Annotated in this window: 62 protein-coding genes and 1 pseudogene; 39 read left to right on the forward strand and 24 right to left on the reverse strand. The window is 71.4% G+C overall.

Features of this window, described 5'->3' with window-relative positions; translation table 11 throughout:
* Positions 1-133: 133 nt before the first annotated feature.
* A complete protein-coding gene (locus tag AB0472_RS12060) occupies positions 134-1,156 on the reverse strand; it encodes a LacI family DNA-binding transcriptional regulator (protein WP_366355721.1) in 1,023 nt (340 codons plus the stop codon).
* Positions 1,157-1,263: 107 nt separating this feature from the next.
* The gene (locus AB0472_RS12065) at positions 1,264-2,052 is read right to left on the reverse strand and encodes a response regulator transcription factor (protein ID WP_366355723.1); all 789 of its coding nucleotides are present in this window, start codon (positions 2,050-2,052) and stop codon (positions 1,264-1,266) included.
* Positions 2,053-2,231: 179 nt separating this feature from the next.
* Here AB0472_RS12065 and AB0472_RS12070 point away from each other — a divergent pair, with 179 nt between their 5' ends.
* The 8 genes from AB0472_RS12070 (at position 2,232) to AB0472_RS12105 (ending at position 7,477) form a co-directional block, all read left to right on the forward strand.
* A complete protein-coding gene (locus tag AB0472_RS12070) occupies positions 2,232-3,068 on the forward strand; it encodes an alpha/beta fold hydrolase (protein ID WP_366355725.1) in 837 nt (278 codons plus the stop codon).
* A 53-nt stretch (positions 3,069-3,121) separates the two neighbouring features.
* A complete protein-coding gene (locus tag AB0472_RS12075) occupies positions 3,122-3,376 on the forward strand; it encodes a MoaD/ThiS family protein (protein ID WP_366355727.1) in 255 nt (84 codons plus the stop codon).
* 9 nt (positions 3,377-3,385) lie between these two features.
* Positions 3,386-4,489, forward strand: coding sequence for a hypothetical protein (locus AB0472_RS12080; protein ID WP_366355729.1), 1,104 nt, complete (start codon positions 3,386-3,388; stop codon positions 4,487-4,489).
* 297 nt (positions 4,490-4,786) lie between these two features.
* A complete protein-coding gene (locus AB0472_RS12085; RefSeq protein ID WP_366355731.1) occupies positions 4,787-5,524 on the forward strand; it encodes a DUF2993 domain-containing protein in 738 nt (245 codons plus the stop codon).
* 200 nt (positions 5,525-5,724) lie between these two features.
* Positions 5,725-5,805, forward strand: a complete 81-nt coding sequence (locus tag AB0472_RS12090) for an Ms5788A family Cys-rich leader peptide (protein WP_350751515.1) — start codon at positions 5,725-5,727, stop codon at positions 5,803-5,805.
* 124 nt (positions 5,806-5,929) lie between these two features.
* Positions 5,930-6,769, forward strand: a complete 840-nt coding sequence (locus AB0472_RS12095) for a sulfurtransferase (protein ID WP_366355733.1) — start codon at positions 5,930-5,932, stop codon at positions 6,767-6,769.
* Positions 6,770-6,820: 51 nt separating this feature from the next.
* The gene (locus AB0472_RS12100) at positions 6,821-7,108 is read left to right on the forward strand and encodes a DUF1416 domain-containing protein (RefSeq protein ID WP_093501297.1); all 288 of its coding nucleotides are present in this window, start codon (positions 6,821-6,823) and stop codon (positions 7,106-7,108) included.
* A gap of 105 nt (positions 7,109-7,213) precedes the next feature.
* Positions 7,214-7,477: a DUF3099 domain-containing protein gene (locus AB0472_RS12105; RefSeq protein ID WP_355722602.1), complete on the forward strand. Its 264-nt coding sequence runs from the start codon at positions 7,214-7,216 to the stop codon at positions 7,475-7,477.
* 67 nt (positions 7,478-7,544) lie between these two features.
* Here the strand turns inward: AB0472_RS12105 and AB0472_RS12110 are convergent, their stop codons facing one another.
* Together AB0472_RS12110 and AB0472_RS12115 are read right to left on the reverse strand one after the other, a co-directional pair.
* Positions 7,545-7,907: a DsrE family protein gene (locus AB0472_RS12110; RefSeq protein WP_366355735.1), complete on the reverse strand. Its 363-nt coding sequence runs from the start codon at positions 7,905-7,907 to the stop codon at positions 7,545-7,547.
* 22 nt (positions 7,908-7,929) lie between these two features.
* Positions 7,930-8,985 (reverse strand): nuclear transport factor 2 family protein, encoded by a 1,056-nt coding sequence (locus AB0472_RS12115; protein WP_366355736.1) that lies wholly within the window; start codon positions 8,983-8,985, stop codon positions 7,930-7,932.
* 250 nt (positions 8,986-9,235) lie between these two features.
* Between AB0472_RS12115 and sigJ the strand changes: the two genes are divergently transcribed.
* Positions 9,236-10,141, forward strand: a complete 906-nt coding sequence (gene sigJ / locus AB0472_RS12120; RefSeq protein ID WP_366356120.1) for an RNA polymerase sigma factor SigJ — start codon at positions 9,236-9,238, stop codon at positions 10,139-10,141.
* Here the strand turns inward: sigJ and AB0472_RS12125 are convergent.
* A complete protein-coding gene (locus AB0472_RS12125) occupies positions 10,131-10,949 on the reverse strand; it encodes a TIM barrel protein (protein WP_366355738.1) in 819 nt (272 codons plus the stop codon). The two genes, sigJ and AB0472_RS12125, sit on opposite strands and share 11 nt — an antisense overlap.
* Positions 10,950-11,140: 191 nt before the next feature.
* On the opposite strand from AB0472_RS12125, the gene AB0472_RS12130 reads away from it, so the two are divergent.
* Positions 11,141-12,172, forward strand: coding sequence for a LacI family DNA-binding transcriptional regulator (locus AB0472_RS12130; protein ID WP_366355740.1), 1,032 nt, complete (start codon positions 11,141-11,143; stop codon positions 12,170-12,172).
* Positions 12,173-12,240: 68 nt separating this feature from the next.
* On the opposite strand, the gene AB0472_RS12135 is transcribed toward AB0472_RS12130, so the two are convergent.
* Positions 12,241-12,609 (reverse strand): hypothetical protein, encoded by a 369-nt coding sequence (locus tag AB0472_RS12135; RefSeq protein ID WP_366355742.1) that lies wholly within the window; start codon positions 12,607-12,609, stop codon positions 12,241-12,243.
* 176 nt (positions 12,610-12,785) lie between these two features.
* Here AB0472_RS12135 and AB0472_RS12140 point away from each other — a divergent pair.
* Positions 12,786-13,466: pseudogene (locus AB0472_RS12140) on the forward strand (Scr1 family TA system antitoxin-like transcriptional regulator).
* Positions 13,448-13,642 (forward strand): DUF397 domain-containing protein, encoded by a 195-nt coding sequence (locus AB0472_RS12145; RefSeq protein ID WP_366355743.1) that lies wholly within the window; start codon positions 13,448-13,450, stop codon positions 13,640-13,642. Before AB0472_RS12140 ends, AB0472_RS12145 begins: the two are co-directional and overlap by 19 nt.
* On the opposite strand, the gene AB0472_RS12150 is transcribed toward AB0472_RS12145, so the two are convergent.
* Complete coding sequence (locus AB0472_RS12150) at positions 13,632-14,180, reverse strand: helix-turn-helix domain-containing protein (RefSeq protein WP_366355745.1); 549 nt, start codon at positions 14,178-14,180, stop codon at positions 13,632-13,634. The genes AB0472_RS12145 and AB0472_RS12150 overlap by 11 nt on opposite strands.
* A 125-nt stretch (positions 14,181-14,305) precedes the next feature.
* Between AB0472_RS12150 and AB0472_RS12155 the strand changes: the two genes are divergently transcribed.
* Positions 14,306-15,046: an SDR family oxidoreductase gene (locus tag AB0472_RS12155; protein ID WP_366355747.1), complete on the forward strand. Its 741-nt coding sequence runs from the start codon at positions 14,306-14,308 to the stop codon at positions 15,044-15,046.
* Between the two features lie 109 nt (positions 15,047-15,155).
* Here the strand turns inward: AB0472_RS12155 and AB0472_RS12160 are convergent, their stop codons facing one another.
* Positions 15,156-16,013: a LysR substrate-binding domain-containing protein gene (locus tag AB0472_RS12160; protein WP_366356122.1), complete on the reverse strand. Its 858-nt coding sequence runs from the start codon at positions 16,011-16,013 to the stop codon at positions 15,156-15,158.
* A gap of 107 nt (positions 16,014-16,120) precedes the next feature.
* Between AB0472_RS12160 and AB0472_RS12165 the strand changes: the two genes are divergently transcribed.
* The 8 genes from AB0472_RS12165 (at position 16,121) to AB0472_RS12200 (ending at position 22,043) form a co-directional block, all read left to right on the forward strand.
* Positions 16,121-16,594, forward strand: a complete 474-nt coding sequence (locus AB0472_RS12165) for a cupin domain-containing protein (RefSeq protein ID WP_366355749.1) — start codon at positions 16,121-16,123, stop codon at positions 16,592-16,594.
* Positions 16,591-16,950, forward strand: a complete 360-nt coding sequence (locus tag AB0472_RS12170; protein WP_366355751.1) for a DoxX family protein — start codon at positions 16,591-16,593, stop codon at positions 16,948-16,950. The genes AB0472_RS12165 and AB0472_RS12170 overlap by 4 nt, the downstream gene beginning before the upstream one ends.
* A gap of 98 nt (positions 16,951-17,048) precedes the next feature.
* Complete coding sequence (locus AB0472_RS12175; protein ID WP_366355753.1) at positions 17,049-17,834, forward strand: hypothetical protein; 786 nt, start codon at positions 17,049-17,051, stop codon at positions 17,832-17,834.
* Positions 17,831-18,769 carry a hypothetical protein gene (locus tag AB0472_RS12180; RefSeq protein ID WP_366355754.1) on the forward strand — a complete coding sequence of 313 codons (939 nt, stop codon included), beginning with the start codon at positions 17,831-17,833 and terminating at the stop codon, positions 18,767-18,769. Before AB0472_RS12175 ends, AB0472_RS12180 begins: the two co-directional genes overlap by 4 nt.
* Complete coding sequence (locus AB0472_RS12185; protein ID WP_366355755.1) at positions 18,766-19,749, forward strand: hypothetical protein; 984 nt, start codon at positions 18,766-18,768, stop codon at positions 19,747-19,749. The genes AB0472_RS12180 and AB0472_RS12185 overlap by 4 nt, the downstream gene beginning before the upstream one ends.
* 231 nt (positions 19,750-19,980) lie before the next feature.
* Positions 19,981-20,556: an FABP family protein gene (locus AB0472_RS12190; protein WP_366355757.1), complete on the forward strand. Its 576-nt coding sequence runs from the start codon at positions 19,981-19,983 to the stop codon at positions 20,554-20,556.
* A 34-nt stretch (positions 20,557-20,590) separates the two neighbouring features.
* Positions 20,591-21,067, forward strand: a complete 477-nt coding sequence (locus tag AB0472_RS12195) for a transcriptional repressor (RefSeq protein WP_366355759.1) — start codon at positions 20,591-20,593, stop codon at positions 21,065-21,067.
* A gap of 10 nt (positions 21,068-21,077) precedes the next feature.
* Entirely contained in the window at positions 21,078-22,043 is a 966-nt protein-coding gene (locus tag AB0472_RS12200; RefSeq protein ID WP_366355761.1) for a folate-binding protein, read from the forward strand.
* Between the two features lie 28 nt (positions 22,044-22,071).
* On the opposite strand, the gene dtd is transcribed toward AB0472_RS12200, so the two are convergent.
* Positions 22,072-22,497 (reverse strand): D-aminoacyl-tRNA deacylase, encoded by a 426-nt coding sequence (gene dtd, locus AB0472_RS12205; RefSeq protein ID WP_366355762.1) that lies wholly within the window; start codon positions 22,495-22,497, stop codon positions 22,072-22,074.
* 157 nt (positions 22,498-22,654) lie between these two features.
* Between dtd and AB0472_RS12210 the strand changes: the two genes are divergently transcribed.
* From AB0472_RS12210 to AB0472_RS12220, 3 genes are all read left to right on the forward strand, one after another.
* Positions 22,655-23,248, forward strand: coding sequence for an aerial mycelium formation protein (locus AB0472_RS12210; RefSeq protein WP_366355764.1), 594 nt, complete (start codon positions 22,655-22,657; stop codon positions 23,246-23,248).
* Positions 23,249-23,377: 129 nt separating this feature from the next.
* A complete protein-coding gene (locus AB0472_RS12215) occupies positions 23,378-24,622 on the forward strand; it encodes a GNAT family N-acetyltransferase (protein WP_366355765.1) in 1,245 nt (414 codons plus the stop codon).
* A gap of 387 nt (positions 24,623-25,009) precedes the next feature.
* A complete protein-coding gene (locus tag AB0472_RS12220) occupies positions 25,010-25,930 on the forward strand; it encodes a winged helix-turn-helix domain-containing protein (RefSeq protein WP_366355767.1) in 921 nt (306 codons plus the stop codon).
* A gap of 15 nt (positions 25,931-25,945) precedes the next feature.
* Here the strand turns inward: AB0472_RS12220 and AB0472_RS12225 are convergent, their stop codons facing one another.
* A complete protein-coding gene (locus AB0472_RS12225; protein ID WP_366355769.1) occupies positions 25,946-26,137 on the reverse strand; it encodes a hypothetical protein in 192 nt (63 codons plus the stop codon).
* Positions 26,138-26,282: 145 nt separating this feature from the next.
* Here AB0472_RS12225 and AB0472_RS12230 point away from each other — a divergent pair, with 145 nt between their 5' ends.
* From AB0472_RS12230 to AB0472_RS12255, 6 genes are all read left to right on the forward strand, one after another.
* Positions 26,283-27,152, forward strand: coding sequence for a GntR family transcriptional regulator (locus AB0472_RS12230; protein WP_366355771.1), 870 nt, complete (start codon positions 26,283-26,285; stop codon positions 27,150-27,152).
* Positions 27,152-27,931 (forward strand): HAD family hydrolase, encoded by a 780-nt coding sequence (locus tag AB0472_RS12235; protein WP_366355773.1) that lies wholly within the window; start codon positions 27,152-27,154, stop codon positions 27,929-27,931. The genes AB0472_RS12230 and AB0472_RS12235 overlap by 1 nt, the downstream gene beginning before the upstream one ends.
* 279 nt (positions 27,932-28,210) lie before the next feature.
* Entirely contained in the window at positions 28,211-30,424 is a 2,214-nt protein-coding gene (locus tag AB0472_RS12240) for an aminoglycoside phosphotransferase family protein (protein ID WP_366355774.1), read from the forward strand.
* Positions 30,425-30,624: 200 nt separating this feature from the next.
* Complete coding sequence (locus AB0472_RS12245; RefSeq protein WP_366355775.1) at positions 30,625-31,251, forward strand: helix-turn-helix domain-containing protein; 627 nt, start codon at positions 30,625-30,627, stop codon at positions 31,249-31,251.
* 42 nt (positions 31,252-31,293) lie between these two features.
* Complete coding sequence (locus tag AB0472_RS12250) at positions 31,294-33,327, forward strand: AAA family ATPase (protein ID WP_366355776.1); 2,034 nt, start codon at positions 31,294-31,296, stop codon at positions 33,325-33,327.
* A gap of 129 nt (positions 33,328-33,456) precedes the next feature.
* On the forward strand, positions 33,457-33,933 hold the full coding sequence (locus tag AB0472_RS12255; RefSeq protein WP_366355778.1) for an HAD domain-containing protein: 477 nt from the start codon (positions 33,457-33,459) through the stop codon (positions 33,931-33,933).
* A gap of 58 nt (positions 33,934-33,991) precedes the next feature.
* Here the strand turns inward: AB0472_RS12255 and AB0472_RS12260 are convergent, their stop codons facing one another.
* Positions 33,992-34,660 carry a class I SAM-dependent methyltransferase gene (locus tag AB0472_RS12260; RefSeq protein WP_366355780.1) on the reverse strand — a complete coding sequence of 223 codons (669 nt, stop codon included), beginning with the start codon at positions 34,658-34,660 and terminating at the stop codon, positions 33,992-33,994.
* A 147-nt stretch (positions 34,661-34,807) separates the two neighbouring features.
* Here AB0472_RS12260 and AB0472_RS12265 point away from each other — a divergent pair, with 147 nt between their 5' ends.
* The 3 genes from AB0472_RS12265 (at position 34,808) to AB0472_RS12275 (ending at position 36,466) form a co-directional block, all read left to right on the forward strand.
* Positions 34,808-35,296, forward strand: coding sequence for a helix-turn-helix transcriptional regulator (locus tag AB0472_RS12265; protein ID WP_366355782.1), 489 nt, complete (start codon positions 34,808-34,810; stop codon positions 35,294-35,296).
* A 77-nt stretch (positions 35,297-35,373) separates the two neighbouring features.
* Positions 35,374-36,006, forward strand: coding sequence for a hypothetical protein (locus AB0472_RS12270; protein ID WP_366355784.1), 633 nt, complete (start codon positions 35,374-35,376; stop codon positions 36,004-36,006).
* A 109-nt stretch (positions 36,007-36,115) separates the two neighbouring features.
* Positions 36,116-36,466, forward strand: coding sequence for a DUF2516 family protein (locus AB0472_RS12275; RefSeq protein WP_366355785.1), 351 nt, complete (start codon positions 36,116-36,118; stop codon positions 36,464-36,466).
* Between the two features lie 121 nt (positions 36,467-36,587).
* Here AB0472_RS12275 and AB0472_RS12280 read toward each other — a convergent pair whose 3' ends face one another.
* The 3 genes from AB0472_RS12280 to AB0472_RS12290 all read right to left on the reverse strand — a co-directional run bounded on the left by AB0472_RS12280 (position 36,588) and on the right by AB0472_RS12290 (position 40,294).
* Complete coding sequence (locus AB0472_RS12280; protein ID WP_366355787.1) at positions 36,588-37,898, reverse strand: SpoIIE family protein phosphatase; 1,311 nt, start codon at positions 37,896-37,898, stop codon at positions 36,588-36,590.
* A gap of 289 nt (positions 37,899-38,187) precedes the next feature.
* The gene (locus AB0472_RS12285; RefSeq protein WP_366355789.1) at positions 38,188-39,312 is read right to left on the reverse strand and encodes an NlpC/P60 family protein; all 1,125 of its coding nucleotides are present in this window, start codon (positions 39,310-39,312) and stop codon (positions 38,188-38,190) included.
* A 187-nt stretch (positions 39,313-39,499) separates the two neighbouring features.
* The gene (locus tag AB0472_RS12290) at positions 39,500-40,294 is read right to left on the reverse strand and encodes a class I SAM-dependent methyltransferase (RefSeq protein ID WP_366355791.1); all 795 of its coding nucleotides are present in this window, start codon (positions 40,292-40,294) and stop codon (positions 39,500-39,502) included.
* A gap of 296 nt (positions 40,295-40,590) precedes the next feature.
* Between AB0472_RS12290 and mshA the strand changes: the two genes are divergently transcribed.
* The 3 genes from mshA (at position 40,591) to AB0472_RS12305 (ending at position 44,226) form a co-directional block, all read left to right on the forward strand.
* Positions 40,591-41,928 (forward strand): D-inositol-3-phosphate glycosyltransferase, encoded by a 1,338-nt coding sequence (mshA, locus tag AB0472_RS12295; protein ID WP_366355793.1) that lies wholly within the window; start codon positions 40,591-40,593, stop codon positions 41,926-41,928.
* Positions 41,921-42,430 (forward strand): YbjN domain-containing protein, encoded by a 510-nt coding sequence (locus tag AB0472_RS12300; RefSeq protein WP_366355795.1) that lies wholly within the window; start codon positions 41,921-41,923, stop codon positions 42,428-42,430. The genes mshA and AB0472_RS12300 overlap by 8 nt, the downstream gene beginning before the upstream one ends.
* A gap of 131 nt (positions 42,431-42,561) precedes the next feature.
* On the forward strand, positions 42,562-44,226 hold the full coding sequence (locus AB0472_RS12305) for a glycosyl hydrolase family 28-related protein (RefSeq protein ID WP_366355797.1): 1,665 nt from the start codon (positions 42,562-42,564) through the stop codon (positions 44,224-44,226).
* On the opposite strand, the gene AB0472_RS12310 is transcribed toward AB0472_RS12305, so the two are convergent.
* Positions 44,205-45,014, reverse strand: a complete 810-nt coding sequence (locus tag AB0472_RS12310; RefSeq protein ID WP_366355798.1) for an AraC family transcriptional regulator — start codon at positions 45,012-45,014, stop codon at positions 44,205-44,207. The genes AB0472_RS12305 and AB0472_RS12310 overlap by 22 nt on opposite strands.
* Here AB0472_RS12310 and AB0472_RS12315 point away from each other — a divergent pair.
* Together AB0472_RS12315 and AB0472_RS12320 are read left to right on the forward strand one after the other, a co-directional pair.
* A complete protein-coding gene (locus AB0472_RS12315; RefSeq protein WP_366355800.1) occupies positions 45,013-45,498 on the forward strand; it encodes a DUF2000 domain-containing protein in 486 nt (161 codons plus the stop codon). The two genes, AB0472_RS12310 and AB0472_RS12315, sit on opposite strands and share 2 nt — an antisense overlap.
* 122 nt (positions 45,499-45,620) lie before the next feature.
* Positions 45,621-46,715 carry a hypothetical protein gene (locus AB0472_RS12320; protein WP_366355801.1) on the forward strand — a complete coding sequence of 365 codons (1,095 nt, stop codon included), beginning with the start codon at positions 45,621-45,623 and terminating at the stop codon, positions 46,713-46,715.
* Between the two features lie 77 nt (positions 46,716-46,792).
* On the opposite strand, the gene AB0472_RS12325 is transcribed toward AB0472_RS12320, so the two are convergent.
* The gene (locus tag AB0472_RS12325) at positions 46,793-48,049 is read right to left on the reverse strand and encodes an MFS transporter (protein WP_366355803.1); all 1,257 of its coding nucleotides are present in this window, start codon (positions 48,047-48,049) and stop codon (positions 46,793-46,795) included.
* A 188-nt stretch (positions 48,050-48,237) separates the two neighbouring features.
* Between AB0472_RS12325 and AB0472_RS12330 the strand changes: the two genes are divergently transcribed.
* Positions 48,238-48,999 (forward strand): phosphoglyceromutase, encoded by a 762-nt coding sequence (locus AB0472_RS12330; protein ID WP_351956927.1) that lies wholly within the window; start codon positions 48,238-48,240, stop codon positions 48,997-48,999.
* A gap of 703 nt (positions 49,000-49,702) precedes the next feature.
* Here the strand turns inward: AB0472_RS12330 and AB0472_RS12335 are convergent.
* From AB0472_RS12335 to AB0472_RS12370, 8 genes are all read right to left on the reverse strand, one after another.
* The gene (locus AB0472_RS12335; RefSeq protein WP_366355805.1) at positions 49,703-50,932 is read right to left on the reverse strand and encodes a tyrosine-type recombinase/integrase; all 1,230 of its coding nucleotides are present in this window, start codon (positions 50,930-50,932) and stop codon (positions 49,703-49,705) included.
* Positions 50,932-51,171: a helix-turn-helix domain-containing protein gene (locus tag AB0472_RS12340; protein ID WP_352093631.1), complete on the reverse strand. Its 240-nt coding sequence runs from the start codon at positions 51,169-51,171 to the stop codon at positions 50,932-50,934. The genes AB0472_RS12335 and AB0472_RS12340 overlap by 1 nt, the downstream gene beginning before the upstream one ends.
* Positions 51,164-52,450 carry a replication initiator gene (locus tag AB0472_RS12345; RefSeq protein ID WP_366356125.1) on the reverse strand — a complete coding sequence of 429 codons (1,287 nt, stop codon included), beginning with the start codon at positions 52,448-52,450 and terminating at the stop codon, positions 51,164-51,166. The genes AB0472_RS12340 and AB0472_RS12345 overlap by 8 nt, the downstream gene beginning before the upstream one ends.
* 159 nt (positions 52,451-52,609) lie before the next feature.
* Positions 52,610-52,858, reverse strand: coding sequence for a SpdD protein (locus tag AB0472_RS12350; protein WP_366355807.1), 249 nt, complete (start codon positions 52,856-52,858; stop codon positions 52,610-52,612).
* Positions 52,859-52,883: 25 nt separating this feature from the next.
* Positions 52,884-53,078 (reverse strand): hypothetical protein, encoded by a 195-nt coding sequence (locus AB0472_RS12355; RefSeq protein WP_351746698.1) that lies wholly within the window; start codon positions 53,076-53,078, stop codon positions 52,884-52,886.
* Between the two features lie 16 nt (positions 53,079-53,094).
* Positions 53,095-53,286 (reverse strand): mobile element transfer protein, encoded by a 192-nt coding sequence (locus tag AB0472_RS12360; RefSeq protein ID WP_366355809.1) that lies wholly within the window; start codon positions 53,284-53,286, stop codon positions 53,095-53,097.
* Positions 53,283-53,471 (reverse strand): hypothetical protein, encoded by a 189-nt coding sequence (locus AB0472_RS12365; protein WP_366355811.1) that lies wholly within the window; start codon positions 53,469-53,471, stop codon positions 53,283-53,285. Before AB0472_RS12365 ends, AB0472_RS12360 begins: the two co-directional genes overlap by 4 nt.
* A gap of 12 nt (positions 53,472-53,483) precedes the next feature.
* Positions 53,484-54,116: a DUF2637 domain-containing protein gene (locus AB0472_RS12370; RefSeq protein WP_366355813.1), complete on the reverse strand. Its 633-nt coding sequence runs from the start codon at positions 54,114-54,116 to the stop codon at positions 53,484-53,486.
* Positions 54,117-54,187: the final 71 nt, after the last annotated feature.

Below are 54,187 nucleotides of genomic sequence, written 5' to 3' on the forward strand. Positions count from 1 at the left end.
TTTAATTTTTTTTGTTGGGGTGTTTTCCGGGGGGGGGGTGGGGGGGGGCGGGTCGCGCAGTTCCCCGCGCCCGCGCCCCTTCAGGGGCGCGGGGAACTGCGCGAGCGACCACGACGCACCCGCGGCCGACGTACTACACGCAGCCGCAGGACCCACGCACCACCAGCCGCGAGGGAAACGTCTTCAGGCGCTCCCGCCGCGACCCCGCCACCCGCAGGCCGTCGTCGAGGACCAGGTCGACCGCCGCGCGGGCCATCGCCGGGCGGTCCGAGGCGATCGTCGTCAGCGGGGGATCCGCCAGCGCCGCCTCCTTGATGTCGTCGAAGCCGGCCACCGCCAGCTCGGCGGGCACGTCGATGCGCAGCTCGCGGGCTGCCCGCAGCACGCCGAGCGCCTGGTCGTCGGTCGAGCAGAAGATCGCCGGGGGACGGTGCGGGCCGGCGAGGACGTCGAGGGCGACCCGGTACGCGTCGTACCTGTTGTACGGCGCCTCGAACAGCCGGCCCTCCGTCGGCAGGCCCGCCTCGTCCATCGCCCGCTTCCAGCCCTCGACGTGGTCGGAGACCGGGTCGCCGACGGCCGGGGTGTCGGCGGTGCCGCCCATACAGGCCACGTAGTCGTAGCCGTGCTCCAGCAGGTGGCGGACGGCGAGCTGGGCGCCGCCGAGGTCGTCGGTCACCACCGCCACGTCGTCGATCGCCTCGGGCCGCTCGTGCAGCAGCACCACCCGGGCGTCCCAGGCCTCGATCTCGGCCGCGGCCAGGTCGTTCAGCGCGTGGGAGACGAGGATGAGGCCCGAGACCCGCATCCCGAGGAACGCGCGCAGGTAGTGCACCTCGCGCTCGCCGACGTAGTCGGTGTTCCCGACCAGCACCATCTTTCCGCGCTCGGACGCGGCCTGCTCGACCGCGTGCGCCATCTCGCCGAAGAACGGCTGGCGGGCGTCGGGAATGATGAGGCCTATGAGGTCGGTGCGCCGGGACGCCATCGCCTGGGCGACCCGGTCCGGGCGGTACCCCAGTTCCTTGATCGCGGCGAGGACACGCTCGCGCGTGGCCGGGGCGACCGGCCGGGGTCCGTTGTTGATGACATAACTGACAACGGCGGTGGAAGTCCCCGCCAGCCGCGCCACATCATCCCGAGTCACCTTGGCCACGCGCGGAGTCTACGCGGATGGACCCGCTCTGGGCAGGGCGAATCGGAGCTTCGCTTGCGTAAGCAATGCCCTGTCCGGGCGACGGCCATGCCCCGCCCGGACGGCGACTACGCCTCCGCCGACACCTCGACCGCGTCCAGGGCCGCCGATGCGTCCGCATCCTCCGGCTTTGGCCGGTCGGCGTGCGCCTTGGCCGCGTCACCGGCCCGCTCGCCCCGCTCGCCCTTCTCCGGCGTAACGAATCGATAACCGACGTTGCGGACGGTTCCGATCAAGGACTCGTGCTCCACGCCGAGCTTGGCCCGCAGCCGTCGTACGTGCACGTCGACGGTCCGGGTGCCGCCGAAGTAGTCGTAGCCCCAGACCTCCTGGAGCAGCTGTGCACGAGTGAACACCCGGCCGGGGTGCTGGGCGAGGTACTTCAGCAGCTCGAACTCCTTGAAGGTGAGGTCGAGGACCCGTCCCTTCAGCTTCGCGCTGTACGTCGCCTCGTCGACCGACAGGTCGCCGTTGCGGATCTCCATGGGGGAGTCGTCGGCCACGATCTGCTGCCGGCCCATGGCCAGCCGCAGCCGGGCCTCGACCTCGGCGGGACCCGCGGTGTCGAGGAGGACGTCGTCGATGCCCCAGTCTGCGGTGACGGCGGCGAGCCCGCCCTCCGTGACGACGAGGATGAGGGGACAGCCGGGGCCGGTGGAACGGAGCAGCTGGCAGAGGCTGCGGACCTGCGGGAGGTCGCGGCGGCCGTCGATCAGGATGACGTCGGCACCCGGGGTGTCGACGAGGGCGGGGCCCTCGGCCGGGGCGACCCGCACATTGTGCAGGAGCAGGCCGAGAGCCGGCAGCACCTCCGTCGACGGCTGGAGGGCGTTGGTCAGGAGCAGCAGAGAACTCATATGTCTGGTTCCTCCTCGGTCCCTGCGAGGACTGTGTGCAACGACACTGCGCTGCGCTCCCGATGTTCCGTACACCGCGGGTCACCTGGAGTTTCCCGCTTCGTATACAGCCCTTCCGAAAGCACAAAAGGACCCGGTGGCGGCGCTGCCCGAGTCCTCTGCCCAGCAGAATAGCCCACATGAGCATCGGTCCGGCAGGTCATGAGGCACGTTCCGCCGTTCGTCCGACATGTGAGACGAGCAGAAACGCCTCTATGCGGACGTTTCTGCGCACGGACGACGGGGTTTCCATCGATTCCGTATACGATCCCGCCTCCGTCGTATACGACGGCTCCCCGCCACCCTCCCGTGACCTGGTGTTCGTCATGGCCCACGGTTTCACGGGAGACGTGGACCGGCCACACGTACGACGGGTGGTGGCCGCCCTGACCGATTACGCGCCGGTGGTCAGCTTCTCCTTCCGCGGCCACGGCCGGTCCGCGGGCCGCACCACCGTCGGCGACCGCGAGGTCCTCGACCTGGCGGCTGCGGTGGCCTGGGCCCGGGACCTCGGGCACGCGCGCGTCGTCACCGTCGGTTTCTCGATGGGCGGCTCGGTGGTCCTGCGGCACGCCGCGCTGCACGCCGGTGTGGCCGCCGTCGTCTCCGTGTCGTCCCCCGCCCGCTGGTACTACCGCGGCACCGCCCCCATGCGCCGCGTCCACTGGCTGGTCACCAGGCCGGAGGGCCGGCTGGTCGGCCGCTACGGCTTCCGTACCCGTATCCACCACCGCGACTGGGACCCGGTACCGCTCTCCCCGGTGCAGGCGGTCCCGAGGATCGCCCCGACCCCGCTGCTGATCGTGCACGGCGACAGCGACGGCTACTTCCCGGTCGACCACCCCCGGATGCTGGCCGACGCCGCAGCCGGTGCCGCCGAGCTCTGGCTGGAGCCCGGCATGGGCCACGCCGAGCACGCGGCGAGCGACCGGCTGCTGGCCCGGATCGGCGACTGGGCGGCGGCGCGGGCGGGCTAGCCTGACCCAGTACACAGCCGACCGATGAACTTCCGAGCCTCTTGAGGAACCGCATGCCCAAGGTCACGGTGCGCTACTGGGCCGCCGCGAAGGCGGCGGCCGGCCTCGCCGAGGAGCCGTACGACGCGGACACCCTCGCCGAGGCGCTGGCCGCGGTGCGTACGCGACACCCCGGCGAACTGGCGCACGTCCTGCGGCGATGCTCCTTCCTCGTCGACGGTGACCCCGTGGGCACGCGCGGACATGAGACGGTACGGCTGGCCGAGGGCGGCACGGTCGAGGTGCTCCCGCCGTTCGCAGGAGGGTGAGCGAGAGCGATGACCAACCAGCCGTACGAGCCGTACGAGGGCTACGACCCCTACCAGCAGCCACCGCAGCAGCCGCAGCCTCCTGCGCAGCCGCAGTGGGGGTACGACGAGCAGCAGTACGCCACGCAGCAGTGGCAGGGCCAGACCTGGGAGACGCAGACGCACGCCCCGGTGCAGGCCGCGGCCGCCCAGGCGCCGATGGCGGCGGCCGCGGAGACGGCGTACCTGCCGCCGCAGTCGTACGAACACCCGTACCCCGCCGAGCAGCCCCAGCCGCAACAGCCGCCGCAGGCCTACGCCACCCCTGCTCCCGCCCCCGCTGACCCCGAAGAGGGCTACGGCCCCGCCACCCTCGCCGGCAACGCGCGCGTCACGGACGCCCAGCGGGCCCGTCTGGAGGGGCGCTCGCCGATCATCGAGCCCGGCATGCAGCCCGCGCTGCTCACGGCACTGCTGGGTCTGCTGCTCGCGGTGGCGGCGCCGGTCTCGTCGTACGCCCTCGTCGTCCCCCTGGTGATCCTCCAGGCCGTGACGGCGGCGGGCTGGTTCCGCCTCAACGGCATGTGGCCGGCCCGGCAGGGCATCGCGCTCGCCTTCCTGGGCGGGTTCACGGCGGACGTGGCGGTCCTGGTGGCGGGCCGGGACCAGGCCCCGGCGGCGATCCTGGGCCCGCTGGGCGTCTGGGTCCTGCTCACCCTCGTCCTCCAGCTCCGGTCGCACGCGGACCCCGACACCCGGATGTACGGCCTGATGGCCACCGTCGCGTCCTCCGCACTGGCGATCATCGCGACGGGCTACCTGGGCGCGGACCCCGACTCGGTGTCGATCGGCGCGGCCGCGGTCGCGGTGGCCGTCCTCGCGAGGGCGCTGCCCCTGCCGACCCCTGCATCGGTGGCCGTGTCCCTGGTGGCCGCGGCCGGCGCGGGCATCGCGGTGGGCGGCATGACGGGAGTGGGCGCGAAGGGGGCTCTGATCGGAGCGGCGGCCGCGGCCTGCGCCCTCATCGGCCACCGCGCCGCCAGCTACGACTACCCCTCAAGATTCGTCCACTTCACAGCAGGCATCGCCCTCCCCCTGACGGCGGCGGCCCCGGTGATCTGGATCCTCCACTGACCCTGCCCACCCACCTGACTCGGTCGGGAGCAGGGCGCGGTCGATGGTGGGGCGAAGTCGATGGATAACGTCTGGGCAGCGCCCCGCAAGGGCGCGGGGAACTGCGCGATCAGCCCCCGCGGGCGTGCACCCGGAAACGGGTCGGTTCATCCCTGATGCGGGGGTCTGGGGGCGGCAGCCCCCGGCTCACCAGCACCGCAGTGTCACAGCTGCTCGACAATCTCGCGTCGGCCCGCCCCCGCAGGGTTAGCGTGGCGGCACCGACGTGAGCTGCCGACCCCGGGGGAAACCGACCACATGCGTGCACTACGAATTCTTCTGATCACCGTCGTGGTCCTCGGCGTCCTCTTCGTGATCGTCGACCGCGTCGCCGTGCACTTCGCCCAGGGCGAGGCCGCCGACAAGCTGAAGACGACGGAGAACCTCGCGACCACCCCCGACGTCTCCATCAAGGGCTTCCCGTTCCTCACCCAGGTCGCGAGCGGCACCCTCGACGACGTGCACGTCGGCATCAAGGACTACGACGCCACCACCGGCACCAGCGGCAAGACCATCCGCATCGAGGACCTGAACGCCGACATGAAGGACGTCACCTTCACCGGCGACTACAGCTCCGCCACCGCGCAGACCGCCACCGGCACCGCGCTCATCTCCTACGCCGAGCTGCTGAAGAACGCCCGGACGGCACCCGCCGACCTCGGCCTCGGCTTCACCGGCCAGGTCGTCGGCCTCTCCGACGGCGGCAACGGCAAGATCAACGTCACCGTCGACGTCACCGTCCCCGGCGCGAGCGTCCACCAGAAGGTGAACGTCCTCAGCACGGTCACCGTCAAGGACAACGCCGTGCAGGTGCACGCCGACAACCTCCCCAAGCTCGCCGGCGTCAGCCTCGCAGAGGACCGCTTCCGGCAGGCCTCCGACTTCCAGCAGGCCGTCGACCAGCTCCCCGGCGGCATCAAGCTGGACAAGGTGGAGGCCCAGCAGGACGGCGTGGAGATCGCGGTGAAGGGTTCGAACGTCAAGCTGGCCGGGTAGGAGGCGGCACGGCGGGGCCGGCGCCGGTCCACCACGCGAGACGGCTGCGTCCGTACAGTAGATGCGGTGACCGACTCAGGCGCCCGCCCGCCCCGGAACCACGCCTCGGGATCATGCACCGTCCCACAATTCGGACGATCGCGTCTCACCATACGACATGCCGGTGACATGCCCGGTTATCCGTCCCTACGATCGAGCCCATGAAGCGTCAGGCGGATCTCACGAAGCGGCGGGCAGTCGACCTGTGCCGCGTCGCCGCCATGCTCTGTCGCCCCTTCTGACGGTGGAGGCCGCTCGCTGCCTCCGCATCCCCGCGCCCTCCTTCGCCGAGGGCATCCGTGCGCGCCGACGCGCACCCACCCGCACTCGCACGCCCCGCCGCATCTGCCCCGGAGGAGAAAGAGCATGAGCCGCAGCGACGTCCTGGTCGACGCCGACTGGGTCCAGGACAACCTGGACAACCCCGAGATCGCGATCGTCGAGGTGGACGAGGACACGTCCGCCTACGAGAAGAACCACATCCGCGGCGCGATCCGCATCGACTGGACCAAGGACCTGCAGGACCCGGTCCGCCGCGACTTCATCGACCAGGAGGGCTTCGAGAAGCTCCTGTCGGCGAAGGGCATCGCCAACGACACGCTGGTGATCCTCTACGGCGGCAACAACAACTGGTTCGCGTCCTACGCCTACTGGTACTTCAAGCTCTACGGCCACGAGAACGTCAAGCTCCTCGACGGCGGCCGCAAGAAGTGGGAGCTGGACGCCCGCGAGCTGGTCGAGGAGGTCCCGGAGCGCACCGAGACCACCTACAGGGCCAAGCCGCAGAACACCGCCATCCGCGCCTTCCGCGACGACGTCGTGGCGGCCATCGGCTCGCAGAACCTCGTCGACGTGCGTTCCCCCGACGAGTTCAGCGGCAAGCTGCTCGCTCCGGCCCACCTGCCGCAGGAGCAGTCGCAGCGTCCGGGCCACGTCCCGTCCGCCCGCAACATCCCGTGGTCGAAGAACGCCAACGACGACGGCACCTTCAAGTCGGACGACGAGCTCAAGGAGCTGTACGCCGAGGAGCAGGTCGACCTCGCCAAGGACACCATCGCGTACTGCCGTATCGGCGAGCGCTCGGCCCTGACCTGGTTCGTCCTGCACGAGCTGCTCGGTGTCGAGAACGTCAAGAACTACGACGGCTCCTGGACCGAGTACGGCAGCCTCGTCGGCGTCCCGATCGAGCTCGGCGCCAACAAGTAGGACCCCCGGCAAGACCTCAGACCGACCGTTCAAGACCTCTGGAGTATCAGCATGTGTGGAGCGAAGGCCGGCGGCCCGGACCCCTCGACGATCAAGCCCGGTGAGACCACGATCCAGGGTCAGGTGACGAAGGACGGCGAGCCCGTGGTCGGCTACGTCCGCCTGCTCGACTCGACCGGCGAGTTCACCGCGGAGGTCCCCACCTCCGCCACCGGACAGTTCCGCTTCTACGCGGCGGAGGGCACCTGGACCGTTCGCGCCCTCGTTCCCGGCGCCACCGCCGACCGCACGGTCGTCGCCCAGCAGGGCGGCCTGGCCGAGGTCGCCATCGCGGTCTGAGCACACCCGCAGGGGCCGCGCCTCCCGGACCACCCTCCGGAAGGCGCGGCCCTTCGCCGTTGTCGGCCCCGCGCTCATCGCCCGCTGCCGACCTACCCTGGATGCATGCTGGCTCGTCGCCGTCGCGTCTACTTCGCCATGATGGGGACCTGTATCGGGCTCTTCGTCCTGGCCTGGGGTGTCGTACGCATCTGGTCCGTCCCCGCCGCCGTGGGGATGTGCGTGGTGGCCATGGTCATCCCTCCGGTCGCCGCCATGGTCGCGAACCGCCGCGGCCCCGACGACCGCTGGTGGGACGACCCCTCCGGCGATCCCCAGTCGGACGAGTGGTGGGACGAGCTGGACGGCAAGAAACGCCCGCGGTCCTAGCGCCGCGACCAGCCACGGCGGCGCCGCAGCCGGCCGGCGACGCACCGCGGCACATCCGGCCCAGCGCCTAGTACACGAGCGCCTGCGTCCCGTCCGCCATCGCCTCCTGGACGAAGACCTGCGCGCCCGCGATCCGTACGCCCTCGACGACGTCCTTCTCCGTGATGTCCCGGCGGGCCGCGCACTGGGTGCAGAGGGTGAGCGTGCCCCCGGCCAGGATCGAGTCGATCAGGTCGGGGAGTGGGGCCGCGTGCGGGAGTTCGAACTCGGCGGCCCGGCCCGGCAGGGCGAACCACGCGGACTCGCCGGTCAGCCACATCGACACCTCGACGCCGCTCGCCACGGCCACCGCCGCCACCGTGAACGCCTGCGAGCACCGCTCAGGGGCGTCCGCCCCCGCCGTCACCTTGATCAACAACTTCTTCGCCATGCCGGAAGCGTAACCACCGCCGTCAGTATCCGACGGCCTCCCGGAGCAGCAGCACCGTGCCCCGTCCCGGGCGGGGCTCCGCGTTGAGGACGAGCAGCCGGTTGACGGCGCTGGGCGATCCGTACACCTCCCGGGCGCGGGCGTCCTCCAGCGGCAGGGCGTGTTCCTCGACGCGGCGCAGCGCCGTGCTCAGGTCGGGCACCACCTTCTGCGCGCCGACGATCCAGAGCGCGTGCCCGGCCCCGCCGGCGTTTGCGGGCAGCTGCGTGCCGCTGCCCGAGGCGAGGACGAGCGAGCCGGTCTCGGTGACCGCGGCGACGCTGTTGACGACGTAGTCGGGGGTGGCGAGCAGCCTGCGGATCTCGTCGGCGCCCGTGACCCGGTCGATGGCCAGGACGCGCGGCCTGACGGCGTCGTACCGGCTGCCGGTGTTGATGTCCTCGTCGATGCCGGACAGCCGTAGCGTCTCGCTGGCCCCGGTGAACACGCTGGCGCCCTCGGGGAGCAGCTCCCGGACGCGGGCCCGCGCGTCCGCGGCGCCGTCCAGGATCTCGGCGGCGAACCCGTTGCCGCGCAGCGCGGCGGCCGTCCGCTCCAGTCGTTCGGCCGGTGCCGGGTCGGCGAAGGAGGAGGCGGGCGCCGCCTGGGGCGCCGCGCCCGTCAGCGGGGAGGTGTCGAGGTACCTGACCTCGTACACCCGCTCGGCGAACCGCCAGCCCTCCGTGGTGCGCTGGTAACGGTCGTGGTAGATGGCGTAGTTGAGCCCCTGACGACCGTCGAGGGTGCGGGCGATCTCCTGGATGTAGGCGCGGCCGGTGGCGGTGTCGCCGTCGAGCACGATCGCGCCGGGATGTGTGTTCTGCACGAAGAAGTCCCACTGGCTCTGCAGCCGCTCGCCCCCGGCGATGATCTCCTCGCGGCCGACGTGCTCGGCGGGGATGTCGGGCATGCGCAGGGTGCCGTCCGGGGTGAACAGCGAGGCCAGGCGGGGCCGGTCGCGCATCATCGCCGCGTCGGTGAACTCGCCGCGCAACGCCTCGATCTCGACGCGGTCCGCGATGGCCTGGAAGTCGTTCATGAGAGTCCCCTCACCGTCGACGTGCTGTCGTCGTCCTCACCGGTACGACAACGCAGCTCCGCCGAATGTGAGGCGGCCCGTCGGCCTGACATTCCGGTGCGCTGTCCTGTCGTACGGGTAGAGGCACAGCCACGCGGGCGAGCGAGGGAGACGGGCGGCCATGACCACGGGAGCCGGGCAGGGCGAACAGGGTGAACAGGGTGAACAGAGTGAGCGGGGCGGGCAGGGCGATCCGGGTCTCGGCGCGGTCATGAGCGAACGGCGTCAGCTGATCAACCTCGCCTACCGGCTCCTCGGGTCCCTCGCCGACGCCGAGGACGTCGTGCAGGAGACCTACGCCCGCTGGTACGCCATGTCCGCCCCCGAGCGGGAGGCCGTCGAGTCGCCCGGTGCCTGGCTGACGACGGTCGCCAGCCGCATCTGCCTGAACCTCCTCGGCTCGGCGCGGGCCAGGCGGGAGACGTACGTGGGCGCCTGGATCCCGGAACCGCTGCCCGAGCCCACGGAGTGGATCACCACGCGCTCCAGCGGGGCCGACCCGGCCGACCGGATCACCCTCGACGAGTCGGTGACCATGGCCTTCCTGGTCGTCCTCGACGCGATGACCCCGGCCGAGCGGGTCGCGTTCGTCCTGCACGACGTCTTCCGCTACCCGTTCGGCGAGGTCGCCGAGATCGTCGGCCGCACCCCGGCGGCCTGCCGCCAGCTGGCCTCCTCCGCCCGCCGCCGCATCCGCACCGCGCAGGCCCCCGCGGGCCCGAGCGCCGGGCAGGCCGGCATCGTCAGGCGGTTCCGGACGGCGTGGGAGGCCAAGGACATCGACGCCCTGATCGGCCTGCTCGACCCCGACGCCACCGCGACCGCCGACGGCGGCGGGCTGGCCGTCACCCACCTGGACCCGATCGTGGGCGGTGCGCGGATCGCCCGTGCCTACGCCGAGATCGCCCGCGTGGCGGGCCACCGCACGACGTTTCTGGAGTGCACGGTCAACGGTCTGCCCGGCCTGGTCGCCGAGCAGGACGGCGCCGTCGCGACCGTCTTCGCCTTCGAGATCGGGGGCGACCGGATCAGGCGGATCTGGGCGGTACGGAACCCGGAGAAGCTCCGGCCCTGGCGGATCACGCTGCCGGAGCGGCGGGCCCGGGTCACGGAGTGAACGCGCCACGGAACCGGCGGAGCGCGCTCTCGCTGTCCTCGCTCGCCCAGGCCTCCATCGCGACCGTGCCGTCGTAGCCGAGGCCGGCCAGGGCACGGGCGACCGCCGGGTAGTTGATCTCGCCGGTGCCGGGTTCGCGGCGGCCGGGCACGTCGGCCACCTGGATCTCGCCGATCAGACCGGCGCCGTGCGCCCTGCGGACCAGCTCGATCAGGTTCCCCTCGCCGATCTGGGCGTGGTAGAGGTCCAGGTTCATCCGCAGGCCCGGCCGGTCCACGGCGGCGACCAGCGCCAGGGTGTCGGCGGCCTTCGCGAACGGCACGCCGGGGTGGTCGACGGCCGTGTTGAGGTTCTCCAGGGTGAAGACGACCCCGGCCCGCTCGCCCAGTTCGGCGACCCGCGTGAGCGTCTCCCGTGCGGCGGCCCACATCTCCTGCGTCGGCTCGCCCTCGACCGGGTCCACGGGCAGCCCGTCCCCGGCCAGGCCGGTGCCGTGCAGGTTGAGGCGCGGGCAGCCGAGCCGGTCGGCCGCGTCGATCGACTCCCGCGCGGTGCGCAGCAGTTCGGCCACGCCGTCCGGGTCCGTGAGGTTGCCCCGCACATACCCGGTCAGCGAGCCGAACTCGGCCGGGGTGCGGGCCAGCGCGTCGAGATCGTGCCGGGTCCAGTCCCAGATCTCGACCTGGAACCCCGCGTCGTGCAGCCGCCGCGCCCGTTCGTCGACGGGCAGGTCCCGGAAGACCATCTCGGCACAGACCGCCAGCGTGAACATGGTCATCCGCCCCTTCGGGGTTCTCGGGTCGCGCACCTAGAACGTTCTAGAAAGCCGCCGCCAGTACGCCAGCCCGTGGCGGCCATGTCAAGACATGGAGCCGATGCGGGCCTGGAACGTTGCAGTCGCGCCGACCTGGAACGTTGCAGTCGCCCCGACCGGGGACCGCCCTCCCTCCTCTACGATCGCGTGATCCGCTGTCCACGCGCACGACCAGGGAGGCTGCCGTGCCACCGACCCCCGCGGTCCCCGAGGGCCGCCGGCCGACCCTCGCCGACGTCGCCGCCCGGGCCGGTGTCTCCACCGCGCTGGTGTCGATCGTGATGCGCGGGGCGAAGGGCGCGAGCACCGCCACCCGCGAACGCGTCATGGCGGCCGCCCAGGAGATCGGCTACCGCCCCGACTCCCGCGCCCGCCTGCTCCGCAGCAACCGCACCCGGCTCCTCGGCGTGCAGTTCGAGATCCAGGACCCCTTCCATGCCGATCTGGTGGAGCGCCTCTACTTCGCGGCCGACGCCGCCGGCTACCAGCTCGCCCTCAGCGCCGTCACGGCCGGCCGCAGCGAGCGCCAGGCCGTCGAGTCGCTGCTGGGCGACCGCTGCGAGGCGCTGATCCTGCTGGGCCCGAAGGCTCCGCCCGCCCGCCTGGCCGAGCTCGCCGCCCTGCTGCCGGTGGCCTCCGTGGCCCGCCGCCTGCGCCCGGCCGTCCCCGGCGTCCACGTGGTCCGCACCGCCGACGACGAGGGCGCCCGTCAGGCCGTCGACCACCTCGTGGCCCTCGGTCACCGCGACATCCTCCACATCGACGGCGGCCGGGCGCCGGGCGCGGCCGAGCGCCGCCGCGGCTACCGCACCGCGATGACCGACCACGGCCTGGGCGACCGGGTGCGCATCCTGTCCGGCGGCCTCGCCGAACAGGACGGCGCGGCGGCCGCCCGCACCCTCGTGGACGCCACCCCGTGGCCCACCGCCGTCCTCGCCTTCAACGACGCCTGCGCCACCGGCCTGCTCGGCGCGCTCTTCCGTGCGGGCGTCCCGGTTCCCGGCGACATCTCCGTGGTCGGCTTCGACGACAGCCGCGCGGCCCGCCTGCCCCACATCGACCTCACGACGGTGGCCCAGGACGCCTCCCGGATCGGTGAACTGGCCGTCGCGGCGGTGACGGCCCGCCTGGAGGGCGCCGCGTCTGCGGGCCGTGAGGACGTGGTCGCGCCGCGGCTGGTGGTCCGGGGCACCACGGCACCCCGCCAGGACTCCTGAGGAATCGCCCCGGCCGGGTGTCCGGTGCTGCGCGATCACGTACGGCGCGTGGCGGAAGACCCTGCGGGTCACGAGTGCTCCGCCCGCTGGTGCTGGCGCAGCAGCACGTTCGCGTCCGTGGCCCCGCTGTGGTCGTGCGCGACGCGGGCGGTCTCCCGCCGGTCGTCGAGGTGCGTGCACTCGGCGCAGCCGGGCACGGGCCACGGCGGCCGGCTGAGGTCCTCGGGATCCGGCGGCAGGGTCCGGGTACGGTCGTTCGCCGCCCGTACGCCCGCGCTGAGCCGCTCCCTGTCGGTGGCGGGCCGCAGCGTCGACGGATGGGCCTGCCACTCTCTCCCTCCCCCTACGGGACGCAGCATCGCGTACGGCCCCGACTGGTCCCGGTACTCGCCGACCTGATCGGTGGCGGTGTCGTAGAGCAGGGTTCCGGGCTCCATGGCATTCGCTCCTTTTGTCCAACATCTATACGAAATGCGAGAGTTGGACTACTCTGCGTGTCGAGGCTGCTACGAGGATGGCCGGGAGGTGGGGTCGGCGCGCCGAAAAGGACCGGTTCTTCCCCGTCTGGCGGCGCTAATTCCACAAATTCCACGGGGAGTCCGGGAGGGGTGCGATGCCGCAGAGGCGGGTGGTGACAGGCGCGGTCAGGAGCCGAGGCGGCGGATCGCGGAGGAGTTGCGGTTGCTGCGGGCGGAGAAGGGGGTGAGCTTGCGGGAGCTGGCCGAGCGGTTGGGCCGGGAGCCGTCGCAGTTCGGGAAATTGGAGAACGGGCACACCCCGGGCGGGCCCGAGGTGGTCCAGGCGCTGGATCAGCTCCACGGAACCCCGGGACTGTTGCCGGCGTTGTGGGAGCCGGCGATGGCGGACCCGTGAGTATGTGGCACTACGCCACGTCCAACCTCCCTGGCGTTCTCCAAACCCCGGAGTGTGCAGGCGAGTTGCTTTCGGCCGGTGGTCTCGTGGGAGAGGAGCTGGAAGTCCAGGTCGAGGCGCGCAACTGGCGCACCTGGGGGTAATGGCAAGTCGCTCCAACGTCACCCTTCACGTGCTGCGTTGGTCGGCCGGCCTTCACGGGCTGACGAACGCGGACACCATGTTTCTGCGTGGTCCCAGTGGCCAGGCGGTCGCGTGGGTCGAGACCGGGTATTCCGGCGAACCGGTGCAAGAAACTGCCGCCGTCGAACGGCTCCAGCTTCGATGCGATCGGGTACGCGATTTGGCCCTATTCCCTGACGAATCGCGGCAGTTCATCGAACGGATGCTGGAGGAAGCGCCATGCGAGCCATTGACCTGAGCGGCATTACGTGGCGCAAGAGCAGCTACAGCAACCAGGACGGCGGCCAGTGCATCGAAGTCGCCACCGACGTCCTCTCCCTCGTCCCCGTCCGTGACAGCAAGGACCCTTCCCGCGGAACCCTCGTCTTCGTAGCCTCCGCCTGGGCCGCCTTCGTCGACGGAGTCAAGCGCTGACCTTCAGCCCGTCCAGGGTGAGGTCGAGCAGGCGCTCGGCGCGTTCACGTTGTTCGGGGCTCGCCGAGGTGAGGGCGATGCCTTCGAGGGCGGTGGCCAGGTCGGCGGCGCTGATGTCCGTGCGGATCGTCCCGGCGGCCACGCAGGGGTCCATCAGCGCGGTGATGGCGGCCAGGATCATGTCCCTGCTCCGGCCGTAGGGGTTGTTTCCCGTCGCGGCGATGGCACGCAGGGCGTCGGCCATGCCGTATTTCGTGGTGACGTAGTCCAGGAAGAGGCGGGTCCAGGCGTGCAGGGCCTCGTAGGGCGGCTTGGCTGCGAGCAGACCGGGCGCGGCGTCGCAGAGCTGGGCCACCTCGTTGCGGTAGACGGCCTCGATCAGGGCCTCCCGGGTGGGGAAGTTGCGGTAGAGGGTCGCGCTGCCCACGCCCGCCTCTTTGGCGATGCGCTCCAGGTGCACGTCCAGCCCCTCCGCGGCGAACATCCGCACCGCGGCCGCGAGGATCTTGTCTCTGTTGCGCTGGGCGTCAGCTCGCAAGGGTTCTCCTTCGACTTGCTAAGTGGGGGTGCCCCCACTTAGTGTCCGGGATAAGTGGTGGCGCCTCCACTTTCATCGTAGGCCATGGTTTGGCCTGCGCTATCCCGCTTGGAAGGGCGTTGATCATGTCATCAGGGATCGAGGGCAAGGTCGTGGCGATCACAGGTGCCAGCAGTGGCATCGGCGCGGAGACGGCGGCCTACCTCGCGGAGAGAGGGGCACGGCTCGTCCTCGGGGCCCGGCGGGAGCACCGGCTGAACGAGGTCGTGGCACAGATCAGGGCGAAGGGAGGCTCCGCCGTCGGGGTCGTGGTCGACGTGACGCGCCGTGCGGACCTCAAGCTCCTGACGGACACGGCGGTCGACCGGTTCGGGCGGCTCGACGTCCTGGTCTCCAACGCCGGCACGATGGCGGTGTCGCCGTTCGACGAACTGCGCCAGGACGACTGGGACGCGATGGTCGCAACACATGTCACCGGTCTGCTGAACGGTATCGGGGCGGCACTTCCGCTCTTCCGGCGGCAGCGCTCCGGCCACTTCGTCAACGTCGCCTCCACCGCGGCACATGTCGTGAAATCCCCGCAGGGCGTCTACGCGGCCACCAAGACGGCGGTGAAGGTGCTGACCGAGGGGCTGCGGCAGGAGTCGGGACCCGACCTGCGGGTCACTCTGGTCTCACCCGGGTTCACCGACACCGAGGGGGTCGGCAGGGGAGGCAGCCCCGAGGCGGCGGCAGCGCTGGCCCGGCAGCGCGACGAGATCGCCATGCCGCCCTCCGCCGTCGCGTCCGCGATCGGTTACGCGATCGAGCAGCCCGCCGGCATCGACATCGGCGAGATCGTGATCCGGCCGACCGTGCAGGCCTGACGCCGGACGGCGCCTGCGCTCCAGCCGGGCATGGTCACCCGTTCAGCACGTGCTCCATCCATGCCGCTGTACGCGGGAAACGGTCGAAAGGGCGTAGGGAACCCCGCTGTCAGTCGTGGTGGCGATAGGCGGCGACCGCCACCCGCACGAACGACCGCAGCAGCGGGTTCGCGTCCCCCTCGGCCCACGCCACCACGACGCGGCTCGGCGCCATGTCGGCGACCGGTACGACCGTGAGCCCGGCTCCCGGGTCGTGGCCGGCCAGTGTCATGCCCACCGTGCCGTTCCAGAGCACCGCCTGCCGGCATTCCTGGACGGCCCGCACGACCGGGCCCTCCCGCCTCTCCCCGCCGTTCCAGTACGCCTGCCACAGGCCGTCGGTGCCGTCCGGGAACCGGAACCACCGCCGCTCGGCGAGGTCGGCCAGCCGCAGGCTCGCCCGGCCGGCCAGCGGATCGTCGGCGCGGAGCAGCGCCCCGACCGGATCTGCACGCAACTCCCGGACCACCAGGCCTGTTTCGTCGAACGGCGCGCGGGTGAGGGCGACGTCGACGGCACCGGCGTGCAACCCGCACGTGGGGTCCGTCAGGTCGGTCTCGCGGATGCGGATCTCGACGCCCGGGTGGCGTTCGCGGTACGCGCGGGCCAGCCGGAGCACGCCCGGATCCGCGCTGTCGCCCAGGAGGCCGACGGTCAGAACGGCGGTCCCCGCCGCCGTGGCGACCCGCACGCGCAGCCGGTCGGCCCGGTCGAGGAGCGCGCGGGCCTCGTCCAGCAGGACCGTTCCCACCGGGGTCAGGGCGACCCCGGCCGGCGACCGCTCGAACAGCCGGGCGCCGATCTCGGTCTCCAGCGCCCTGATCGCTCGGCTCAGCGGGGGCTGGCTCATGTGGAGACGGGCGGCGGCCCGTCCGAAGTGCAGTTCCTCGGCGACCGCGACGAAATAGCGCAGCGTGCGCAGCTCGATCCGCTCCATCCGCTCCATCCGCTCCATCCAGCAACGATACCGATCGGGTATCGGGGTGGCGGAACAGGTCTTGGACAGCCGGACCGCCCCGGCCGTCGAATCGGGGCATGACGACTCACGACAACACTCCCGCGGTATCCGTCGTCGGTCCCGGCGACGGCGAGGTGCTGATGCTCGGCGCCACCCGGATGCGCGTCCTGGAGGACGGCCGTACCACCGGCCACCGCCTCGGCCTCGCCGAGTCCGTCCTCGCGCCGCACACCCCCGGCCCGCCGCAGCACCGGCACGCGCGGCACGACGAGGGGTTCTACGTCGTCTCCGGCTCGGTGCGCTTCACCGTCGGGGACGAGGAGTACGACGCCACGGCCGGGACGCTCGTCATGGTGCCGCCCGGCGCCCCGCACACCTTCGCCAACGTCACCGGCGAACCGGCCGTCATGCTCAGCACGTTCACGCCCGACCTGTACGTGCAGTACTTCCGGGACCTGCGGGACCAGTTCGCCACCGGCGAGCCGCCGAGCCCGCGGGCGAGCGCCGAGATCATGAGGCGTTACGCCACCGAGCCGGCCGGTGCCTCATGAGCGTCGCGTACTGGATCGTGGCCGGTCTGCTCGCCCTCTTCTACCTCTACGGGGGCGGCTTGAAGGCCGTGCGGAGCAGGGAGCGGCTGCTGCCGATGATGGCGTGGGTGGACAGCATGCCGATGCCGGCCGTGCGGGCGATCGGGAGCGTCGAGATCCTCGGCGCGGCCGGCCTCGTCCTCCCGCGCCTGACCGGCGTCGCGCCCTGGCTTGGTCCGGTCGCCGCCGTCGGGTTCGTCGTGCTCCAAATCGGCGCGATCCGGGTCCATCTGAGGATGGGGGACCGTCAAGTCGCCCTCAACCTGGCACTTTTGGCGGCGGCGGGGGCGACCGTCTGGCTCGCCGCGGTGTCCTGATCGTAATTAATCCTTGTACAACTCATTGAGCGGACCATGAGTCTCCTGTGGCGCGCGGATCGCGGAATCCGCGTTTCCGTTGCACACAGGGGGGCGAAATGGACGTACCCATACCAGAGAAACCGCCGGAAACACTGCCGGAAACGACCCCGGAAGCCGCGCCCGGCGGCAGGCGCAGGGCGGGCCGTACCGTCGCGCTGATCGCCGGTGCCGTCGTGCTCGGCGCCGTGGCCGGCACCTGCGTCGGCTACCTCGTCCAGGCCGACCGTGCGCCCACCGCCCTGCCGTCGCTCTCCCAGGCGTCGGTCGCGCAGGCGAAGGGCGACGGTCCGGAGCCGCTGTCGGCCGCCCAGGACCGCAAGGTCAAGGTCGACGGCGACCTGCGCAAGCTGCTGCTGAAGAAGCCGGGCGGGGCGCGCAAGGGGCTGTACACGGTGGGCACCGACGGGTGGCTGGGCGTGACCGAGTACGCGGAGACGTTCGACAAGCCGGCCGGGGCCTTCCGCGACCTGATCGCGACGGACGACTTCCGGCGGGCGGCCGCCACCACCTGGCGGGAGGGCAGCACCTACAACGTCGAGATCAGGCTCATCCAGTACCGCCAGGAGGAGACCAGCACGACGGCCGCGGACGCGGCGGCGGACGCGTACTACTGGGCCGACTCGGGGGCCCGGGACACCGAGAGCTGGCCGATCCCCGGTACCGGCGACGGCATGGCGTACGTCCACCACAAGCCCGACAGCGCGTACGGCGTGACCGTGTACTCGGCCGAGGCGCACGCGTGGCGCGGGGACATCGCCATGGAGATCTGGATCAGCGACACGAAGCCGATCTCCAGGACGAAGGTGCTGGATCTGGCGAAGCGGCAGATGGAGCGGCTGTGAGCGAGGAATCCGTGAACCCCGAACCGGCGGCGGCACCGGAGCCGACGGTGTCCGAGCCGACGGCCTCCGAGCCGACGGCGGCCGCTTCCGAAACGGCTCCCGAAACGGCTCCCGAAGCCGCTCCCGAGGCCGTTTCCGACGCGCCTCTCACGGCCGAGGCCCCGGCCGCCGACCCCGACCCCGACCCCGCAGCCCCGCCGTCGCGCCCCCGGCGCCGCATCGGCGTCTTCGTCACCGTCGGCGTCCTCGCCGTGGCCGTCGTCGCGGGTGTCGCCGGCACGGTCGTGACCGTGCGTGCCGCGGACCGTGACCCGGGTGCTCCCCACTGGAGCCTGCCCAAGGAGTCCAAGGGCACGCGGGCGGCGGCCCAGACCGGTCTCCAGGGGATGCTGCTGCCGTACGACGCGGAGCAGTACGGGCGTGGCCCGGACCTGGCCGGGTTCGGCTCGGACGTGCGGCTGACCGGCGCCCAGGCCACGGCGCTGCGCAAGGAGTCGATCCAGGACCTGCCGCGCTCGCAGCGCCAGGAGCTGGACCGGCAGATCGACAAGAACCCGGTCAAGGGCATGGTGATGCGCAGCTACGCGAACACCTCCGGCGGCGAGGGCGACGAGTACACGATGGACATCCAGCTGGCCCAGATGCAGAACCGGGCCACGGTCCGCACCATCGCCAACGCCGAGCGGGAGCTCTTCGCCGCGCTGGACGTCTTCCGGAAGGGCCCGGAGATCGCGGGGTACAAGGACTCGACCTCCTGCTTCCTGTCGCCGGCCGGGTCGGCCGAGAAGCTCGACACGATGCTCTGCTACGGCTACGTGGGGGACGTCCTGGTCTCCGCCACGGCCACCGCGGCCAAGCCGCTGGACACGAGGAGCGCGGCGGACATGCTGCACGCCCAGCTCGAACGGATCAAGGACCCGGGGGCGGCCGTATGACCACCGAGACCAACGCGAACCCGGACCCGGAGCCGAGCCCGAGCCCGGAGCCGAGCCCGAGCCCGAGTCCGGAGCCGAGCCTCGGCGTGGACCCGAGTCCGGTCCCCGTGCCGGTCGCGGACGTCGCGCAGCCCGGGGAGCCCGCGCAGCCCGGGGAGCCCGTGCAGTCCGGGGAGCCCGTGCAGTCCGGGGAGCCCGTGCCGTCCGTGAAGAAGGACCGGCGGCTGCTGCGGGCGACGCTCCGCTGGGTCGCCGCCGTCGCCGTCTTCGGCATCGTCGGGACCGGCACGGCGTACGGCATCACGCGGCTCGACCGCACCGACGTACCCGGTCTCGGCACGCACTCCGACGGCCGCTGGACGTACCCCGTCCTCGTGAAGCCACCGCTGCCCTCCGGCAGCCCCGGCCCGAACGACGACACCCGCAACCTGGCCGGCGCCCACTACGCCGACCTGCGCGGACTGGTCCTCCCGGCGCCGAAGGGGGCCACCGCCGACGCCTCGCTCAAGGGCACGGACGGCTGGCTGCCGACGAAGGGCTTCCTCGCCGAGTTCGCCTCCGCGGACGACCGGAAGGAGCTGGGCCAGACGCTCCTCGACAACGGCCTGCGGCACATCGCCGCCCGTGGCTGGACCACCCCCGACGGCACGCACACCCGGATCTACCTGCTCCAGTTCGACACGGCCGCCGTCGCGGAGGCGATCCTCAACGGCAAGCTCATGAGCCAGGCGGCGCCGACCTACGCGCTGCGCGACGGGGACCAGTTCGAACTCGACGGGAAGTTCCCGGACCCGGCCAGGATCGAGCACGTCCTGCTGGCGCCCTACACGGAGCTCAAGCCGTACGGCGCCCGGCAGGCCCGGCAGGCCTACCTGGCTTCCGGGGACACCGTCGGCGTGATCATCCAGTCCCGCAAGGGAGGCATGCCGGCCGTCCCCTTCGAGCAGACGGTGACCCTGCAGAGCGAGCTGCTGGACTGAACCCGCGGGGCGTACCTCACCAAGAGCGCCGGGCCCGGGCCGCGTAAGCTTGGGCCCGGCTCTTGTACGTACGCCCGACCTCGCTCAAGGAGCACCCGTGGAAGCCTTCTTCGAAACCCTGCTGGTCCTGGTCTGCGTCGGCGTCCTCGCCTTTGCCTGGCTGGCCGTGAAGAAGCTCTACCAGGGCCAGCGCTGAACCGAGTCCGAGCCCGAGTCTAGGAACCACCACTCATGATCGAGATTCCGTCCGACCTGCACAGGGACCTCGTCCCGCTCGCCTTCCTGCTCGGCAGCTGGGCCGGCGCGGGTGTCCACGACTTCCCGGGCTCGGAGAAGTGCAACTTCGGCCAGGAGGTCACCTTCAGCCACGACGGACGGGAATTCCTGGAGTACCGATCCCACACCTGGGTGCTGGACCACGACGGGAACAAGGTCCGCCCGCTGGAGTCGGAGTCCGGCTTCTGGCGCATCGACGCCCAGCGCAAGGTCGAGGTCACGATGGTCCGCGACGACGGCGTGATCGAGATCTGGTACGGCGAGATGGCCGACCAGAAGCCCCAGATCGACCTGGTCACCGACGCCGTCGCCCGGACCGCCGCCTCCGCCCCGTACAGCGGTGGCAAGCGTCTCTACGGCTACGTCAAGAGCGACCTGATGTGGGTCGGCGAGAAGCAGACCCCCGAGGTCGAGCTGCGCCCCTACATGTCGGCGCACCTGAAGAAGGTCGTCACCCCGGAGGACGTCGAGCGCTGGGCCAAGGCCCTCCCCGACGACATGCCGGACGACGGCATCGCGTTCTTCAAGTAGTTCTGGAATTCGGAAGTAGTTCTAGACTTTCGGTGTGGTGAGCACCGACTGGAAGAGCGACCTCAGGCAGCGCGGCTACCGGCTGACGCCGCAGCGGCAACTCGTGCTCGAAGCCGTGGACACCCTTGAGCACGCGACCCCCGACGACATCCTCGGTGAGGTGAGGAAGACCGCGTCGGGGGTCAACATCTCGACGGTCTACCGGACCCTGGAGCTCCTGGAGGAGCTGGGGCTGGTCAGCCATGCCCATCTCGGGCACGGTGCGCCGACGTACCACCTCGCCGACCGGCACCACCACATCCACCTGGTCTGCCGCGACTGCGAGAACGTGATCGAGGCGGACGTGGCGGTGGCCGCGGAGTTCACCGCCAAGCTGCGGCGCGACTTCGGCTTCGAGACGGACATGAAACACTTCGCGATCTTCGGGCGTTGCAAGGACTGCACGCTGAAGAGAGCCAAGGCGGCATCCGCCGCGTCCACGTCCGTCCAGAGTTCAATTACCGAGTCGTAGGCTTACGCATATGAAGAGCCCCCTGCTGTCCCTGCCCGGCGCCGTCCCCGGCGAAGGCGTGGACGAAGGCGTCGCCGCGCACTACGGCGACCTGTTCCGCGAGCAGCGCGCCCTCGCCGACGGCGCCGGTTTCGTCGACCTCTCCCACCGGGGGGTCGTGGCCGTCACCGGCGAGGACCGCCTCGCCTGGCTGCACCTGCTCCTCACCCAGCACGTCAGCGAGCTGCCGGCCGGCGAGGCCACCGAGGCGCTGATCCTCTCCGCGCACGGCCACATCGAGCACGCGCTGTACCTGGTCGACGACGGTACGACCGTCTGGGCCCACGTGGAGCCGGGCACCCAGGAGGCGCTGATCGCCTACCTGGAGTCGATGAAGTTCTTCTACCGGGTGGAGGTCGCCGACCGCACCGCCGACCTCGCGGTCGTCCACCTGCCCGCCGGCTCCATCGCCGAGGCCCCGGAGAACGCCGTCGTCCGCGAGACGGCGTACGGCCGTGATCTCTTCCTGCCCCGGGCCGACCTGGAGGCGTACGCCGGGACGGCGGGCCCGGCCGCCGGGCTGCTCGCCTACGAGGCGCTGCGCGTCGAGCACCACCGGCCCCGGCTCGGCTTCGAGACCGACCACCGGACCATCCCGCACGAGCTGGGCTGGATCGGCAGCGCGGTCCACCTCCAGAAGGGCTGCTACCGCGGCCAGGAGACCGTGGCCCGGGTGCAGAACCTCGGCAAGCCGCCGCGCCGCCTGGTCTTCCTCCACCTGGACGGCAGCGAGGTGCACCTGCCGCCGCACGGCACCGAGATCCGAGTGGCCGACGACGGCGAGGACGGCCGGAAGATCGGCGTCGTGACGACGTCGGTGCGCCACTTCGAACTGGGCCCGGTGGCCCTGGCGCTGGTCAAGCGCAACGTCCCGGCGGACGCCCGCCTGGTCGCGGGCGAGACGGCCGCCGCCCAGGAAGTGATCGTGGAGCCGTAGCCGCGCCGCGGCATCACATGCCGCGGCGTCACATCTCCAGCAGGACGGTGAACGGGCCGTCGTTCGTCAGCGACACCCGCATCCGGGCCCCGAACCGCCCGGTCGCCACGGTCGCCCCCAGCGACCGCAGCTGTGCGACCACCTCGTCCACCAGCGGCTCCGCCACCTCGCCGGGCGCCGCCGCGTTCCAGGTCGGCCGGCGCCCCTTGCGGGCGTCGCCGTACAGCGTGAACTGACTGATCACGAGCAGCGGCGCGTCGACGTCGCTGCACGACCGCTCGTCCGCCAGCATGCGGATCGACCAGAGCTTCCGGGCGAGTTGGGCCGCCTTCTCCTTGGTGTCCTCATGGGTCACCCCGACGAGCACGCACAGGCCCTCGCCCTCGATCGCGCCCACCGTCTCGCCGTCCACGACGACGCTCGCGCCGTCCACCCGCTGTACCACCGCTCGCATGCGCACCATCATGCCCGGTGCCCGCATGCTCCTCACAGGGGCCCATTTTTGAACCTTAACGTCCCAACTAGGGCCGTTCGGGGGCACTCGGTCACATTGCGGCCACTTGGGGTGGCACCATGCTTGCACACGCCGGTCGAGGGGACGGTTGAGACGTATGAGCACACCGAGTACCGAGCGACTGAAGACGCAGGGCACGCAGAGCGTGCAGAGCCTGCCCCGGCCGCCCGCACAGCGGGGCGAGGACATCCCGCTGCCCGCGGAGCCGCCGGAGCACGACCTGGCCCGCCTGAGCCTGCCCGAACTGCGCGTCCTGCGCCGGGACGCGCAGCGCGACGAGGCCGACCTCAGCTACGTGAGACGGCTGCTCCAGGGCCGTATCGACATCCTGCGCGCGGAGCTGGCCCGCCGCTCCCCGGCGGGCGCCGCCGCCGTCGTGGACCGGCTCCCGGAGATCCTCACGGACGCCCCGGCCCGCCACCGCTCCTCGGCCCGCCACGTGACGCTGGGCACCCCGCACAACGAGGAGTACAGCAGGCTGGCGGCGGACATGCTGGCCGAGGTCGAACTCTCCGACCTGGCGGCCCGCACGGACACCGAGCTGAACACGGCGATGGGCCGCCTGGTCCGCTACGAGCAGGAGGTGTCACGGCGCAGGCAGCGCCTGCAGCGGACGGCCGACGACTCCAGCGGCGAGATCACCCGCAGGTACCGGGAGGGCGAGGCCCAGGTCGACGATCTGCTGACGTAGGGCTGGAGTCCCCGGGGGCGCGGGGCTGTATCCGGCATGCGGCTCCGCCGTGTGGACGCTTCAGGCCCCCACCCACCCGCACCCGAAATTCAATCGGCACCGCCCCCGCCCAGCACCTACCGTGCTGTCATGACTGACGCCGTCGAAGTCCGCCCCATCACCGAACCCGAGTTCCAGGACTGGCAGCGGGCCCTGTCCACCGGCTTCCTCAACCCGCCCACCCTCCCGGCAGAGCAACTCGACGCCCGTCGCAGGCAGTTCGTGCCGAACAGGCTCCTGGGCGCCTTCGACGGCCGCCGCTGCGTCGCGACGTTCCGCTCCTTCGACCAGGAGCTGACCGCGGTGGGCGGCGCGGTCCTGCCCGCCGACGCCGTCTCCAGCGTCACGGTCACCCCCACGCACCGCCGCCGCGGTCTGCTCACCCGCATGATGAGCCAGGACCTGGCCGCGGCGAAGGAACGCGGCGACGTGGTCGCGACCCTGATCGCCGCCGAGTACCGGATCTACGGCCGCTACGGCTTCGGCCCGGCGACCACGCTGACGGAGTGGACGGTCGAGGTCCCGCGGGCCGGCCTCGACCCGCGCTGGGCGCGCCCCGAGGACGGCGGCCGGATCGACCTCGTCGACGGTGAGGACATCCGCAAGCTCGGTCCCGACGTGCACGAACGGGTCCGCCGCAGCACCCCCGGCGCGGTCAGCCGCAGCGAGCTGTGGTGGCAGTTGCGCACCGGCGCGGTCCGCTTCGAGGCCGACTGGAAGGAGCCCTACTTCGCGGTGTACCGCTCGGCCGCCGGCGAGGTGGAGGGCATCGCGGCGTACACGGCGGACGACAACTGGCAGGGCAAGCAGCCGTACGACACCGCAGACGTGCACTGGCTGCTCGGCACGACCCCGGCGGCGGAGCGGGCGCTGTGGCACTACCTGTGCTCGATCGACTGGATCACCCGGGTGAAGAGCGGCTGGCGGTCGCCGGACGACCTGCTGCCGCACTACCTGCCCGACCCGCGGGCCGCGCGGATCACCAACCAGGCGGACTGGCTGTGGGTGCGGATCCTGGACGTCGTACGGGCCCTGGAGGCGCGGACGTACGACAGGGCGGGGACGCTGGTCCTGGAGGTGGCGGACCGGCAGGGGCTGGCCGGCGGCCGGTTCCGGCTGGACGCCTCCCCCGACGGGGCGTCCTGCACCCCGACCACCGACACCCCGGACCTCGCCCTCGACGTCGCCGAACTGGCGAGCGTCTGGCTCGGCGACCAGTCCGTGGCGCGGTTGCACGCCCTCGGACGGGTCCAGGAAGAGCGAGTGGGCGCCGCCCGGGAGGCCGACGCCCTGTTGCGCGCGTCCGGGCGGCCTTGGTGCCCGGACATCTTCTGAGGCGCTCCTTCCTCCCGGGGGCGGTGCCTGAATCACCTGTGTTCGGCTGTGCCTGTGCTGTTGTGGCCCTGCTGTTGTGGCTGTGTTGTGCGGTGCTGCTCATCCGTAGCGAGCTGTGAAGTTGTGGCTGTGCGGGTCTGCCTGTGTTCGGTTGTCGGTGTTCAGTTGTGACTGTGCCGGTCGTGCTGGCCGCGCGCCCCGACGGCCGGCCCAGGTGGACCGGGCTCCCGGCTCCCCTCCGGAAGGGAACCCGGACGGCCAACCGCCGAGGAAGTAAGACCATGTTGCTCGAGTTGGTGACCAACTCAATAGGACTTATCTCCACTTGGATGCGACTCATAACCACCTTCCCGTGAACTGCCGGAAGATGGCGGGAAGTTGTACTGTTTGTCCGTGGAGCCGGAACACGCCTCCGTCAATGGGCGGAAGAGGCCACCGCGGCCTCAGGCGTCACATCACGAGGTGGCCGACGAGCTGCGCACCCGGATCAGGTCCGGGGTGCTGCGGCCGGGCCAGCGCATGCCCACGCAGGCCAAACTGGCCGACGAGTTCGGTGTCGAGCGCGGGGCGGTGCGGCAGGCGCTGCGCATCCTGCAGTCGGAGCACCTGCTCACCAATGTGTCGAAGGGCGCTCCGGCGACGGTGGCCCCGGGTCCGGGCCCGGTACGGTTCGCCGCGGGCCCGGGGGCGCCGCCGCAGCCGACCATGGTGGCCCTCACCCCGCGCATAGAGGCGGCCTTCGCGGCCTCGCACGTGAGGATCGACGCGCTCTGCCTGACCTCGGTCTCGCTCAACCTGGCGCTCGGCGGGCCGCTGCGGCTCATCCACGCGGGGCGGCTGGAACCGGCCAAGATCGACGTCCGGGTGCTGCTGCCGAGCCGGGACATCGACCTCGCCTTCCCGACGGCGGTGGCGGCCGACGCCTCGGCCGGGGACGCGGTGCACGACCGCTGGCTGGCCCAGCGCAACGCACAGGGCCAGGTGCTGCGCCACAACCTGCTGGCGCTGCGTGCCACGCACGGCATCGACGTGCACGTCACCTTCCGGGCCCTGCCCTTCACCCCGCCGGTCAAGTTGTACCTGCTCAACGGGGCGGAGGCGCTGTTCGCGTACTACACGCTGGCGCGTCACGAGCGGGAGATCGACCACGAGCACCTGCAGACGTACGACGCCGAGGGCACGCGGTCGGTGCTCTTCGCCTTCGAACGGGGCACGGGGCTGCGGGACACCGCGTTCGTGGACCAGTCGACACGGTGGTTCGACGCCCTGTGGGAGACGATCAGTTCGGAGCTGCACCTGACGGCGTAGGGCCGTCCGTGGTTCCTACAGGGCGGGGCCGGCGAGCACCAGGGCGAGCAGGACGGCACCGGCGGAGCTGAACGCCGGGCTCTTGGCCTTGATGCCGACGGTGAGCAACAGCAGGCCGATAATGCCAGTGGCACCGTACGTCGACTGGACGATCTGCTCGAAGCCGATGACGAAGACGGCGGAGAGGAGAGCGAGGGCGGCAGGCATGGTGGGTCCCCCCATCAGTCGGGAAGCAAGGCTTCCGCCAACTCAACCAAGTTGGTTACCAACTCTGATTAAGTTGTCCCCAGTTGGTGACCAGTTATAAACAACCTTCAAACAACTCCCGATAGATGGATCAAAGTTGTAGCGTTTGGTCGTGACTCAGGAGAACGTGGCAGTGAACGCCGGCAGCACACCTCAGGAGATCGCCGACACCCTGCGGCAGCGCATCCGCTCGGGCGACCTCAAGGCCGGCGACCGCCTGCCCACCCAGGCCGAACTGGCCGAGGCCTTCGGCGTGGAGCGGGGGACCGTGCGCCAGGCCGTGCGGGCACTGCAGGACGACGGTTACCTCGTCGACGTCGGCAAGGGCAGCCCGCCGCGCATCGCCGGGCAGCGGCCCGTCGGGCTGGACGAGCCGCAGCCGACGATGGTCGGCCTCGGCCCCCGCATGACGGAGGCGTTCTCCGCCGCCCACGTCCGTATCGACGCCGCCTGCCTGACCGCCCAGAGCCTGCTGCCGGCCCTCGCCGAGCCCCTGCGTCTGATCCACGAGGGCCGGATCCGCCCCGACCGCATCGACGTCCGCGTCCTGCTCCCCAGCCGCGACATCCCGCTCGCCTTCCCGACGGCCGTCGACGGCGACGACGACACGGTTCACAACCGCTGGCTCGGCATGCGCAACGCCCAGGGCCAGGTCCTCCAGTACAACCTCCAGGGCCTGCGCTCCACCCACAAGATCGACGTGAACGTCACCTTCCGGGCCCTGCCGTTCACCCCGCCGATCAAGCTGTACCTGCTCAACGACGCCGAGGCGCTGTTCGCGTACTACACGGTCACCCGCCGCGAGGAGCAGACGGAGGACGGCCTGCTCGACATGTACGACGCCGTCGGCTCGGAGTCCCTCCTCTTCTCCTTCGAGAAGCGCACCGGCCAACGGGACGCCGCGTTCGTGGAGCAATCGCAGAAGTGGTTCAACGCCCTCTGGGAAACCATCACGACGGACCTGACACTCTCTTAGTGACTTCTGATACGAGGCAGACTCAACCGGCGGCAGCCAAGAGCAGGAACACGACCGAAGAGATCGCGGAACTGGTCAGAAGCGCCAGGGTCGTCCTCTGGGACTTCGACGGACCGATCTGCCGGCTGTTCGCGGGACACTCGGCGGCGGGCGTGGCCGGCGGACTGGTCGACTGGCTGGCGGTCCGGGGCCTGCACGGCCTGGTCACGGACGCGGAGCGGGAGTCCCTCGACCCGCACCTCGTGCTGCGCGCCGTGGACCGCCGGCACCCCGGCAGCGACCTGGTCGCGGAGCTGGAGGAACGTCTCACCAAGGAGGAACTGCGGGCCACGTCGACGGCGATGCCCACGGCGTTCGCGGACATCCTCATCCAGACGTGGCGGGCGCGCGGCGCGCGCATGGCGGTCACCACCAACAACTCCCCCCGGGTGGTCCGCGCCTACCTCGACGACCGCGCCCTCACCTCCTGCTTCGCCCCGCACATCTACGGCCGCACCCAGGACCTGCACCGCCTCAAGCCGGACCCACACTGCCTCAACCGCGCCCTCAGCGCGATGGGCGCCGCCCCCGACGCGGCCCTGATGATCGGCGACTCGCCCACGGACTTCCAGGCGGCCCGCACGGCCGGGGTGCCGTTTCTCGGCTACGCGCGTAACGCACGGAAGGCCAAGCTCCTGACCGAGGCCGGCGCGGAGCACGTGGTCGGCTCCTTGTGGCCGCTGCTGGAGACGCTGCGGCACCAGGGGGTGCCGGGCCCCCACCTGCCCGACCGCCGGTGACGGGGCGCAGGCCGAGCGGATCGATGCGCTCCGAGCGCTTCCGGCGGACCAAAGGTGGGGGCAACCGCGGTGCGCTAGCATGCCCGCATCTTGTGAGCAACCGCTCCGGTTCCTACGTATGAGAAGGCCAAGCACACCGTTCTCAGAACGACCTGACGCAGCGGGGTACCAAACCCACCCGTTGTGGCTACTCGATTGCGCCTCTGGTCGTGCGGGCAGTCAGCCGCGTTTACCGTTTGCCGTACTTTCCAGCCAGCGCTAGCAATTCCGGAGCGGCCAGTGGGCGCATCTTCCGTTCCCTTCCTGTCCTTCGGGGAACGCGCCAAACCCGGTCCAGGTCATGTGGTGTTCCGGCAGATCGTGGGCCATGCCAGGGAACACGGCAAGGCGCACAGCGGGTACCACAACACGAACTACGCCCTGCCGTTGAGCGACCCCGTGGCGCTGCTGCTGCATCGCGAACCCGGCATGTCGGTGACAGTGCGCATCCGGCATCCCGATGCGCTGCCCGTGGTGATCAGGACCTGGCAGAACGAGGCGGACATCCTCAGAGCCGTCAGGACGGTGCTGCCTAATGTGCCGGAATGTCTCTACGAGGGAAACGGATACGCCATCCACAGCTATGTGGAAGGTGTGCCGCTGTCCAGCGTCCGCGGCAATGGCCGATCCCTCGACGCACTGCTCATCGAGGAGATCGCCGAGCTCCTCGCGCAGATGACCCAGGTGCGCCGGGCCACGCTGCCGGGCCTGCCGGCCTCCTGGCCCAGCAACGGCCAGGACAGCCAAGGCTTTCTGCAGACGCTGGCGCACTCCGCGGACCAGCAGATCCGGCGGACCAACCTGCAGAAGTTCGGCGGGCTGTTCGCGGCCCTGGGCATCCCGGAGGACGCACTCACCCGGTTCGCGGAGCGGGTGCCGGGGATGGCCCGGCGGCCGTACAGCCTGCTCCACGCGGACCTGCACCGGGACAACCTGATCGTCACCTATGGCGGCCGGCCGTCGCTCGTCTGTGTCGACTGGGAACTCGCCACCTACGGCGATCCACTCCATGACCTGGCCGTTCATCTGGTGCGCATGCAGTACCCCCGCCGGCAGTGGTCCGAGGTGGTCGAGGCCTGGGCCAAGGCCATGCGGGCGATTCGGCCCGGTGCGGTCCACGGAGTGGGCAAGGACCTGGCGCACTACGTCGCGTTCGAGCGGGCGCAGTCCGTCTATCCGGACGTCATACGGGCCGCCACGTCGCTGGAGGAATCGTTCGATCAGAAGGGCCTGGACGCGGCCACGTCGGCGGTACGCCGTGCTCTGGAGGCGGCCCAGGACCCCCTGCGGCTGCGGCAGCTGCCCGGCCGGGCCGAGATCGAGCGCGTGCTGTTCCGGTGGCGGATCTCCCGGGGGGAAGCACGGCAGGGGCTTTTCTCCGGTTTCCTCAGCGTTCAGTGGAAGCCGGACAGGCGCGTTCCCGAGCGTCCGGACTTTCCTTGTGCGGCTGTGCAGAGCGCGCTGCTGGCGGAGGGCGCCGCCCCGGCCGGCCGGGTGTTCAAAGGAACCGGTCACCTGAATTCCGTGGTGAAGGTTCCTGGAATCGAATTCCCCGTCGTGGTGCGGCGCCAGGTGCACAAGGTGGTCCGGCGTGAACGCAGCTTTCTCAGTGAGCACGCCGTGCTCACGGCCATCGAGAATTCGCGTGTTCCGGTGGCGACACCGAGGGTTCTGGCACTGGGCGAGAGCTATCCCGGGAGATACCGGAAGGACCGCTTCGCCATCCACACCTACGAGGGGCCACTCGACATCGACAGGCCGCCCAACCATCCGGTGCACGGCCTGCTGCCGCATGAGGCGGACCGGCTCGTCGACCAGCTCAGCGCGCTGAAGGGGGTCGACTACGCCAGGCTCGATCCGGCCGCGGACGAAGCGGGCTACGGTTTCTACCGTTACCTGACCGACCAACTCGTGCTGCTGGTGGCGCACCTGCCCCAGGACTCTCAGCAACTCGCCAGGCAACTCGGTCTGCCCGACGCCGAACGACTGCGGCAGATACTGGCCCGGCACCAGGTGACCGAGCGCAGCCCGATCCTCCTGCACGGTGACCTGAACCCCTGGAACCTGGTGCGCCGGGACGACGCCATGGCGCTGACCATCATCGACTGGGAGATGGCCGTCGTCGGCGACCCGCTGTACGACCTGGTCCGGCACATGCATCTCACCCCGACCCGGCCGGAGATCCGGGACCGGATGTTCCGCCGCTGGGAACGCCTGCTGCCGGACGCCTACACACGGGCCTGGCAGCAGGACTGGCGGGTCTACCGGTGGATCGAGATCGTCCGTTCCGCCTACGTGGACCTGGACCGGCTGGTCACCGGGGCGAGTCTGGACGCCCCCAACGTCCGACGGGCCGTGGATTCGTACGCCATGACGTTGGCGGCGGCCAAGGCCTCCCTGGGCCTGCCGGTCCGGGAGACGGCGAATCCCCACCTCGCCCGTGCTCTGGCCTAGGGGGACCTTGGCCGGACCGAATACGCGTCTGCCCGGAGGCCCGCGGTATCGGCCGGGCGGCGTGGCGCGGAGCGGGCAGGCATGTCCGGACGGGGCTGAGGTTCGACACGGGCCGTGGAACCTCGCGAAGCTGCCGCACTGGCGACGGCTCCCGTCCACAGCTTCCGTCCGCCCGACCCGCGCTGCGTAGGCTCGGGCGCATGGGTGACATGGGCCTGCGTGAGCGCAAGAGGCGGCGGATGTACGAGGACGTGTCGGACACCGCCGTGCGGCTGTTCCTGGCGAGGGGGTTCGACGCGGTGTCGGTCGCCGAGGTGGCCGCCGCGGCCGGGATCTCCAAGCCGACGCTGTTCCGGTACTTCCCGGCCAAGGAGGACCTGGTCCTGCACCGGATCGCCGACCACGAGACGGAGGCGGCGCGGCTGGTCACGGGGGCCGGGTCGCCGGTCGGCGTACTGCGCGCGCACTTCCTCGCCGGACTCGAACGGAACGATCCGATCACCGGGCTCAACGACCACCCGCAGGTGCTCGCCTTCCACACCCTGCTCCACAGCACCCCGACCCTGGTCGCCCGGCAGTACGCCTACCTGGAGCGGTCGGAGGCCGCGCTCGCCGAGGCCCTCGGCGGGACCCTGGAGGCCAGGCTGGCGGCCGGCCAGATCATCGCCGTACAGCGGATCCTCGCGCAGGACAACTGGCGGCGGATCGCGGCGGGGGAGCGGGTCGAGAACGTGCGGGCGGACGCGGTGCGGGCGGCGGAGCGGGCGTTCGGGCGGCTGGAGCGCGCCCTGGCGGACGACGACCGGGCCACGACTGAGGACCGGTAAAAAATTTAACCGGGTCACAATTTCTCGTTTACGCTGTTCCCCATGCAGCAGGAACTCGACCGCGAACGCGCCTACCACGACACCTGTCGAGCCGCCCTCGCCCGCATGGTCGAAGACGCCGTCGAGCACGTCGTCACCGGTGAGGACGTCTCCGCGTCCGGTGCCGACGCCGAAGTGCTCGGGTACCGGCTGCGCAGCCGGGCCAAGGAGATGCGCGAGCTGCCGGAGGGCCCGCTGTTCTTCGGCAAGCTGGACTTCGAGGCGGGGGAGCACGCCGGGCAGAGCTACCGCATCGGCCGGCTGCGGATCAGCGAGGAGCCGACCGCCCCACCGCTCGTCGTCGACTGGCGCGCCCCCGTCTCCCGCGCCTTCTACCAGGCCGGCCCCGACGACCCGCAGGGCGTGGCGGTACGCCGGCGGTTCGGCTGGGCGCCCGGCAGCCGCGGCGACTCCGCCGACCTCACGGGCCTGGAGGACGAGGACCTGAGCGGGCGCGAGCCCGGGAGCGGACGCGGTGGGAGGGTTGGGGCCGGCGGGAGCGCGATCCTCACCCGCGAGATCGAACGGCCCCGCGTGGGCCCCATGCGCGACATCGCCGCCACCATCCAGCCCGACCAGGACGACCTGGTCCGCGCCGGTCTCGGCGACTCCGTCTGCGTCCAGGGTGCCCCGGGCACAGGCAAGACCGCCGTCGGCCTGCACCGCGCCGCCTACCTCCTCTACACCCACCCACAGCGCATCCGCCGCTCCGGTCTCCTGATCCTCGGCCCCAACCGCACCTTCCTCTCCTACATCTCCGAGGTCCTCCCGGCCCTCGGCGAGACCGGCGTCAGGCAGCGGACCCTGCCGGAGGAGATCGGCCGTCAGCCGGTCACCGGCACCGACCCCGACCGCACCGCCGCGCTCAAGCACGACCCGCGGATGGCCGAGGTCCTGCGCCGCGCCCTCTACGCCCACGTGCGCACCGACGCCGTCACCCCGCTCTCGCTCTCCGACGGCACGTACACCTGGCGGGTCTCCGCGGCCGCGCTGACGAGGATCGTCGAGGGGGTACGGGAGGAGGAGCCGCCGTACGCCGTCGGGCGGGAGCGCGTCCGGGGCCGGGCGATGCGGGCCGTACAGCTCCAGGCCGAACGCCGGGCGGGCCCGCAGCCCGGCGCCTGGACGCGGCGGCTCGAACGCTCCCGCGCGATGAGCGCCTACCTCGACACCGTCTGGCCGAAGGTGCGCCCGGAGGAGGTGCTGGCGGGACTCCTCACGGACGGCGGGGCACTGGCGACGGCCGCCGAGGGGCTCCTCACCTCCGGCGAACAGCGGGACCTGCTCTGGACCCGGCCGCCGCGTTCGTACAAGTCCGCCCGCTGGTCGGCCGCCGACCTGGTCCTCCTCGACGAACTGGCGGGGCTCGTCGAGCACCCCGAGGGCTACGGCCACATCGTCGTCGACGAGGCCCAGGACCTGTCCCCCATGGAGTGCAGGGCGATCGCCCGACGGGCGGTCTTCGGCTCCCTCACCGTCCTCGGCGACCTGGCCCAGGCCACCGCGCCCTGGTCGGCACGGAGCTGGGACTCGGTCCTGGGCCACCTGGGCAAGCCGGAGGCGGCCGTGGTCCCGCTCACCACCGGCTTCCGGGTCCCGGCGGCGGTCGTCGCCCTGACCAACCGGCTGCTGGGGCGCCTCGGCACGGACGTACCCCCGGCCGAGTCCTACCGCGGTGACGGCGAGGTGACGATCCGCCCGACCGGGGACGTGCCCGCGACGACGGTCATCGCGGTGCGTGAGGCCCTGTCCCACGCGGGGTCGGTGGGAGTCGTGGCGGCGGACGCGCAGGTGACCGCCGTACGCGAGGCGCTGACCGCGGCCGGCCTCGAACCGGCGGGCCCGGACGAACTGGGCGCACGGGTGGCCGTGGTCCCGGCGAGCGTCGTCAAGGGCCTGGAGTACGACCACGTGGTGGCCGTGGAACCGGCGGCGGTGGCGGAGGGGGAAGAACGCGGCCTGCACCGGCTGTACGTGGTGCTGACCAGGGCGGTGTCCCGGCTGGACGTGGTGCACACGAGGCCGCTGCCCTTCTGAGGGGCGGCGGCGCCGCGCCCCCGCGGGGCTGCGTCACCGTGCGGCTCCGCCGCGTGGGCGCGATCAGCCACCACCCGCGCGCAGGCGCGCTGACGCCTCTTCCGCCGCTCTCTTGCGATCCTGTCCCCGATGCTTCTCTTCCTCGACATCGACGGCACCCTCATCCCCTTCGGCGCCCCCGCCGACCGCCCCTACCCGGTCTATGGGACCTCCCCCACCCCGTGGGCCCCGCTCCTCACCCGCATCGACCCCGCGCTCGGCCCCCGCCTGGGCGCCCTCCGCTGCGACCTCGTGTGGGCCACCACCTGGATGGACGACGCCAACGCCTGTGTCGCCCCCTGGCTGGGCCTGCCCCCGCTGCCCGTCGTGGAGTGGCCGGACGAGGACGAGCCGTCGGCCCTGCTGCACTGGAAGACCCGGCCGCTGGTGGCGTGGGCGGGCGAACGGCCGTTCATCTGGCTCGACGACGAGCTCACCGAGGCCGACCGTGCCTGGGTCGCCGCCCACCATCACCGGCCCGCCCTCCTCCACCGTGTGAACCACGAGTTCGGCCTGACGGACCGGGACTTCACGGTGCTGGAGGAGTGGCTGGCCGCGCAGCGCTGACGCTCACCCCCGGCGCGGCCCCGGCGCGGGCTCCGGTGCCGTCCCCGGTGCCGCGTCCTCAGGCGGGGCGCTCGGCCATGACGACCAGACCGGGGCCGCTGAACTCGCCTGCCGGGAGCCGGAGTTCGGCGACGATGCGCAGTCCGGCCCGCTCGATCAGGGCGACGAACTCCTCCGGCCGCCATTTGTGCGTCGTCCAGCGGACGGGCACACCTCCGTAGGCCTCCGTGCGCACCACGTCCTCGTCGCCGACGTGCGTTCCGGTGATGAGGTGCCCGCCCGGCTTCAGCGCCCGCGCGAACAGGGCGAAAACCTGCGGAAGGACGGCGCGCGGGAGGTTGAACAGCGACCACCACCCCAGTACGCCACCGAGGGACGCCTCTTCGAGGCTGAGGTCGGTGGCGGAGGCGACGCTGAAGCGGCAGTGCGGATACAGGCGGCGGGCGTTCTCGATCATGCCGGGCGACAGGTCGACCCCGGACACGTCGACGCCGCGTTCGGCCAGGTAGGCGGTCACCGTCCCCGGCCCGCAGCCGACGTCGAGGACGGGCCCGAGTCCGTTCACTTTGTCGGCGAAGGCGTCGATCGACGCCTTGAGCCAGGGGTCGCGACGGATGTCGCCCATTCCCGTCGTCGCCACCATCTCGGCGTAGTTGTCGGCGACCCGGTCGTAGGACTCCCGGACCACGTCGAGATCGGCCGGCCGGTCGATTTGGTCTGCACGCATCGGCCCACCATAGGGCGGCGGGTCCGCCGGGACAGGGGGTTCAGCGAACCGGCGGGCGCCAGGCGGCTCATCCATCCGGGTATGGTCCGGCACACTTTTGCAAGCAGGTGCTTGCAATTGTTAGCGAAGGTGGGGCAGGGTGGAGTCATGGCATCGCTGAACGTCGGCAATCTCGGTGAGTATCTGCGTGAACAGCGGCGCAACGCGCAGCTGTCACTCAGGCAGCTCGCCGACGCCGCCGGGGTGTCCAATCCGTACCTGAGTCAGATCGAGCGCGGGCTGCGCAAGCCGAGCGCGGAGGTCCTCCAGCAGGTTGCCAAGGCCCTGCGGATCTCCGCCGAGACGCTGTACGTCCGCGCCGGAATCCTCGACGCCGAGCGGGATCTGAACGAGGTGGAGACCCGTGCGGTCATCCTCGCCGACCCCACCCTCGACGAGCGGCAGAAGCAGGTGCTGCTGCAGATCTACGAGTCGTTCAGGAAAGAGAACGGGTTCGTGTCGGGCGAGGAGCGCGCGAGCGACAAGGGCACCCTGGCAGTCGCCGAGGACGACGAAGCCGACAGCGACGTCGGCAGCGACACCGACGGCAGCGACACCGAAGACAGAGAGACCGGTCCGCGGCGGACGGCCGGATGAGCCGGCCAAGCGCGCCGGCCGCCGCGCCGCGGACCACACAACCCTCAGCCGAACTTTAATACGGGAGGACCATCACCATGGCCATCACCGACGACCTGCGCAAGACCTTCAGCGACCCGACTCCGCTCTACTTCGCCGCCGGCACCGCCGACCTGGCCCTCCAGCAGGCCAAGAAGGTCCCCGCCCTGGTCGAGCAGCTGCGCGCCGAGGCCCCGGCCCGCATCGAGGCGGTCCGCAACGCCGACCCGAAGGCCGTCCAGGAGAAGGCCACCGCCCGTGCCAAGGAGGCCGGCGTCAAGGCCAAGGAGGCGCAGGCCAGCCTCCAGACCAAGGTCAACGACTTCATCGTGTCCCTCGACGGCGACCTCAAGAAGCTCGGCGAGTCCGCCCAGGACTTCGCGCTGCGCCAGGTCGGCGTGGCCGCCGAGTACGCGGTCAAGGCCCGTGAGACCTACGAGAAGGTCGCCGAGCACGGCGAGCAGGCCGTGAAGACCTGGCGCGGTGAGGCCGCCGACGAGATCGAGGACCTGGCCATCGCCGTCGAGGGCAAGCCCGAGCCGGCCCCGGTCAAGGAGAACGAGAAGAGGGCGGACGAGCCGAAGGCCGCCGAGGCCAAGACGGCCACGGCGAAGAAGGCCCCGGCCGCCAAGAAGACCCCGGCCCCCCGCAAGGCCACCCCGGTCAGGAAGACCACCCCGCCGGCCAAGTAACCGGCGCACGCGTCAGCGGAACGTACGGACCGGGCACCTTGAGGGTGCCCGGTCCGTTCTACGGGTACGGTGGCCGCGTAGGGATCGGGAGAGAGCGGGTGGTGACGGCATGCTGATGCTGGGATTCGCAGGGTTCCTGGGGCTGCTGAAGATCGTCCTGATGGCCCTGGCGGCGTTCGGACTGGTGGACGCCGTGTTCCGGCGCGAGGACGCCTTCCGCGCGGCCGACAAGCAGAACAAGATGTTCTGGCTGGTCATCCTGGCCATCGCCCTGGTCGTCAGCTACCTCTTCTCGATCCTCTCCATCCTCCCGATCGCGGGCCTGGTGGCGAGCATCGTCTACCTCGTCGACGTCCGTCCCGCGGTCAAGCAGGTCTCCGGCGGTGGCGGCGGCTGGCGAGGCCGCCGCGGCGGCAGCAGCAGCGACGGCCCGTACGGCCCGTACAACGGCGGCCGCTGAACCTTCTCGAGGGACGCCCACCGGGGCGCCCCGTCAGGGTCGCTGGGGGTACCCCCAGCGACCAGCCACGAACCACCCGCACCCGGCCGACGGCAGAACACCCTACGGCGGGCAGCCGCCCTCAGACGCCCCTGTCCAGAAGGACGACGGCCACGTCATCCGTCAGCTCGCCCCCGTTGAGCTGCCGCACCTCGTTGACGGCCGCCCGCAGCAACGCCTCCCCGGTCAGGCCGGCGGCCAGCTGACGGCGGACCATCTCGACCATCCCCTCCTGCCCCAGCCGCTCCCCGCCCGAGCCCACCCGGCCCTCGATCAGGCCGTCGGTGTAGAGCATCAGGCTCCACTCGGCGCCGAGATCCACCTGCATCCGGGGCCACCGCGCCCCCTTCAGCAGCCCCAGCGCCGGGCCGTTGTCCTCGTACGGCAGCAGCTCGGCCGGCCGGCCCGGCCGGGCGACCAGCGGTGCCGGATGCCCGGCCAGGCACAGCCCGGCCCGGCGCCCGTCCGGCGCTATGTCGACGGTGCAGAGCGTCGCGAAGATCTCCTCGTCGGAGCGCTCGTGCTCCAGCACCTCCTGCAGGGTGCCCAGCAGCTCGTCGCCGCTCAGCCCCGCCAGGGTCAGCGCCCGCCAGGCGATCCGCAGCTCCACGCCGAGCGCGGCCTCGTCCGGGCCGTGCCCGCACACGTCACCGATCATCGCGTGCACGGTCCCGTCGGGCGTGCGCACGGTGTCGTAGAAGTCGCCGCCGAGCAGCGCGCGGGAGCGGCCGGGCCGGTACCGGGCCGCGAAGCGCAGTGCGGAGCCGTCCAGCAGCGGGGTCGGCAGCAGGCCCCGCTCCAGGCGGCGGTTCTCCTGGGCGCGCAGCCGCCCCTCCGCGAGCTTGCGCTCGGTCGTGAGGGAGCGCTTGCGCTCGACGGCGTACCGGATGGCGCGGCTCAGCAGCCGTCCGTCCAGTTCGTCACGGAAGAGGTAGTCCTGCGCTCCGACGCGCACGGCCTCGGTGCCGCGCTCGGCGTCACCGGAGGCGGTGAGGGCCAGCACGGCGTGCCGGGGCGCGAGCTCCAGGACGTGCTTGAGCACGGCGAGCTCGCCCTCGGTCTCCTTGCCGCCCGGCGCCGGCAGCGCCAGGTCCAGCAGGATGCAGTGGACGTCGTCGGTCAGCAGCCGCTCGGCCTCGGTGAGGTTGCGCGCGGTGCGGACGCGGATCGAGGTGCCGGACGCGTCCCGCAACTCGGGCAGGACCGGCGAACCGGCCGGATCGTCCTCGATCAGCAGCAGGGTGAGAGTGGTGCCGCCGGCGTTCGGGGCGGCGGCTTCCGTGCGGTTGGCCTCTTCCTTGAGGGGGCCGCCGCCCTGTGCGGGCGCGGCGGCCGGCGCCTGACCACTCTCCACGGCCGGGATCGCTCTCTGCCGCGGTACGGGTACGGGCATCGTGTCGGGTTCCTTCCCTCCCCCCGAGGGCATGGTGGGGCGAGGGACCTCGACCCACCAGACGGGGACCATAGCGGTACTGGCCGCCGCAACGGAATGGTGTGAGGCGCGTCGCCCTGTCTCAGGCCAGCGTCATATGCCGCGTGCCGTACCGCAGTTGGACAAGAGGGCCGCCGGGCAGGGATGACGAAGGTCACGTGCCGCCCCAGTTTGAGCGGGTGTTGCGGTGCGGCACGTCACATGACGCAGCTCACGAAAGGGACATCGCACCTAAAGTGCCCGGCGATGCTCAGGCGTCCGGTCGTACCACCCCGAGGATGGGCATCGATCCCGCGCCGCCGATCGACACCGTCCGCCCCGGGCGCGGCGCCTGGATGATCGCGCCGTCCCCGATGTACATCGCGACATGACTGGCGTCGTCGTAGTAGATGATCAGGTCGCCCGGGCGCATGTCCTTGGCGTCGATGTGCTTCAGCTGTGCCCACTGCTCCTCGGAGGTGCGCGGGATCGGCTTCCCGGCGCTCGCCCAGGCCTGCGAGGTCAGCCCGGAGCAGTCGTACGAGTTCGGGCCCTCGGCGCCCCACACGTAGGGCTTGCCGAGCTGGGCGGTGGCGAACGCGACCGCCTTGCGGCCCGCCGGGGACGCCTTGCTGTGGATCTCGTCGAGTATCCCGGTGTCCAGCCAGGCCGTCTGCGCCTTGTAGGCGGACTCCCGCTCCAGCTCGGCGAGACGCTCCTTCTGCTTCTTCTCCAGCGACGACTCGAGCTTCTCGGCGGCGGCGATCCGCTGCGTGATCTTCTTCTTGGCGGCGGCCTTCGCCTTGCGGCCCGCCTCCAGTCTGTTCCACTGGTCGGCCGCGTCCGCCGCGTACTGCTTCAAGTCCTGCTGGGTCTGCGACAGTTCCCTGATCATGGCCTTGGTCGCGCGCTGGCCCTGGCGCACCCGGTCGGCCCCGTCCAGGAACTCGGTGGGGTTGTCGCTCAGCACCAGCTGGGCGGAGTCCGGCAGGCCGCCGGTGCGGTACTGGGCGGCGGCCGCCCGGCCCGCCCGCTCCTTCAGCTCGTCGAGCTTCTGCTGCCCCGCGACGATCTTCTTGGCCAGGCCGACGATCTCGGCGGACTGCTTCCGGGCCGCCTCCTCGGCGGCGTTGTAGGCGTCGGTGGCGACGGCCGCGTCGTGGTAGAGCTGGTCGAGCTTCGCCTGGACTGCCTGGAGGTCCTTGTCCGGCGGGACGGTCACGGAGGCGGACGTGGAGCCGCCGGCGGCGGCCGAGGCGCCGGGGGAGGGCGTAGGTCCGGGCGCCGCGAGCGCCGTGCCGGGAGCCGCGAGCACCGTCACCGCGCAGACCACGGTCACCGCCGTCGCCAGGATCCCGCGCCCGCCCGGCCGGACGGTGTGCTTGTCCGGTCCCATGGCCCGACCCCCTCCAGGAAAACTGATTAACCGTCAGTAACTTATGGCACGTGGGGGATCGTGCCACGGCGTGCCGTAAAGCGACAGAGGTAACGGCGGGTGGGTTCCTCCCCGGTTTCCCCCCGAGCATGACGATCTCCCCGCCTTTGTGACGAACGACTCATCGAGATCGTTCCCGCCCCGCCCGTCAGGCCCTCGGTGCCAACGCTCCCCAGGTCAGCGTCACTTCGCCCTGTCGCCAGCGCGCCGCCGAGTCCGTCACCGGCCAGTCGGCCGTCAGGTCCCGCACCGCCCGGATCCACCGCTGCCGGGCGCCGTACGACGCGTAGGGCGCGGCCGCCGCCCAGGCGCGGTCGAAGTCCCGCAGGAACGCGTGGACCGGCTCGCCCGGCACGTTGCGGTGGATGAGCGCCTTCGGCAGCCGTTCGGCGAGGTCGGACGGGCGTTCCAGGGAGCCGAGCCGGGTCGCGAAGGTCACCGTGCGCGGCCCCTCCGCCCCGAGCGCGACCCACACGTGCCGCCGCCCGATCTCGTCGCAGGTCCCCTCGACCAGCAGCCCGTCGGGCGCCAGCCGCCCGCACAGCCGCCGCCACACCTCGGCGACCTCGTCCTCGTCGTACTGCCGCAGCACGTTGGCCGCGCGGATGAGCAACGGCCGTGCGGGGACCGGGATCTCGAACCCGCCGTGCCGGAAGACGAGCCCCTCGCGTTCGTACGGCCGGGCCGCGGCGACCCGCGCGGGCTCGATCTCGACCCCGACGACACGCGCGCGTGGCGCGACGGTGCGCAGCCGCCCGAGCAGCTCGACGGCGGTCCAGGGCGCGGCACCGTAACCGAGGTCGACGGCGACGGGATCGACCGCGCGACGCAGTACCGCGCCGTGCGTGGCGGCGATCCACCGGTCCATGCGGCGCAGCCGGTTGGGGTTGGTGGTCCCGCGCGTCACGTTCCCCACGGGGCGGGAAGCGGCGCGGGCTGTCATGCCTACGAGGGTAAACAGTGCGGCGCCCCCAGCCGACGCGCCCCGTAAGGGGTGCTGGGGTCCCCCAGGCCGAAGACTGGGGGAGGAACCGCACGACCAGCCCCCGCCCACCCGCACCCGACCCCACAACCGCACCACCCCTACGCATCCCACCCTCGAACGGTTGAGCGACTGCAGGTAATGTGTCGGCAAAATCAACCGTCCACGGAATGGGAATCCTCACCTCCGCGTTGCACTCCCCTGGAGGGCACCCGGTGCCTCCCCCAGGCATGCCCGCACCGAGAGAGGACCGCCACGTGAGCCAGTACGTCAGCAGGCTCGGGCGCCGCTCCCCGTCGGCTGCCTCCCGGCTCCGCCGGGCCCGCCGACCGCGCCGCGTCGCCATGCTCTCCGTGCACACCTCACCGCTGCACCAGCCCGGCACCGGAGACGCCGGCGGCATGAACGTCTACATCGTCGAGCTCGCGCAGCGCCTCGCCGCGATCGACATCGACGTCGAGATCTTCACCCGGGCCACCTCCGGCGGCCTGCCGCCCACGGTCGAACTCGCCCCCGGTGTCCTCGTCCGGCACATCGACGCCGGCCCCTACGAGGGCCTCGCCAAGGAGGACCTCCCGGCCCAGCTGTGCGCCTTCACGCACGGCGTGATGCAGGCCTGGGCGGGTCACCGCCCCGGCCACTACGACCTCGTGCACTCGCACTACTGGCTCTCGGGCCACGTCGGCTGGCTCGCCGCCCAGCGCTGGGGCGTCCCCCTGGTGCACGCGATGCACACCATGGCCAAGGTGAAGAACGCCAACCTGGCCGACGGCGACACCCCCGAGCCCGCCGCCCGGGTCATCGGCGAGACCCAGATCGTGACGGCGGCCGACCGCCTCATCGCGAACACCGCCGAGGAGGCCGGTGAACTGGTGCGGCACTACAGCGCCGACCCCGCCAAGGTCGCCGTCGTCCACCCCGGCGTGAACCTCGACCGGTTCTGCCCGGCGGACGGACGCAGGGCGGCCCGCGCCCGCCTGGACCTCCCGCAGGACGCCCTGGTCCCGCTCTTCGCGGGCCGCATCCAGCCTCTCAAGGCCCCCGACGTGCTGCTCCGCGCCGTGGCCGTGCTCCTCGACGAGCGCCCCGAACTCCGCTCCCGGATCGTCGTGCCGATCGTCGGCGGCCCCAGTGGCAGCGGTCTCGCCAAGCCGGAGGGCCTGCAGAAGCTGGCCGCGCGGCTCGGCATCGCGGACGTCGTCCGGTTCCGCCCGCCGGTGGACCAGGAGCAGCTCGCCGACTGGTTCCGGGCGGCCTCCGTCCTGGTCATGCCGTCCTACAGCGAGTCCTTCGGCCTGGTGGCGATAGAGGCCCAGGCGGCCGGCACCCCCGTCCTCGCCGCCTCGGTCGGCGGCCTGCCGGTGGCCGTGCGGGACGGCGAGACCGGCTTCCTGGTGCGCGGTCACGACCCCGCGGACTACGCGCGCGTGCTGTGCCGGTTCGCCGACGACGCCACTCTGGCGGACCGTTTCGGCGATGCCGCCGCGGAGCACGCCCAGTCCTTCGGCTGGGACACGGCGGCCGCCGCCACCGCCGACGTCTACCTGGCCGCGACCCAGTCCCACCGCCGTCGCGTACGCTCGGCCCATGGGTGATGCTTCACAGGAACGGCAGGCCGCGCAGGTCATCGAGGGTGTCCTGAAGGACGCCGAACTGGACTGGGAGAGCCCCGAGTCCGGCACCTACGTCGTGCAACTCCCGGGCACCCGCAAGCTGAAGACGACCGTCTCCCTCATCGCCGGCCGCCACTCGCTCTCCCTGAACGCCTTCGTCATCCGGCACCCGGACGAGAACGAACCCGCCGTCCACCGCTGGCTCCTGGAGCGCAACCTCAAGCTGTACGGCGTGAGTTACGCCGTCGACCGCCTCGGCGACGTCTACGTCACCGCCCGGCTCCCGCTCTCCTCCGTCACCGCCGCCGACCTCGACCGGCTCCTCGGCCAGGTCCTTGAGGCCGCGGACGGCGCCTTCAACACCCTCCTGGAGCTGGGCTTCGCCTCCGCGATCCGCAAGGAGTACGCGTGGCGGGTGTCCCGCGGCGAGTCCACCCGGAACCTCGACGCGTTCACACATCTGATCGAACGCCCTGCTGACTGACTTCAGGTCCGTACCTCATTGAGCCCTGCAGGACTCTTTCGAGGTGCCGGGCCGTCGTGGCATGCTCACCGCCAACGTACATATGAACGTCGTTCACAACCATGAAAGCCGCCATGGGAAGGACGTACGGCATGAGCACCACGCACCACGACGTGACCGCCGGTATGACCAGACGGACCCTGCTCGCCGGCGCCACGGCGGTGGCCGCGACCGCCGTGGCGGGCGGCACGGCCCACGCCTCCGGCGGCCAGGTGCCCTCCCTCTGGCGGGAGTTCCGGCGCACCCCCTTCACCCACCCGCAGATCCCCTACGTCGGCCGGGCCGGAGCGGCCCGCATCCGCCGCCTCCCGGTCGTCGCCGACGTGCGCGCGTACGGAGCCGTCGCCGACGGCGTCACCGACTGCGCCCCCGCGATCAACCGTGCCATCGCCGCTGCCGCCAGGGCCGGCGGTGGCACGGTCACCATCCCGCCCGGCACCTTCCGCATCGACGGCCTGGTCCGCATCGGCCACGACAACGTGGTGCTGCGCGGCGCCGGCAGCGGCCGCACGACCCTGTACGCGACGAAGAACCTCACCGAGCTGATCGGCCCCTACGGCTCCCGCTACGGCGGCACGAAGTCGGCCTGGTCCTGGGCGGGCGGGCTCATCTGGCTGGCTCCCGAGGCCCGTTGGGACTCCCTGGTCGCCGCGGTCAAGGCGCAGGCCTGGCCCTTCGAGGGCTGGACGGGCAACAGGCGGGACGAGTGGGAGCAGCTGACGCCCGTCGAACCCGCCCGGCAGGGCGACCTGACGGTCACCGTCACCGACCCCTCCCGCCTCCGCCCCGGCCGCCTGGTCCTGCTCCGGATCGCCGACGACCCCGCCCACACCCTCCTCCAGCACATGTCCGGCGGCGGCCCGGGACCGGCGTCGTACTACTGGGAGGACAAGACCAAACTGCTGTCGTACGTGCCCTACGAGTGGCCCGTCCGGGTCACGGCGGTGCGCGGCCGCCGGGTGACGCTGGAACGCCCGCTGCCGCTGGACCTCCGCCCGGAGTGGAACCCGCAGCTCACCACGCACGTCCGGGAGCTGACCGGCTCCGGCGTCGAGGGCCTCACCCTCGACGTCATGGAGACCCCGCAGTCCCCGCACCTCCTCGACAAGGGGTACAACGGGGTCGTCCTGCAGTGCGCGTACGACTGCTGGGTGGACGACGTCACCGTCCGCAACGTCGACAACGGCTTCGGCCTGGTCGCCGCCTCCGCCTGCACCCTGCGCCGCACCCGGGTCGGCGGCCGGGGCGAGCACCACCCCTACTTCTGCCGCGAGGGCTCGCACGACAACCTGATCGAGGACTTCACCGTCGAACAGCGCACGGTCCCCGCCCCCGCGGACACCCAGTTGCACGGCATCAACGTCGAGGGACTGTCCTCCCACAACGTCTGGTCGCGCGGCGAGATGCAGATGGGCACCTTCGACTCCCACCGCGGCCTGCCGTTCGCCAACGTCCGCACCGACATCACCGTGAACAACAACGGCCGGCACGGCGGCGACGCCAACGCGGGACCGCTGTTCGGCGCCCGCTTCACCCACTGGAACGTTCGAGTGACCAACGGCCGCGCGGGCCTGATGCGCCTCGACGGCCTGGCCCCGTACTCCGCGACGGTCGGCGTCAACGAGGTCACCGAGTTCGACCAGATCGACGTACCTGACTTCACCGGCGACCTGCACTCCCGCCTGGAGCTGTACGGCACCTGGGACGCGGTACGGCCGCGGAACCTGTACGAGGCTCAGCGCGCGCTGCTCCGGTAGCGCCCCGGCGTCACCCCGACCAGCCGCCGGAAGTGCCGGGTGAGATGGGCCTGGTCGTAGAAGCCGGCGGCGGCGGCCGTCTCGCCGGGCGGTACGCCGTCGAGCAGCAGCCGGCGGGCCCGGCCCACCCGGCGGGACGTCAGGTACTGGTGCGGGGCGATGCCGTACGCGCCGCTGAACGCCCGCACCAGGTGGGCGGGGTGGGCGTGCAGCAGCCGGGCCGCCTCCTCCAGGCCGAGGCCGTCGGTGACCCGCTCGTCGAGGAGTTCGCGCAGGGTGCGGGCGAGGACCGGGTCCGCCGGGGGGCCGGGGCGCGCGGGCCGGGGGCGGAGCAGCCCCCGCAGCCGCTCGCCGATGAGGGTGAGCCGGCTCTCGGCCTCCAGTTCGTCGCCTGCGCGGACGAGCACGGAGTGCAGCTGGCCGACCCGGCGGCGCAGCAGGGGGTCGCGCAGGTCGGGCCCGTCGACGGCCGGCCCGATCAGGCCCTCCCCGAGGACGCTCTCGTCCAGGTAGACCACGCGCTTGCGGAAGCCGTCCGCGGTGGCGGGGGAGCCGTTGTGCGGGACGTGCGGCGGCAGCAGCGTCACCGTGTCGGCCGGGGTGCCGTGCTGGTGGCGTTCGAGGTCGTACCGCACGGCGCCGTCGTCCACGATGAGCAGCGTCCAGGCGTCGTGCACGTGCATCGGGTACGCGTACTCGGTGAAACGGGCGTGGAAGACCTCGGTGACGCCCGGGACACTGGGGCGCCAGGCGGTTACTTCCTGCGTGTCGGACTGCCGGGCGGCCATGCAAAGAACGTACAAGACGGGGGCGTACGACGCTCGGCAGTCTCGGGGCATGAGCACTCCCAGCGCGGACGCCGTCCGTTTCGACACGAAGATCGCTGTGCTGCTGCGGGACGACCTGGAGCCCTGGCAGCGGCTGAACGTGACCGCGTTCCTGGTCAGCGGCCTGGGTGCGACGCTCCCCGAGGTGGTCGGGGAGCCGTACGAGGACGCCGACGGCGTCGCCTACCTGCCGATGTTCCGGCAGCCGGTACTGGTCTTCGAGGGCGCGAAGGAGACCCTGAAGGCCGCGCACGGACGGGCCCTGGGCCGCGCCCTGCCCCGGGCCGTCTTCACCGCGGATCTGTTCTCGACCGGCCACGACCGCGACAACCGGGCGGCGGTCCGTGCCGTGCCCACGGCGGAGCTGGACCTGGTGGGGCTCGCGGTGTACGGGCCGCGGAACGCGGTGGACAAGGTACTGAAGGGGGCGCGGATGCATCCGTGACCCGCCCCTTCGCCCGGCAGGAGGAATTTCGTCAGGTGACCGGGTGATCTGATGATCGTAATTGTTGTGCCCGGGGCCGGACGTCGCATGTGACAGTCATGCGATACATCAGAGTCTGCAGTGTGGCCGCGGTTGCGGCAGCGATCGTCACGGGCCTGACGAGCGGACCGGCGGCCGCCGCGGATCCGGACCGGGTGCCGTGCAGCGGGACGGCGCTGGCCCTGGCCATCGCCACCGCGCGGAACGGCGAGACCATCGATCTGCGCCGCGACTGCACCTACCACCTGGGCACCGCTCTACCGGTCATCGGCAAGGACCTCACGATCCGGGGCAACGGCGCGACCATCGTCCGGGACGGGACGAACACCCCTGCGTTCCGGATCTTCGACATCAACTCGAACGGGAACCTGCGCCTGGAGGACCTCACCGTCCGCGGCGGATATGCCGGCACCGGGGACGGCGCCGGGATCCGCGTCAACAGCGGTGGTGCGCTCAGGCTGACGAAGGTCGACGTACTCGACAGCACCGCCGCGGGCAACGGCGGCGGCGTCGCGGTGGAGCCGGGCGGCTCGGCGGAGATCCGAAGCAGCTACGTGGCGTTCGACAACGCGGCCAACGGCGGCGGCCTCTACACCGGGGGGTCCGTGACCGTCGAGAACTCCGAGTTCGCCCGCAACCACGCCCGGGGCTCCGGCGGCGGGATCTACCAGGCCGCGGGGACCGCCTTCGTCGGCACGAGCGTGATCCGGCGCAACACCGCGGCCGGGACCATGAACGGCGGCGGCGTCTACATCGCCGGCGGCACGCTGACGGAGATCGCCGACAGCAAGATCACGAACAACACCGACACGGGCACCAGGGGCGGCGGGATCTACAACGCCGGGAACCTGACGCTGGGCAGGTCCGAGGTCAGCGGCAACGTCGTCGGCGGCTCCTCGGGCCAGGGCGGCGGCATCTACAACTCGGGCACGCTCTACGTCAGAAGCACCGACGTGTTCCGCAACAGCGCCAACGGCACCGGCAGCTCCGTGGGCGGCGGCATCTACAACTACGGCGGATCCGTCACCCTCGACCACAGCACCGTCCGCAACAACGCCTCCACGGTCGCACCCGGCGGCGTCCGCACGAACGTCCCGATCACGCTCAGGGACTCCACCATCACCCGCAACATCCCGACGAACTGCGCCCCGCTGGTCTTCACGGGCTGCACGGACTGAGCCGTCCCGGCAGCCGGACCCCGGCCTCCGTCCCCGGCCTCCGTCCCCGGCCTCCGGGGGCAGGGGCCGGGACCCGTTCAGGCCGCCCGCACCCCCGCGTCCGCCTCCGCCCCGGCCACCGCCACCGGTCGTTCCACCGGCAGCCGCCGCATCAGCAGCCCGTACCCGAGAGCCGCCGCGGTCCCCACGACCGCGCACACCCCCCACAGCCACCGCGCCCCGAACCGGTCGATGACGACCCCGGACAGCAGCGGCGCGATGAGCGCGGCGGCCGACCAGGACAGCGTGTACATCCCCTGGTACCTGCCCCTGCCGTGCACCGGGGAGAGCTGCACCACCAGCCCGGTCTGGGTCGGCGCGTTGACGATCTCGGCGAGCGTCCACACGCACACGGTGAGCGCGAACACCCCGACCGACCCGGCGAACGCGGTGAGCCCGAAGCCGTACCCCGCGAGCAGGGACGAGACGACGAGCAGGGACCGCGGGTCCCGGTACTGGATGACCCGGGTCACCGGAATCTGCAGCACCACGATGAGGATCCCGTTCACGGCGATGGCCATGCCGTAGTCGGCGGGCGAGAACCCGGCCTCGCCCATCGCCACCGGCAGCCCGACCGACCCCTGCTGGAAGATCAGGGCGACCAGGAACGACAGCCCGACGACGCCCATGTACCGCCCGTCGCGTACCACGGTCAGCAGGCTGACCTCGCTGTCCCCGGCGGCCTCGGCGGCCGCCTGCCGGGGCCGTGACTCGGGCAGCCGGAGGAAGACGAGGACGGCGCAGACGGCGGTCATCCCGGCCTCGATCAGGAACCCGGCGCGATAGCTCACCTCGGCGATGAACCCGGCCCCCATGGACGACACCGCGAAGCCCAGGTTGATCGCCCAGTAGTTGAGCGAGAAGGCCCGCACCCGGTCCTCGGGCCGCACGATGTCGGCCATCATCGCCTGCACGGCCGGCCGGGAGGCGTTGGAGGCCACGCCGACGAGGAAGGCGACGGCGGCGATGGCGACGGGGTCCTGGACGAACCCGAGCAGCGCGACGGCCGCGGCGGTGGAACCCTGCGCGACCAGCAGGGTCGGCCGCCGCCCCAGCCGGTCGGCCATCACCCCGCCGGCCAGCGACGAGACCACCCCGCCCAGCCCGTGCAGGGAGGCGACGAGCCCGGCGTACGACGCGCTGTACCCCCGGTCGAGGGTCAGGTACAGGGCCATGTAGGTGGCCACGAAGGCGCCCAGCCGGTTGACGAGGGTGCTGGTCCACAGCCACCAGAACTCCCGGGGCAGACCGGAGACGGTCTCCCGGACGGCGCGGCGCAGGGCGGCGGACGGCATGGTTTCCCCCAGGACAGGCGTGAGCGATGCGATGCGGTTTCTGTAAGCGCCACAGGCCGCTACTGGAACTTACTTACCGACCGCTCGGCTGAGCCAGTCAATTAACAAATGCAGTCAACTGTCCGCCCTCTGGGACGCCCCACGGCCGCCCGCCCGCGGCCCCGAACCCGTGGATTACGCTCTGTCCCATGGCCGACGCACCGTACAAGCTGATCCTCCTCCGCCACGGCGAGAGCGAGTGGAACGCGAAGAACCTGTTCACCGGCTGGGTGGACGTCAACCTCAACGAGAAGGGCGAGAAGGAGGCAGTCCGCGGCGGTGAACTCCTCAAGGACGCCGACCTGCTCCCCGACGTGGTCCACACGTCCCTCCAGAAGCGGGCGATCCGCACGGCGCAGCTCGCCCTCGAAGCCGCCGACCGCCACTGGATCCCGGTCCACCGCAGCTGGCGCCTGAACGAGCGCCACTACGGCGCCCTCCAGGGCAAGGACAAGGCGGCGACGCTGGCCGAGTTCGGCGAGGAGCAGTTCATGCTCTGGCGCCGCTCGTACGACACCCCGCCCCCGCCGCTCCCGGACGACTCGGAGTTCTCCCAGGCCTCCGACCCCCGCTACGCCTCCATCCCGCCGGAGCTGCGCCCCCGCACGGAGTGCCTCAAGGACGTCGTCGTCCGCATGCTCCCCTACTGGTACGACGGCATCGTCCCCGACCTCCTGGCCGGCCGCACGGTCCTGGTCGCCGCCCACGGCAACAGCCTGCGCGCCCTGGTCAAGCACCTCGACGGCATCTCGGACGCCGACATCGCCGGCCTCAACATCCCCACGGGCATTCCCCTCGCCTACGAACTCGACGCCGACTTCAAGCCCGTCACCCCGGGCGGCCAGTACCTCGACCCGGACGCGGCCGCCGCGGCCATCGAGGCGGTCAAGAACCAGGGCAAGAAGAAGTAACGCGAACCAGAAAGGCCCCCTGCCTGCAGTTTTCCCGCGCGCAGGGGGTTCTTCGCTACACCTGGGCCGTCGCTGGGCCGTGAAAGGAATCCGGGGCCGCTGTCAAGCCTCCCCACGAGCCTCAGTGGTGAGCTATGTGACCGGTATGCTGATGCCACCTCACCTGAACCTCCCTCGAACTCGATGTGGCGGCACGCGAGTTCCAGACTCCGACCCGAGAAGCGGGTCGGTTGGAGGAGGAGGGAGGTGGTAGAGGTGAGTCTTGAGAAGGACAGGCCTCGCAAGTGGTCCGGTGCCGAGAAGTGGCAGGTCTGGCTTGCGGGGGTCGGCCTACTCGTGGCCATCGCTACTGGCGTGATGCAGTTCGCTCGATGAGCGAGTCACGCGCGAGTACGGTCGGGATCGGGCGCTGTACATACAGCGAGCCCGGTCTGCTCTCACGCGACCGGGCTCGCTGACTGCACGAGGGCCTGGATCTGGTTGCCGCCGGATCCAGGTCCTCAGTCGTTCTGCACTCTGCATAGCTTCTGAGAAGCGATCTAGAGCTAACTAGAGCTATCTGCAATCTCTCACGCACTGCTAATTCAATCAACTTTGTGAGCCTACTCGTGCTCTAGATCTCTCGTCTCTACTTGAACATCCACCCCGAACTGTTCGCCAGTGACTACCGGGAACAGTTGTATCTCTGATCGTTGCGGTGTGGTCATCCCCGCCGATCGAAGACGGCAGTCACTGCCTTACGGGTGCGCTCCTGACTGGACGGCATGAGGTGCGCGTAGACGCGCAGCGTCAGACCTGGATCCGAGTGGCCGAGGTACTCGGCCAGAGCCTTGATGTTCTCTCCGGCGTCCAGGAGCACCGAGGCGTAGAAGTGGCGCAGGGCGTGCATGCCGTTCTCGCGTGACTCGGCGTACGACTGGCCTGGCCTCCGCTGGGGGATCACGCCGGCCGAGGCTAGTGCCCGCTTCCACACCTCCTCGTTCAGCGACGTACGCCAGACGTGCCCGCCACGCGGCCCGGTGAAGATCAGCCGCTTGGTCACCGGAGGTCCGTCGGCCACCTTCCACGGCAAGGTGATCTCGACCGGTGGAAACCGCTTCATGTGGGCCTGCAGTGCATCCGCGACCGGCGCGGGAAGCGGTACGTCCCGCAGCTTCCCGCCTTTGGGCGGAGCGAACACCGCCTTGCTCCGACTCAGCTTGAGCTGCTGGACCACGTGAAGTGTGTCCGAGCCGAAGTCGATCGCGTCGACGGCGACGCCGAGGATCTCGCCTTGGCGGAGCCCGCAGCCGCCGCCCAGGTCGACCATGGCTTGGAAGCGCTCGGGCATGCCGGCTCGGACGGCGAAGAGCCGTTCCGTTGTCCAGGGGACGACCCGCTTGGTGTCGACCGCGGGCGGCCGGACCGAGCGGGCTGCACAGGGGTTGCGCGGAAGGTGTCCGTCGTCCACCGCCGCACTCAGCGCGGCACGAACGTTGGAGTAGATCGTCCGGGCGTACGAGCCCCGGACACCGTTCTCCTGGAGCTTCCGCACCCAGTCGCGGATATGGGCGGGCTGGAAGGAACCGAGCGGCCGCGATCCCAGATGAGGGAAGGCGTGCAGGCGGAGTTGCGACTCCATCGAGGCCTGTGTGTTGGGGTCCGCTCCCTGCGTCTCCACCCAGGTTTCAGCGTACTGCTGGAAGGTGATCCGTGCCGCGCGCGGGTCGATGTACTGCCCGCGCGCCATGTCCGCCTCGATGTGGGCGAGCCACTGTTCGGCGAGTCGCTTTTGCCGGTCGGGGAAGCTCTTTGACTTCTCCGTGCCGTCCGGACCGACGTACCGGGCCCGGTAGCGCATGCCGGTGCCGTAGCGCTCGGTCTTGACCTTGCGGTCCTTGCCGTCCTGTCCGACCTCGGTTCTGTACCAGCGGTCTTGGATGTGTCCGGCCATCAGGCAGCCGCCCCCTCACGCTGCGAGTCCACCCAGGCCCGAACGTCGGCCGGGTCGAAGCGCAGGTGCCGACCGACACGGAAGCCACGAGGCCCAGTGCGCTTGCGGCGCCACTGGTAGACCGTCTCGACGCTGGGCAGCTCGAACATCTCCACCAGGTCCTCGGGGGTCAGATACCGCGCGGGCAGGGTGCGCGGTTCGGTGGCCACGTCGGCCAGGGCGAGGCGTCGGCTAGCCACGGGTGGGCTCTCCTTCCGTTCCTGGGGCGGGTTCGAGGGATGCGGCAAGCCAGGTCTCGGCGGCGCTGAGGCCGGTGCCGGCGAAGACCCAGTGCGCGAGGACGTACGTCGTGTCCGGGCGAGGGTTGGCGGCTGCCGTCGCCGCTTGTGCTCGGCGCCATTCGGCGCGGGCGTCGCGGAGAGCGCCGAGGGTGGTGGAGTAGCGGCGGGATTTGGTGGAGAAGTGGCCGCGGAAGCCGAGCATGTGGGCCCAGGCCCGCAGGCGGAGGTGTTCGAGGTCCTTGCGGGCGCCGAGGGTCCAGGCGGTTCGGATGAGGCGGCGGGCGTGGTCGCTGATGTCGAGCTGGGCGAGTTCGGCGGCGAACTTCAGCGGCCGGTCGAGGGCGCCCGTGGCTGTCTCGGCTCCCTTGGTGGCGTACTTGGCGATGTAGGCGGCGACGGCGCGTTCGGTGAGTTCCTGGCCGTCGTTGAAGTCGGCGGAGCGGATGGTGCGGACGTCGAGTTGGCGGCCGAAGGCGAAGGTGTGGGTGCGGCCGTCGAGGGTCGGGCCGTCGACGCGGACCTTGGCGGTGGCGGTTTGGATGGCGTCGGTGAGGAGTTCGGCGGTGGCCCAGGGCGGGGGCGGGGTGTCGCCGCCTGTCGGGCCGTCGAGGCGGATGACGGCGTGGAAGTGGACGGCGCCGCGCTTTTGGTATTCGGCGACTTTCGCGAAGGACACGCGCGCGTGGTCGCGTAGGCGGCGTTGTGAGAGGCCTACGCGCTTGGCGACCTCCCGGCGGAGGTAGATCGAGAAGCGTCGCCAGAGGGCGCCTGCGTGGGCGTTCCAGAGAACGGCGGCTTCGTAGTCGTAGGTGTCGGGGTCGAGTGGGGTGCCGAGGGTGTCGTCGTCCTGGTCGTGGTGGGTGCCGCAGCGGCAGGGACGCCCGTCGGTGCGGCGGTTGTGGACGGGGCCGAAGCCGGGGGCGGTGAAGGTGGCGAAGACGCGGGGGTGGGTGGCGACCTGTTCCGGGGTGCCCTTGCCGCCCCGGAGTCCGGCGGTGATCAGGTGGAAGGTGTCGCGGCGGTAGACCTCCGCGCAGGCCGCGCAGCGGGTGGTACGCCGGTTGTTGCAGCGGACGAGGAGTTGGCCGGCGGGCAGGTCGGTCGAGTCGAGGTGCTGGAGGATGCGGCCGATCTCGCCGGTCGTGGTGTCGACGTCGTACTCGGTGCGGTGGCCGTCAAGGCGGATGGGGTTGGTGCAGCCGCCGAGGCCGGAGAGTTGGCGGAGGATACCGGGCAGGGTGCCGCCCGAGGCGAGGTTGGTGAGTTCGCGGAGCGGGGGCGGGGTGGTGCGGGTGAAGATGGCTGGCTCCTTCTGGCTGGCTCGGTCAGGAGTGACGGGCCCCGGGGCGGCGGGATGCTTGGCGGTGTCGTGGCCGCCCCAGGGGTCGGGCGGGGTTCAGCGCCGGTTGTGTTCGCGCAGCAGGGAGCGCAGGACCACGGCGGCGATGGCCACGGAGATGGCCGACACGGCGACGGCGGTCAGGAGCGCGGCGAGGACCACGCCGCCCGTGAGCACGGCGGCGACGGCGCCGGTACTGACGGAGACGGCCGGGAGCGCGGAGCGCCGGACGGGGGCCGGGTCGGTCGGGGCGTGGGTGTGCGCGGGCGGCGGGGTGGGGCTGTCGGGGTACTTGGGCAGGAACACGGCGGAACTCCCCTTATCTACTCGTCTAGTCATGTGAGCCGTTTATGACGTCCACGCCGGAGCGCGTACCGGTCTCGATGGCGGGGGCCAGGAAGGTGTGGGAGAGCCAGAAGCCGAAGAGGGCGACCAGGACGACGACCCAGGCGCGGACGCCGAGGAACCTGACGGCGCCCCAGGCGAAGAAGCCGAGTACGACGACCAGCGGGAGACTGACGGTCATGGTGTTCGGGGTCCCTTCAGCGGACGGGGCAGCGGTGGGTGCGGGCGGCGAGTTCGGCGGCGGCGCGGCTGTCGTAGTCGGCGGAGAAGCCGCAGCGTGGGGCGGTGCAGGCGGTGGTGTGCTTCTCGCGGCCCCGGTCGTCGTAGGCGGTGCCGACCTGGACGGGGCCGATGCGGGTGACGTTGCGGAAGCGGCGGTTGGCGGTCACGGTGAGTCCTCCTGTCGCAGGCTGGAGCCGGTGAATTCGTTCAGGATCCGGGAGGCTTCGGCAGGGTCCGACGTGCGATCGGCGGCTTCTTCGGCGAGGAGCCGGGCCAGCGTCGGGCGCCCGGTGTCGGCCATCTGGCGGGCCGCTTCGAGGTAGTCGGCGGCTGTGTTGAAGCAGAGCGGCATGGTTCCTCCTGTTCAGGCGAGTTGGGCGGCGATGGCTTCGGCCATGGGTGCCGGGACGCCGAGGCGGGCCCGAAGGGTCGGGGTGTCGATCGGAGTGCCGGTGCGGGTGCGGTGTTCGGCCGCGACCTTTCGGGCGTGGTCGACCAGGGCGGCCGGGACCGGGACGGGCGGGCGTTCCGGCAGCGCCTCGATGGTGGGTTGGACAGGCGGCGCGGGGGTGGCTTCGGGCTCGTACTCCTGGTCCTCGATGACTTCAGCGCCGATGTCGTCGGTATCCGTCTTCGGTGCCGAGTGGGCGAGAAGGGTGCCGCCGAGGAACGCGACGGCGGGCCAGCCGGCGACGAGGATCCGCAGCCAGGCCGGGACGTCGTCCAGGTCGAGGAGGCCGGCGGTGGCGACGTTCGCGCCGAGGGACGCGACGAGGGCGATGACGAACCAGCACCAGGCCGCCGCCTTGGTCGTACCGGAGCGGAGTCGACGCCATGCGGCGACGAGCAGCAGGTCGACGCTGATCGGGTACGCCCAGGCTTTCCACCCGTCTTGCCCGGCCGCCATGGCTACGTCGTGGAGGTGGGCGAAGGACAGCGCGGCAGCGATGAGCGCTTGGACCAACACCGCGTCGACACGGCCGAGGTGGACGCGCACGGTCGGGCTCCTTTCGGTTTCGGCATGGGAGGAGTAGGGACGTGGCGCGAGGCGGTCACGCCGACCGATGC

Source organism: Streptomyces sp. NPDC086777, from assembly GCF_040702065.1.
GTDB lineage: Bacteria > Actinomycetota > Actinomycetes > Streptomycetales > Streptomycetaceae > Streptomyces.

Coding starts and splice junctions, on each gene's coding strand:
- AB0472_RS12280 (WP_366355787.1), bottom strand. CDS start 37,898: ATGCCCGTACCCGTACCGCGGCAGAGAGCGATCCCGGCCGTGGAGAGT.
- AB0472_RS12085 (WP_366355731.1), top strand. CDS start 4,787: ATGCGTGCACTACGAATTCTTCTGATCACCGTCGTGGTCCTCGGCGTC.
- AB0472_RS12070 (WP_366355725.1), top strand. CDS start 2,232: ATGAGCATCGGTCCGGCAGGTCATGAGGCACGTTCCGCCGTTCGTCCG.
- AB0472_RS12155 (WP_366355747.1), top strand. CDS start 14,306: ATGTCATCAGGGATCGAGGGCAAGGTCGTGGCGATCACAGGTGCCAGC.
- AB0472_RS12330 (WP_351956927.1), top strand. CDS start 48,238: ATGGCCGACGCACCGTACAAGCTGATCCTCCTCCGCCACGGCGAGAGC.
- sigJ (WP_366356120.1), top strand. CDS start 9,236: ATGAGCGAACGGCGTCAGCTGATCAACCTCGCCTACCGGCTCCTCGGG.
- AB0472_RS12135 (WP_366355742.1), bottom strand. CDS start 12,609: ATGGAGCCCGGAACCCTGCTCTACGACACCGCCACCGATCAGGTCGGC.
- AB0472_RS12080 (WP_366355729.1), top strand. CDS start 3,386: ATGACCAACCAGCCGTACGAGCCGTACGAGGGCTACGACCCCTACCAG.
- AB0472_RS12300 (WP_366355795.1), top strand. CDS start 41,921: ATGGGTGATGCTTCACAGGAACGGCAGGCCGCGCAGGTCATCGAGGGT.
- AB0472_RS12275 (WP_366355785.1), top strand. CDS start 36,116: ATGCTGATGCTGGGATTCGCAGGGTTCCTGGGGCTGCTGAAGATCGTC.
- AB0472_RS12095 (WP_366355733.1), top strand. CDS start 5,930: ATGAGCCGCAGCGACGTCCTGGTCGACGCCGACTGGGTCCAGGACAAC.
- AB0472_RS12335 (WP_366355805.1), bottom strand. CDS start 50,932: ATGGCCGGACACATCCAAGACCGCTGGTACAGAACCGAGGTCGGACAG.
- AB0472_RS12355 (WP_351746698.1), bottom strand. CDS start 53,078: ATGACCGTCAGTCTCCCGCTGGTCGTCGTACTCGGCTTCTTCGCCTGG.
- AB0472_RS12100 (WP_093501297.1), top strand. CDS start 6,821: ATGTGTGGAGCGAAGGCCGGCGGCCCGGACCCCTCGACGATCAAGCCC.
- AB0472_RS12170 (WP_366355751.1), top strand. CDS start 16,591: ATGAGCGTCGCGTACTGGATCGTGGCCGGTCTGCTCGCCCTCTTCTAC.
- AB0472_RS12090 (WP_350751515.1), top strand. CDS start 5,725: ATGAAGCGTCAGGCGGATCTCACGAAGCGGCGGGCAGTCGACCTGTGC.
- AB0472_RS12190 (WP_366355757.1), top strand. CDS start 19,981: ATGATCGAGATTCCGTCCGACCTGCACAGGGACCTCGTCCCGCTCGCC.
- AB0472_RS12200 (WP_366355761.1), top strand. CDS start 21,078: ATGAAGAGCCCCCTGCTGTCCCTGCCCGGCGCCGTCCCCGGCGAAGGC.
- AB0472_RS12285 (WP_366355789.1), bottom strand. CDS start 39,312: ATGGGACCGGACAAGCACACCGTCCGGCCGGGCGGGCGCGGGATCCTG.
- AB0472_RS12065 (WP_366355723.1), bottom strand. CDS start 2,052: ATGAGTTCTCTGCTGCTCCTGACCAACGCCCTCCAGCCGTCGACGGAG.
- AB0472_RS12145 (WP_366355743.1), top strand. CDS start 13,448: ATGCGAGCCATTGACCTGAGCGGCATTACGTGGCGCAAGAGCAGCTAC.
- AB0472_RS12245 (WP_366355775.1), top strand. CDS start 30,625: ATGGGTGACATGGGCCTGCGTGAGCGCAAGAGGCGGCGGATGTACGAG.
- AB0472_RS12290 (WP_366355791.1), bottom strand. CDS start 40,294: ATGACAGCCCGCGCCGCTTCCCGCCCCGTGGGGAACGTGACGCGCGGG.
- AB0472_RS12165 (WP_366355749.1), top strand. CDS start 16,121: ATGACGACTCACGACAACACTCCCGCGGTATCCGTCGTCGGTCCCGGC.
- dtd (WP_366355762.1), bottom strand. CDS start 22,497: ATGCGAGCGGTGGTACAGCGGGTGGACGGCGCGAGCGTCGTCGTGGAC.
- AB0472_RS12115 (WP_366355736.1), bottom strand. CDS start 8,985: ATGAACGACTTCCAGGCCATCGCGGACCGCGTCGAGATCGAGGCGTTG.
- AB0472_RS12075 (WP_366355727.1), top strand. CDS start 3,122: ATGCCCAAGGTCACGGTGCGCTACTGGGCCGCCGCGAAGGCGGCGGCC.
- AB0472_RS12365 (WP_366355811.1), bottom strand. CDS start 53,471: ATGCCGCTCTGCTTCAACACAGCCGCCGACTACCTCGAAGCGGCCCGC.
- AB0472_RS12110 (WP_366355735.1), bottom strand. CDS start 7,907: ATGGCGAAGAAGTTGTTGATCAAGGTGACGGCGGGGGCGGACGCCCCT.
- AB0472_RS12215 (WP_366355765.1), top strand. CDS start 23,378: ATGACTGACGCCGTCGAAGTCCGCCCCATCACCGAACCCGAGTTCCAG.
- AB0472_RS12270 (WP_366355784.1), top strand. CDS start 35,374: ATGGCCATCACCGACGACCTGCGCAAGACCTTCAGCGACCCGACTCCG.
- AB0472_RS12265 (WP_366355782.1), top strand. CDS start 34,808: ATGGCATCGCTGAACGTCGGCAATCTCGGTGAGTATCTGCGTGAACAG.
- AB0472_RS12250 (WP_366355776.1), top strand. CDS start 31,294: ATGCAGCAGGAACTCGACCGCGAACGCGCCTACCACGACACCTGTCGA.
- AB0472_RS12185 (WP_366355755.1), top strand. CDS start 18,766: ATGACCACCGAGACCAACGCGAACCCGGACCCGGAGCCGAGCCCGAGC.
- AB0472_RS12260 (WP_366355780.1), bottom strand. CDS start 34,660: ATGCGTGCAGACCAAATCGACCGGCCGGCCGATCTCGACGTGGTCCGG.
- AB0472_RS12315 (WP_366355800.1), top strand. CDS start 45,013: ATGCAAAGAACGTACAAGACGGGGGCGTACGACGCTCGGCAGTCTCGG.
- AB0472_RS12175 (WP_366355753.1), top strand. CDS start 17,049: ATGGACGTACCCATACCAGAGAAACCGCCGGAAACACTGCCGGAAACG.
- AB0472_RS12255 (WP_366355778.1), top strand. CDS start 33,457: ATGCTTCTCTTCCTCGACATCGACGGCACCCTCATCCCCTTCGGCGCC.
- AB0472_RS12305 (WP_366355797.1), top strand. CDS start 42,562: ATGAGCACCACGCACCACGACGTGACCGCCGGTATGACCAGACGGACC.
- AB0472_RS12225 (WP_366355769.1), bottom strand. CDS start 26,137: ATGCCTGCCGCCCTCGCTCTCCTCTCCGCCGTCTTCGTCATCGGCTTC.
- AB0472_RS12310 (WP_366355798.1), bottom strand. CDS start 45,014: ATGGCCGCCCGGCAGTCCGACACGCAGGAAGTAACCGCCTGGCGCCCC.
- AB0472_RS12325 (WP_366355803.1), bottom strand. CDS start 48,049: ATGCCGTCCGCCGCCCTGCGCCGCGCCGTCCGGGAGACCGTCTCCGGT.
- AB0472_RS12105 (WP_355722602.1), top strand. CDS start 7,214: ATGCTGGCTCGTCGCCGTCGCGTCTACTTCGCCATGATGGGGACCTGT.
- AB0472_RS12210 (WP_366355764.1), top strand. CDS start 22,655: ATGAGCACACCGAGTACCGAGCGACTGAAGACGCAGGGCACGCAGAGC.